The following is a 54,648-nucleotide window of genomic DNA, read 5'->3' as shown; positions in this document are numbered from 1 at the left end:
CCGGCTGCCGGGCGGGCTGGCGGCCGTGCTGGGCGCCGTGCAGCCGCTGCTGGTGATGGCCCTGGCCTGGGGGGTGGATGGGCGCTCCCCCGCGCGGCTGACGCTGTGGGCCGCCGTAGCCGGCATTGGGGGCATGGCAGTGCTGCTGCTGTCGCCGCAGACGGTGTTCGAGCCCGTAGGCATGGCGGCGGCGCTGGCCGGCGCGGTGTGCATGGCGGCCGGCACGTGGCTGACGCGGCGCTGGCGCGTGGACTTGCCGGTGCTGGCGCTGACGGGCTGGCAACTGCTGTTTGGCGGGCTGATGCTGCTGCCGCTGGCCTGGTGGGTGGATGCGCCGCTGCCCGCGCTGTCTCTCACCCAGCTGGGCGCCTATGCCTATCTGTGCCTGGCCGGCGCGCTGCTGGCCTATGTGCTGTGGTTTCGCGGCATCGGGCGCCTGCCTTCGGTGGCCGTGTCGTCATTGGGCTTGTTGAGCCCGCTCACGGCCGTGGTCCTGGGCTGGGCGCTGCTGTCGCAGTCCATGACGGGCATGTCCTTCCTGGGCCTGCTGGTGGTGCTGGCCAGCGTGCTGTTGGTGCAGTGGTCGGCTTCGCGCGGCGCCTGAGTTTCTGGCATCGAGGTTCCTCTTTTTTCCCACCGAGCGTTTCACATGACTTCTTCCGAACTTTCCTCCATGCCCATCGGGCAGGCCATCGCTTCGCGCATTTCCGCAGACCGTTTCGAGCCGGGCCGCCCGCTGGCCGATGAGACGCTGGCCGCGCTGGTGGCCCAGGCCTCGCTGTCCCCGTCGGCCTACAACCTGCAGAACTGGCGCTTCATTGCCGTGCGCACACCCGAGGCCAAGGCGCGCCTGAAAGCCGCCGCCTATGGGCAGCAGAAGGTGGAGGACGCCTCTGCCGTCTTCATCGTCTGCGGCACGCTGGCCGCGCATGCGCGGCTGGCGGAGTTTTTGCAGCCCAGCGTGGACAGCGGCGTGATGAGCCAGCGCACGGCCGATGGCTGGGTGGCGCAGGCCCATGCCGCGCATGCGGACAACCTGCAGTTGCAGCGCGACGAGGCCGTGCGCTCGGCCTCGCTGGCGGCCATGACGCTGATGCTGTCCGCCCAGGGCCTGGGGCTGGCGAGCTGCCCCATGGTGGGATTCGATGCGGAACTGCTGGCAGCGGGCTTTGGCCTGCAGGCCCACGAACTGCCCGTGATGCTGGTCGCCGTGGGCCACGCGGCAGGCACGCCACGCCCGCAGAAGGCGCGCAGGCCGCTGGCCGACATCCTGGCCTATGCCTGAGCGTGGGATGGGTTGGCCGGGTGCAGGCTCAGCTGGCAGGCTGCAGCTGCATGCCCAGGCGCGAGAACAGGATCTGCCGACCGTCGCCCTGCAGGCGCTGTATCACCATGCCACCATCGCGGTGCAGGTAGATGCGCAGGGCGCTGCCGTTGCCGGGATCGTGGTCCAGGTAGCAGGGGTCCTTGTCCAGGTCCTTCCAGCCATGGGGTTCGACCAGCCGGCGGCCGGCGATGCGGCGCAGCTCGGACTCGGGCGCCGCGAAATAGGTGTGGGTCTGCAGCCACAGCGTGCGCAGCTGTTCGAAGGCCTGGTCGCGAGAAGAACAGGCGGGCGCAGCCTCCAGCAGGGACAGCAGCATGTCCAGAAGCTGATCGAATGAATACTGCATGCCGCGCCCCTTTCAGCGATCGACGGTGCGCACCGCGCATCCTCGATCAGCGTAACCGGATATGGCGCGAATGTGAACAAAGCATGACCGTGGTGGTTTGTCGCTATTGCCAGTCCGTACCGACAGTGATTGGCGCGGCTGTTGCATGTGGGGCATGTGAGGCATGTGGGGCAAGGGCCTGGATGGCCGGACAATGGCCGGCAGATCCGGCGTGATGCCTGTCTTTTGCGCCTGCCCCGCTGTTGCCGCCATCTTCCTGTTTCCCTTCACTTGTGCTGCCCATGGAACGCTTCACCATCTCCATCGACGACGACCTGGCCCGTGATTTCGACGGCTGGATCGCCGCGCGCGGCTACGACAACCGCTCCGAAGCCATACGCGACGTGCTGCGTGCCCACCTGGCCCAGGTGCGCGAGCGCGAGGACGCCGACGGCCTGTGCGTGGCCAACCTGTCCTATGTCTACAACCACCACGAGCGCGATCTGTCCGAGCGCCTGGCCAGCCTGCAGCACGACCACCATGAGCTGCACATGGCCACCACGCACGTGCACCTGGACCACGAGCAATGCATTGAAACCGTCATGCTGCGCGGCCCGGCCAGCGCCGTGCGGCGCTTTGCCGACACCATCACGGCCGAGCGCGGCGTGCACCACGGCCAGCTCAACGTGGTGATGGTTCGCAGGGCAGAGCCTGGCGGGCACGATCACGCGCACCACCATCCGCATTCGCACGACGATTGAGCCAGCCCGGGGCCGGGCGCCTTGCGCAGCCCCTGTCATGCAGGTCGGTATGAAGTTTGCTTTTTTCTTCATACAACTCCTGGAAACGCATGACACATCCCCTGAATTCCCCTTCCCGGCGCCTTGCCGTGCACCAGATTGCAGCAGCTGGCCTGCTGGGCCTGGGTTGCATTCCCCATGTCGGTGCACAGCAGGCGGGCGACGCCACGGCCAGCCTGCAGCCTGTCGAGGTCAAGGGCCAGACCGCGCGCGGCGCCTCGGCCGCCTACACCACCAGCGTGATCGAGGCCGAGGACATCGCCAACGCCCATGTCAGCCATCCGCAGGAGCTGCTGCGCCAGGTGCCGGGCATGAATGTGCAGAACTACCAGCTGTCCGGCGTGGGTGACGCCATCGTCATGCGCGGCTTCGGCGGTGGCGGGCACGGCGGCGACGTGGGCGTGGTGCTGGACGGCATTCCACTGAACGAGGCCATGTCGCATGCCGACGGCTATGTGGACCTGGGCGTCATCGTGCCGCTGGAGATGGAGCGCATCAGCATCTACAAGGGGCCGGTGTCGGCGCTGTACGGCAACTTCAACCGCGCAGGGCTGATGGCGATAGAGACGCGCAAGCAGGGCGACTACACCCCCTACCGCGAGGCCGACGTGAGCCTGGCCTCGCACGGCACGCTGGACGCTCAGGCGGCGCTGGGGCTGAAGCCGGGCGATGGCGAGTTCCTGAACCTGGCGGCCCAGCACTACCGCACGGACGGTTTCCGCGCGCAGTCGCAAATGCAGCGCAGCACGGCATCCCTGCGCTGGAGCAAGCGGCTCTCGTCACAGCTGGAAGTGGCGCTGTCGGCACGGCTGCACCACGGCGAGGGCGACTCGCCTTCGTACCTGACGGCGGGGCAGTTCGCACGCGATCCGCGTGGCATCGATCCGCGCGCCATGAACGATGGCACGCGCAAGAACTTCGCCACGCTGCGCGCCGATGTGCAGTACGCGCTCTCGCCACGGCTGACCTGGCTGGGCTATGCCTACACCACGCAGCAAAGCTTCACGCGCTGGTTCAGCCGGCCCATCGACGCACTGCAGTGGCGCCAGCGCGAGGAAAGCTATGACCGCGCCGTCTACGGCGCAGGCACCAGCCTCAATGGCCGCCATGCCACGGCGCTGACCCCGATCAACTGGGTGGCGGGTCTGGAGGCCGTGCGCGAGTCCACCGACTACCAGTTCTACGACGGCCTGCAGTGGCGCGAGCGCACGGGCGCTGCCCTGGATGACCGCAATTCCAGGCTCAACACCCTCTCGGCCTTTGCCGAGGTGGATGCGCCCGTTCACCGACTGCTGCAGCTGTCCGCCGGCCTGCGCTGGGATCGCTTCACGGGCGGCTGCCGTCCCAACGGCCCTGAGGCGGGCAGCGACCCCTGCGGCCCGCTGGCGCGCACCTCGCATGCCAGCCCCAAGCTGGGCCTGCGCTCGCAGGTGGCGCCGGGTGTGCTGCTGCGCGCCAGCTGGTCCGAAGGATTTGCGCTGGCCAGCGATTTCGCCAAGTACGCGCTGGGCGCCTCGCAGCTCGATCCCAACATCTTCCGCCAGACTGAAGTGGGCGCGCAGATCAAGCCCATGCCGGGCCTGGTGCTGGATGTGGCCGCCTATAGGCTGCAGTCCTCGGGCGAGATCCGCAGCGTGGCGCCCGGCGTCTATGAGAACTTCGGCGCAACGCGCCGCACGGGCGTGGAGGCCAGCGCGCTGTGGGCCGTGCGCAAGAACCTGGACTTGCAAGTGGCCTGGGGCAGCGCCCATTCGCGCGTGACCGAGAACGGCAACCCGGCCCTGGTCGGCAACCAGGTGGCCGGCGTGCCCCGGCAGACGGCCACCGTGGGCCTGGCCTGGCGCCCGCTGGCGCAGTGGGAAGGCTCGCTCACCTGGCGCCGCGTGGGCCGCTATGCCGTCACCGCCGACAACAGCGTCTTCTATGGCGGCTACGCCACCTGGGACCTGGGCCTGAGCTGGCGCCTGCCTTCGGCGCGCAGCCGCATCTACGCCGTGGTATCCAACCTGGGGGACAAGGCCTATGCCACGTCGGCCTCGGTCATCCGCGGTGTGCCGCTGTTCGCGCCCGGAGCGCCTCGCACGCTCAAGGTCGGCGTGCAGACGCAGTTTTGAGGAAACCCCAAATGAGAAACAGGTACATGACAGCCCGCCATCCCTTCGCCGCCGCAGCGTTCGCTGCGCTGCTGGCCTGCGCACCGCTGGCCCAGGCCCACAACGTCTGGCTGGAGCCCGACGCCGACGGCGCCTACACCGTGCAATTCGGCGGCCATGAGGGCAAGCTGGAGAACTTTGCGGCCGGCAAGCTCAAGAGCGTTGAGGCCTACGACACGCGCGGCCGCCGCATCGACGTGGCCGTGCAGCCCGTGCCCGGCGGCGCCCGCGCCACGCCGGCGCGCAAGGCCGCGCTGCTGGCCGCGCATTTCGACAACGGATTTTTCAGCCGCGTGGGCGAGGGGCCGATGGTCGAAAAGCCCATGACCGAGAACCCCGGTGCCACCAGCGGCGTGCATGCGCTCAAGTTCCACAAGACCATCCTCGAATGGGGCCCGGTCACCCGCGAGAAGCTGGGCCAGACCCTGGAGATCATCGCCAAGACCCGCCGCTCCCCCCACGCGGGCGAGCCCCAGCAATTCCAGGTGCTGCTGGGCGGCCAGCCCCGGGCCGGCGTGCGCGTGTCGCTGGGAGAAAAGGGCGAGCCCCTGGAGACCGATGCCGACGGCCTGGTGACCGTGCTGCCGCGTGCCGGGCTCAACCAGCTGCTGGCCATCGTGCGGCTGCCTGTCTCCGGCGATGCGCGCACCACCAGCCTCAGCTACGAATACCTGCTGGGGTTCTCGGCGCATTGAAAGGGGCTGGTGGCCCGGTCCGGCGTGGCCCGGCCTGGCGTGGCCCGGCGTTGTGGGGTCAGTCCAGCGCCAGGCGCCGGTCTGCAGCCAGCTTCTTCCACTTGGCGTTGTCCTGGGACATGAAGCGCTGGATCTCGGACAGGGACATGGGCGTGGCCACGGCCCCGGCGGCCTGCAGCGTGGGGCGCAGCTCGGGCGACTGTATGGCCTGGTTGATCCATTGGTTGAGCTGGGCCAGCCGCTCGGGGGGCGTGCCGGATGGCACGGCCACGGCATACCACTGGGTGGCCTCGTAGCCGGGCACGCCGGCCTCGCGCATGGTCGGTACATCAGGCAGGCTGTCTATGCGCGTGGCGCTGGTCACGGCATAGGCCTTCAGCCGGCCCGACTGGATGTGCGGCAGCACGGGCGTCACGCCCAGCATGGCCAGGGGGATCTGCCCGCCCACCACATCGGTCACGGCCTGGCCGCCGCCCTTGTACGGCACATGCACCATGCTGGTGGCCGCCAGGGCGTTGAGCAGTTCGCCCGCCAGATGCTGGGAGGTGCCCGTGCCCGAACTGGCGTAGCTCCATTGGCCCGGTTTGGCTTTCATGGCGGCTACCAGTTCGCCCAGGCTGCCGGCCGCACCCGGGGCAGGGCCCACCAGCACCATGGCGCCCCGGGCCATCACGGCCACGGCGGTCAGCTCGCGGCCCACCTCGGGCTGGCGTGGGCCGGACAGCTGCGGTCCGGGCACGGAGACCAGGGTCAGGCCATCGGCAGGCGCCTTGGCTGCCGCCTGCAGGCTGATCGCGCCCGAGGCGCCCGGCCGGTTCTCCACCACCACGCTGACACCGGCCCTGGCCTCCAGTTGCCGGGCCACATGGCGGGTCAGCACGTCCAGGCTGCCGCCGGGCGCAAAGCCCACGATCCAGGTGATGGGCTTGCCCTGCGGCGCGTGCGCCGCCGGCTCGGCCGCGCGGGCCGTGGGCAGTGCAAGGGCCAGCAGGGCTGCGGCGGCCAGGGGGCGCAGTGCATGGCGGCGGGTGGTCGGCAGGCGGCCGCTGGCCTGCGGGGCGGGTAGGGGTGCGCAGGTCATTGGTCGGGGGCGCCGGGCGCGGTGTTGGGGTGTGCCTTGCAGCTTTCGTTGAAGCGCTGGACCATGGTCAGCATGGGGTTGAGCACCCAGGTGTTGAAGATCAGCACGTCATGCTCCTCCTTGGGATCGCGCACGATGTTGAACAGGTAGGGTGACTCCAGCTTGCCCTTGCTCTCGTTGACCTCGGGCTCCCAGTAGAAATGCAGCTTCCAGTCGCGCCACTTCGCGGCCCGCAGCTGGTCCTTGATGTAGAAGAGAAAGCCCTCGCGCGCGGACCGGGGCTCGCCCAGCAGGAAGGCCGTCTGGTCCAGGCCGTCGATGGGCCGGTCCTGTGGCATGGCGGCGCCCGCCACCGCCGCCAGGGTGGAGAAGATGTCGGTCACGTGCATGATTTCATTGCTGGTGCGCCCGGCCTGGATGCGGCCCGGCCAGCGTGCGATGAAGGGCACGCGCAGGCTGCCCTCCATGGCCGTGTGGTAGGTGCCGCGCCAGGGGCCGGCCGTGCCGCGGTAGGGCTGGCGGAACTCGGGGCCGTTGTCGCTGCAGAAGATGAACAGGGTGTCCTCGCGCAGGCCGAGCCGGTCGATCTCGTCCGAGATCTGGCCCACGCGATGGTCCATCTCCACCATGGAGTCGGCAAAGTCGCCCTGGCCGGTGCGGCCCGCGAAATCCGCATGCGGCAGCGTGGGAAAGTGCAGGTGCACCAGGGGCAGGTACAGAAAGAAGCGGCGGTCCCGGGCGTGGTTGCGGCGCATGAAGTCCAGCGAGCGCTCCACCAGCTCGGCATCGATGTTGCGCCGCGATTCTAGGTCGTAGACCTTGACATCGTCCGAGGGCGCGCCCGCGCGGCCTTCCATGATGTGGGGCAGGGGCGCCACCAGGGGGTCGTAGCCCGTGGTCGCGGTGAACTGGCTTTCGTCCGTGGTGCGGGGAATGCCGTACCACTCGTCGAAACCCCGGTCCGAGGGATAACGCCCCGGAATGTCCCCCAGATGCCATTTGCCGAAATGCGCCGTGGCATATCCCTGGGCCGACAGCAGCTGGGCCAGCGTGGTCTCGCCGCGCGTCAGGCCCTGTGGCAGCCCGGCCGGCACCGATTGCAGGGCACCCGTGCGGATGGGATGGCGCCCCGTCATCAGGGCCGAGCGCGTGGGCACGCAGTCGCTTTCCACGTTGAAGTTCTGCAGCAGCAGTCCCTCGCAGGCCAGCTGGTCGATGCGCGGAGTGGGCGCGCCGCGCAGCGCACCGCCGCCGTAGCAGCCCAGCTCGCCCCAGCCCAGGTTGTCCGCGACGATGAGCACGATATTTGGTGGGTTCATGATGTGGCTCAAAAAGTTTCCATGCCAAAACTCTAGCCACAAGCCCTGTCTTGGTGATAACCAAACCAGCGAAAATCGATGCACATCTGGAATGGCTTTGCTCGGCAAGGTAGCAAGCTTTCTCGTTTTTCTTCGTTGACAAGGAATGGCATGACGGGATTTGCCTATAACGAGCTGGCCTGCTTTCTGGCCGTGGCTGAGCATGGCCATTTCGGGCGTGCGGCCGCTGCCCTGCAACTGACCCAGCCGGCCGTCTCCAAGATCGTGCGCCGCGTGGAGCAGGGGGTGGGAGCGGCCCTGTTCACGCGCGGAACGCATGGCGTGGCGCTGACCAGCAGCGGCCAGCTGTTCATGGAGCCTGCGCGTCAACTGGTGCTGCGGCATGAGGAGACGATGCGCGCCGCCAGCGACATCCAGGCCCAGCATGTGGGCCTGATCCGCCTGGGCTTCACGCAGGCCACCTCGGAAAGCCGCGCCACCCGGGCCGTGGCCGAGTTGCTGCGCCGCCGCCCCGGCCTGCGCGTGCGGCTGACCGTGGGTAAGTCCGACGACTTGGAGCGCGCGCTGCTCGACGGCAGCCTGGACTTGGCCGTGGTGCCGTCCTACCCGGGCCATGCCACGCGCTGCGCCCAGGTGGTCATTGGCGAGGACGAGCTATGGGCCGCCGCACGGCCGCGCCACCCGCTGTTCCAGCTGGCGCTGGAGCAGGGCCTGAGGTTCGGGCATTTGCAGGGCTACTCCTGGGCCTTGCCGGCACCGGGCGCCGCCGTGCGCAAGGTGGTGGACGAGGCCTTCGCGGCCCAGGGCCTGGGCGCGCCCACCGTGGCCCTGGAGATCCAGCACAACACCGAGGCCACCATCGACATCGTGGGCCAGACCGATCTGCTGTGCTACGTGCCCAGCCATGTGCTGCGCAGCAATCCCGAGCGCCTGCAGTCCCTGCCCATCCCCGAGCTGCGCACGCGCCGCAGCTGGCTTCTCATCAGCCACCCCAAGGCCCATTGGTCGCCGCTGATGTCCGCGCTGCGGGACCTGACGCTGGGGTAGCGGCCCGTAACGCAGGGCCGGTGCAGGCTGGCCTCAGATGTTCAAGGTGTCTTGCGCTCAGGCAGAGACGGGCGTGGAGCTGCCCCCCAGGTGCCGGGCCGGCCGGTGCGTGTAGCGGTCCAGGGCCAGGCCGTCGGTGCTGATTTCGGGGCTGCGGCCGGTGATCAGGTCGGCGATCAGCCGGCCCGAGCCGCAGGCCATGGTCCAGCCCAGCGTGCCGTGGCCGGTGTTCAGGAACAGGTTGGAGTAGCGCGTGGCGCCGATGATGGGCGTGCCGTCCGGCGTCATGGGCCGCAGCCCGGTCCAGAAGCTGGCGCGCGCCACGTCGCCGCCCGGGAACAGGTCGTTGACCACCAGTTCCAGCGTGGCGCGGCGGCGCGGGTCCAGGCGCAGGTCGAAGCCGCCCAGTTCGGCCATGCCGCCCACGCGGATGCGGTCGTCAAAACGGGTGACGGCAATCTTGTAGGTCTCGTCCAGCACCGTGGACTGCGGCGCCAGCGCCGGGTTGCCCAGCGGCACGGTGAGCGAATAGCCCTTGACGGGGTAGACGGGCAGGTCCAGCCCCAGCGGCTCCAGCGCCTGGCGCGAGTAGCTGCCGAAGGCCATCACGTAGCGGTCGGCGGTCAGCAGTTCGCCATTGACGCGCACGCCGGCAATGCGGCCGCCTTCGACCACCAGGCCATCCACGTTCTGGTTGAAGCGCAACTCCACGCCCAGGCCGGTGGCGATGCGGGCCAATTCATTGGTGAAGCGGTGGCAGTCGCCGGTCTCGTCCTTGGGCAGGCGCAGGCCGCCGGTCAGCCGGTCGCGCGCCTGGGCCAGCGCGGGTTCCACCTGGGCCAGCTGGTCGCGGTCCAGCAGTTCGTAGGGCACGGCGCATTCGCGCAGCACGGCCACATCGCGCTCCACGGCGTCCAGCTGGGCCTGGGTGCGGAACAGCTGCAGCGTTCCGCCCGTGCGCTGCTCGTAGGCGATGCCGGTGTCGGCGCGCAGCTGCTGCAGGCAGCTGCGGCTGTACTCGGCCACACGCATCATGCGTTCCTTGTTGACGGCGTAGCGCTGGGCAGAGCAGTTGCGCAGCATCTGCGCCATCCAGCGCAGCTGGAACAGGCTGCCGTCCAGGCGCACGGCCAGCGGCGCGTGTTCCTGCAGCATCCACTTCAGGGCCTTGAGCGGAATGCCGGGCGCCGCCCAGGGCGTGGAGTAGCCGGGCGAGACCTGGCCCGCGTTGGCAAAGCTGGTTTCGGACGCGGGCGCATCCTGCCGGTCCAGCACCGTGACCTCGGCACCGGCCCGCGCCAGGTAGTACGCACTGGTCACGCCGATGACACCGCCGCCAAGAACAAGGACTTTCATGGGATTTACCGCCAGGTCAACAAGATGAAATCAAAGTCTATTGACGATGAGGCAGTGGAAATCACTGAAATATTGATACTCTCCAGTGATTGATCATCCCCGGGAAGCACCGCCATGGCCGCCAGAAGTGAAAACCGCGTGCTCGACCGCACCGACCGCAAGATCCTCGACATCCTGCAGCGCGACGGCCGCATCTCCATGACCGAACTGGCCGAGCAGGTCAGCCTCTCGGCCACGCCCTGTTCGGAGCGCGTGCGCCGCCTGGAGCGCGATGGCGTGATCACCGGCTACCACGCCCATCTGTCGCCCGAGGCGCTGGGCAAGACGCTGCTGGTGTTCGTGGAGATCAAGCTGTCGTCCAAGTCGGGCGAGGTCTTCGACAAGGTGCGCCAGGAACTGCTGCACGTGCCCGACGTGCTGGAGTGCTTCCTGGTCTCGGGCAGCTTCGACTACCTGGTCAAGGCCCGCCTGGGCGGCATGCGCGAGTACCGCCGCCTGCTGGGCGACATCCTCAAGAAACTGCCCGTGCCGGCCGAGTCGCACAGCTATGTGGTGATGGAGGAGGTCAAGGAGACGCTGGCGCTGCCTGTGGATCGGTGAGGGAGCCGTCCTCGGTGTTCCAGGGTCGGATCTACCCCCATTCCTTATTGTTATTTACTGTTTGAAACTTTTGTCACAATAGATTTGATTCAAATGGGGTATTGTGCGATCCCATCCAAATGGATATCGGACGGCAGATCGGTTGTTATGGAGTTCCGCATTCATCGGCGCTCTCCGTTGAAAAGTAGGCAGGACGACAACTTGGAGTTCCATTCCAATGGCGGTATTGCAAATATTTGTCATTGAATGGTGAATTTTTGGGATTGGTGATTTTTAAAGTTCAATGCCAGTGATAACTTGATAGCTCAAATCTATCTATCGCTGGGAGTTCTATGAAAAATCACGCCCTCATGGCTGCCTTGATGGCCGGTGCAGCAATCTCGGCCTGCCCACCCGCCAGCGCGCAAGTGACGCGTTACTTCGGGGAGATGAGAACCTCCTACTCGGATTTCCAGGATCGCACGGCTTGTCCACTGGGGCCTCACGGCTCATGCCAGGATTTTCCGAGGACCGCCCGCCTGGCCGGCTGGTTTGAAACGGCCGCACCCTTGCAGCCCGACCTGGACGAGAGCGAAATAAGGGCGCTGGTGACTTCCTATAGTTTCTCGGACGGATTGACCACCTACAGCAGTGACGACCCGGATGTGCGCGCATTCATATTCAGGGTTTCCACGGACAGTGGGTCCAATATCGTGAGAAACAGAATCCACCTTCAACGCTGGCTGACGGAAAACAATCCGCACCGCTCCATCAATGGCGTTGGCCCGGGTGGATCTCCCAATGATGTGGATATGCTCAGCCGGTTTGAAATGGCCACGGAACAGGTGGCGGCCGTGAACAACGCGATGTGCGCTTCCCTGTTCTCGGAAACATCCCAGCAGGTCAGCCATTCGGGTGAGAGCGACACCTGTCTGGGGACCTATGAGATGCCCGACAACGGCGTGTCCGTTGCGTGGACCGGGGCGCCCGTGCAAAACCAGAACGTCATGTCCTGGCACAGGGAGGCCGTGCATCCTGCCCTGTCGTTGACCCACAGCATCTCGCCCGCAGGCCAGGTGCAGGCGGGGCAGGAGGTGCTCTACACCATCACCGTCAGGAATACGGGGACCGTGGCCGCCACCCAGGCGCAGATTGCCGACAGCCTGCCTGCCGGCCTGGAGCGCGCCACCTGGACCTGTACGCCCGGCGCCAGCACGCCATGTCCCGTGGCGTCAGGCTCCGGATCGCTGGCGGTCACGGTGCCCGTGTTCGCGGCAGGAGACTCGCTGGTTTTCACCGTGATGGCCAGCGTGTCCAACCCGGCGCCCGCAACCATTACCAATGTGGCCACCGTGGATGCCGGGGACCCGTCGGTGCAGTGCATGCAAGCAGGGCAGGTCGTGGGAACGGTGCCGTGCATGGCTTCCGCGTCCATCAATACGGTGGCAGCTTTCCCCGGCGGTGGACAGGTGACCCCCGTGCCGACGCTGCAGCACACAGCCCTTGCGGTCCTGAGCCTGCTGGCCGCAGCCATCGGATGGATGGGGCTGGGGCGGCGCCAGCGGGTCGGCGCGGGCCGCTGACGCGGCCACAGGGGCGCTGGCGCAGCTAGGTCGCGCTGGCGTCCTGCGCGGCGGCGCCCATTTTCTGGCGCGTGTCCTCGTCGAGCAGGCTGCGCACCTGGGCGAACAGAGGATCGGCGCCCGTGTACTTCCTGCCGTAGCCCAGGTTGAAGCCGTAGTCGAAATCCTGCGGATTGATCCCCTGGTTGTGCTGCAGGATGGTCTCCAGCTTGTCCAGGGCCTTGACGGCACGGGCCTCGGGGGTGGCGGCGTCTTCGTACTCCTGCCACAGGGCCATGATGGCGTCGCGGTGCCCGGGCTGCAGCGAGCGGGTCAGGTGCAGCAGGTCGGCCTTTTCCTGCGCGCTCTTGTCGGGGTGCTGGTTCTTTTCCACAGCGGGGATGTCGCCGTGGATGGCCTCGCCCAGGTCGTGGATCACGCACAGCTTGAGCAGCTTGAGCATGTCCAGCTGTGCGAACTGGTCCTCGAAGGCGATGGCCATCAGGCACAGGCGCCAGCTGTGCTCGGCCGTGCTTTCGGTGCGGCCGGTGGAGGTGTGGGCGCTGCGCAGCACGCTCTTGAGCTTTTCCGCCTCGCGCAGGAAGTCCAGGCGGCCCTTGATGTTGTTGATATCCATGGCGGATATTCTCGTCGGCTTTCACCAGGGCCGCGCGCGTCCGGGCTCAGTCGATCAGCCGCCCCTGCGCATCCCAGAACGGGTGCGGGCCGTCAAACTGGCCGCTGGCTACGGCATGGCTGACCAGCCGGCCGCCGGGCGGCAGGGCGTGCAGCATGAAGCCGGGCGGCTCCAGCGTCCAGGCCGATGCGGCGTCGGGCGCCAGGTCCAGGCAGACCTGGTGGGCGGGCGCAGGCGAGGTCATGGCCACCGTGCCGCCAAAGGCGACCTGGATGCTGCGGTGCAGGTGGCCGCAGATGACGCGCTGCACGTTGGGGTGGCGGCGCACCAGGTCTTCCAGCGCCTGTGCACCCTGCAGCAGGCCGATCTTGTCCATGTGGCCTATCAGGGTCTCGAAGGGCGGGTGGTGCATGGCGATGACCACGGGGCGGCCTTCGCTGGCGGCCAGTTGCAGCTCCAGCCATTGCAGGCGCTTCTCGCACAGGGTGCCCTCGCTGTGGCCGGGCACCACGGTGTCCAGCGCGATCAGCCGCAGCGCGCCAATGTCCACGGCGTACTGGATGAAGCCTTCGCTGCGCAGCCAGGTGTGCTCGGGAAAGGCGGTGCGCAGCGCGTTGCGGTCATCGTGGTTGCCGGGCAGCAGGTAGACGGGCAGGGTGCCCAGCGGTGCCAGCAGGCTGCGCAGGTGGGCGTATTCGGCAGGCCGGCCGAAGTCGGTCAGGTCGCCGGTGATCACCAGGGCGTGCGGCTGCTGGGGCAGGGTCAGCACGCTTTGCACCGTGCGCTCCAGGTATTGGGCGGTATCGATGCGGCGGTAGGTCAGGCGGCCGGGTTCGCGGATGTGCAGGTCGGTGAGCTGGGCCAGGAAGGTGGTCATGGAAGTGCGCAGGGTTTCAGGCGTGGGCATGGTTGGGCATCCATTGGTGGGGGGCGATGCGCAAGGCCACGCGGTCGCCCGATTGCGCGGCGTGGTCGCGGGCCACGTCGGCCATCAGCGGCGTGTGGCCCGCCAGCTCCAGCGTGAGCTGCAGGCGGTCGCCCAGGAAGACGCGGCGCGCCACCGATGCGGGCACGGCGCCCGGCGTGCCGGCGGCGCAGACCTCGATGTCTTCAGGGCGCAGCAGCAGCCGGGCCGCGCCCGTGCATTCGGCCGGGCAGGCCAGCTCCATGCCGGCCAGCGCCAGCCGGTTGCTGCGCGCATCGTCTTCGCTGCGTTCGACCTGGTTCACGCGCCCCAGGAAGGTGGCGACAAAGGGATGGGCCGGTCGGCGGTACAGGCTCTCACCGTCGCCCACCTGCAGAATGCGGCCTGCCTGCATGACGGCCATGCGGTCGGCAATGGCCATGGCCTCCTGCTGGTCGTGCGTGACGTGGACGGCGGTGATGCGCAGCTGGCGCAGCAGCTGTGCCAGCTCGTCGCGCAGGGTTTCCTTGAGCTTGGCGTCCAGCGCGGTCAGCGGCTCGTCCAGCAGCAGCACGCGCGGCCGCGATGCCACGGCGCGGGCCAGGGCCACGCGCTGGCGCTGGCCGCCGGACAGTTCGGCCGGGCGCTTGTGCTCCAGGCCGTTCAGGCGCACCAGGTCCACCAGTTCGCCCACCACGCGGCGCTGCTCCTGCTCGGACACGCCGCGTATGCGCAGGCCGTAGGCTATGTTGGCCTGCACGCTCATCTGCGGGAACAGCGCGTAGTGCTGGAACACCATGCCCACCTGGCGCTTTTCTATGGGCACGCGGGTGACGTCGGTGTCGCCGAAGGCGATGCGGCTGCCCGCGTCCGGCGTCTCCAGCCCCGCGATGATGCGCAGCAGCGTGGTCTTGCCGCAGCCCGAGGGTCCCAGCAGGGCCAGCACCTCGCCGGGCTCCACGCGCAGGTCGGTGGCCTGCAGGCCGCGCGTTCCGTCGGCATAGGTCTTGGCGCATTGCCGGATGTCGATGGCGACGCTGTTACTTTCCATAATGCTTCTCGATGAAATGCCCCAGCGCCTGCAGCAGCCACATCACGGGCAGGATGACGATGAGGAAGATGAGGGTATAGGCCGAGCCCACCTCGATGCGCATGGACGCATAGCTGTCGGCCAGGCCCACGGGCAGGGTGCGCGTCAGCGGCGTGTGCAGCATCCAGGTCAGGTTGAACTCGCCCATGGACAGGGTGAACACCATCAGGCAGGCAGCCACGATGGCAGGCAGCACGGCAGGCACCAGCACGCCCAGGAAGCGCTGCGCGAACGAGGCGCCCAGGCTGCGCGCTGCCTCCTCCAGCGCCACCAGCTCCTGGCGGCGCAGTGCCGAGCCCACCATGCGCACCATGAAGGGCAGGGTGAACACCACATGGCCCACCAGGATGAAGGCAAAGCTCTGGCGGAAGGCGGCCACGCTGCCATAGGCCAGCAGCAGGGCCAGGGCGCTGGCCAGGCCCGGAATGGCCACGGGCAGGGTCAGCAGTTCCTCGAAATGCCGGGCCCAGGGCGAGCGGCTGCGCGCCAGCGCATAGGCGCAGGGCACGCCCAGCACCAAGGTCATGGCCACGCAGGCGCAGGCCAGCAGCAGCGACATCAGCACGGTATTGCCGTAGCCGGCCCAGACCTCGGCCAGCCAGCGCGTGGTCAATCCGCTGGACAGGCCCTGGCCGTAGTTCTGCACCAGCCCGGCCAGCACCGACAGCAGCATGGGCGCCAGCATGAACAGGGCGACGGTGGCGGTCACCAGCCACATCAGCGGTGGCATTTTTTGTGTGGTCCGCATGGTCAGACTCCTGTGGCGGCGGGACCCGCCCAGCGCCGCGACAGCCACAGCACCAGCCAGGTGATCAGCCCCAGGCTGATCGACAGGCTGGCGGCCAGGGCAAAGTTGGCGTAGTTGGTGAACTCGTTGTAGATGGTGATGGGCAGCACCTCGAACTTGCTCGACAGGGTGAAGGCCGTGCCGAAGGCGCCGACCGACGTGGCGAACACGATGGCGCCGCAGGCCAGCGTGGTGGGCAGCAGCTGCGGCCACCACACATCGCGCGCCACGCTCCAGCCATTGCCGCCCAGCGAGCGCGCGGCCTCTTCCAGGTGCGGGTCCAGCGCCTCGGCCGCTGCCGTGTAGGAGGCAATGGCGCGCGGCAGCGAGAAGTACAGGTAGCCCAGGAACAGGCCCAGCAGCCCGTAGGCGAAGGTGATCCGCTCGCCGCCCAGGGCCACCGACAGGTCGGCCAGCGCGCCCTGGCGCCCGCCCAGCAGGATGATGAAAAAGCCGATGATCACGCCCGGAAACGACAGCGGCAGCGTCAGCAGCGACAGCAGCAGGCCGCGCCCCGTGAAGCGGTGGCGCGCCAGCGCAATGCCCATCACCGCGCCGACCAGCAGCGTGGCCACGGTCACGGCCAGCGACAGGGCCAGCGTCTGCAGCAGGCTTTGCAGGTACAGCGCGTCGGTCAGCGTGGCGAAATAGGTGCGCCAGCCTTCACGCGCCGGCAGCGCCAGCAGCAGGCCGGCCGGCAGCAGCCAGAACGCCGCGAAGAAGGCCACGGCCGGCGCGCTGCAGGCCAGCAGCAGCGCGCGGGCGCGCCAGTCGCCTGGCGCTTGGGAGGGAATGCCCACGATGCAGTCCGCCCGGCTCAACGCACTTCACGCAGGTAGCGCGTGGAGAAGCCCTTTTGCACATCCGCCATCTTCTGGTAGTCCACCGAGGTGGCGCGTGCGTACTCGCTGGCGGGCAGGAAATGGCCGGCCACCTCCTTGGGCAGGGCCACGTCGCGCACGGGGCGCAGGTAGGCGTTGGCCCAGATGGACTGGCCCTTGTCGGACAGCACATAGTCCAGCACCTTCTTGCCGTTGTCCGTGTGCGGCGCCTTGTTCACCAGGCTCATCACATAGGGCATGACCACGGTGCCTTCCTTGGGGATCACGAAGTCCACGTCGGCCTTGTCCTTGTAGCGGGCGCGGTAGGCGTTGAAGTCGTAGTCCAGCAGGATGCCGATCTCGCCCGACAGCAGGCGCGCATACGAGGTCTGCTTGGGCACGATGGGCTCGTTCTTCTGCAGCTTCTTGAAGTAGTCGATGGCGGGCTGGAAGTTGTCCAGCGTGCCGCCCATGGCCTGGTTCACGGCCACGGCGCCCACATAGCCCACGAAGGCCGAGGCCGGGTCCAGGTAGCCCACCAGGCCTTTGTATTCGGGCTTGAGCAGGTCTGCCCAGGACTGCGGCACGGGCTTGCCGCCCAGCGCCGCCTTGTTGACCATGAAGCCCAGCGTGCCCGAATGGATGGTCACCCACTCGCCCTTGGGGTCCTTGAGGCCGGCGGGAACCTGGTCCCAGTGGGCGGGCTTGTAGGCGGCGACCACGCCGTCTTTCTGCGCCTGGATGGCGAAAGTCACGCCCAGGTAGGTCACATCGGCCACGGGGCTGGCCTTCTCGGCCACCAGCTGGGCCAGCGACTGGCCGGAGTTCTTGTTGTCGGGCGGCACGGTGATACCGGTATCGGCCTTGATGGCCTTGATCTGCGTGCCCCAGTCGGCCCATTCGGGCGGGCAGTTGTAGCAGATGGCGCTCTGGGCAAGGGCCGTTCCGCAGACGGCAGTGGTGGCGGCCAGCAAGGCAAGGCGCTTGAAGGAGAGCTTGAAGGGGAGGGCAGTCAGTTTCATGGTGCGTACTCGAAGAGGTGGGGGAGCGTGGGGAAGGGAAGGGCGCGGCCTTGGCTTGCGCGGGCCGCTGTTGTTGGTTTTAGAGCCGGCAGGACTCGCCGCTGCGCCAGCCATGCGGCAGGCACAGGCTGTCCTGCGCGGCCAGGGTTTTCTTGCCCGCCAGCGCATCGCACAGCAGGCGCACGCAGGCCGAGCCGATCTCGTGGTTGGGCTGGGAAATCGAGGCCAGCGAAGGCGTGAGATCGCCGGCCATGGCAATCCCGTCAAAGCCGACCACGCTCAGGTCCGCAGGCACGGAGAACCCGGCCAGCGATGCCGCGCGGATGGTGCGTATCGCCAGCAGATCGTTGCTGCAGACAATGGCCGTGGGCGGGGCCTGCTCGCTCAGGTGCTGCTGCAGCATCTGCACGGCGGTGGCAGCAAAGGGCACCTCCCAGGCGGGCAGCGGCGACAGGCCTGCGGCCTGCATGCCCAGCGCATAGCCACGGCAGCGCTGCTGGGCGCGGTCGGACGCGCGCAACTGGCCCGTGACCATGCCGATGCGGCTGTGGCCTGCCGCAGCCAGGCGCAGCACCAGCTCCCTGACCGCGCCCGTGTTGTCCACGCCCACGCAGGCATGCTCATGGGTGTGGTGATAGGCCAGCACATAGGGCTTGCCGGCCTGGCGCACACGCGCCAGCGCCGCCGAATCGCCAGGGTTGGAGACCACCAGCACCAGCGCATCCACCCCGCTGGCCAGCAGCCGCGTGGTGGCCGCGTCTTCACCGGCGTGGTCGTATTCGGTGGTGCAAGGCGAAATCGCATAGCCGCGCAGCGCCGCCTGTGAGGCAATGCCCTGCAGGCACTCGGCAAACACCGGATTGGTGAGCGTGGGCAGCACCACGCCCAGCACCTTGCTGCTGCGCGTGCGCAGCGTGCGGGCGCTGGCATTGGCCACATAGCCCACTTCCTGCGCCACACGCAGCACCGTGCTGCGCGTTTGCGCATTGACCACCTCCGGCGAATTGAAAACCCGCGAAACAGTGGCGACGGACAGGCCCGCGCGGCGTGCAACCTCGGTGATGCTCATGGATGTAAACGATTTCTTGAAAACGTTTACATTGCACCCGCTGCGCGTGACGGTGCGGTGACGGAGGAGTGAAGCTTTTGTGGCAGCCAGGCGTTTGGCGGCTTGGGCCCTGGCGTTGCCCGGTACCTAGACTGCCGTAGATGCAGCCCGCTGGCGCCGAATCCAGCTGATGAAGGCCGAAAGCTCTGCGTTGAAACGAGCTCTGGGTGCCTCGGGCGTCCTTGCCTGCGCCAGAAAGAAAGCCATGGACTGCGCCATTTCCGGATGGAGCTGCGCAAAGCAATCGGCGAACTCCTCCAGCGTGCGCGGCCAGAAGCCCCCTGAGCAGGGGCGCAGCACATTGGTGGCCCGGATCAGCTTGCGTGCGGCTTCGCGTTGCAGGCGCAGGGCCTCCATGTCGTCCCGGGTTCCGGCAATGCGCTGCAGGTAGTCGTTCAGCACCTGCACGTAGTCACCATTGACGGCTTGTGCAATCGCCCTGGACGGCTCGAACGCCTCAAACTGCTGCGCCAGGTCTTCTCCATGGATGCAGCGGCACTCATGCTTGAGCCAGTAGCCCCAGCTGTAGAGATGGGCCGGGTCCAGCACCTCTTGCCGAGTGCCCAGGTCGAAATCGATCTTCACGACTTCTGTGTGACGTAGTTGCAGGTCCTGGCGCAACTGCTCCAGCCGGGCGCTCTCCTGTCCACTAAGGGAGCGCACCAGCACCACCGTCAGGTCCAAGTCCGAGAAGCCCGCCCTTGCGCAGCCGCGCGCCACGCTGCCATACAGGTAGAGGCTGTCCAGCGCCTCGCCGAGGGCGCTGGCGATCGATGCGCGCGCATCTGCCACCAAATCCACAAATTCCGGCTGGATGGGGGCTCTGATAAAGACTTCGAGAGTGCCAGCGGAGCCGAGGTTGTTCATTGGTCTTGCAGTAGTGGAACGGGAGGCACGGCTCTGAGCCAGTCTCCTGCGAACAAGCCTGGAGCCTACAGGTCCCCTTCAGGGTCAGGCATAGGATTTGCAGCGATTGGAAACCGCATGCATCCCAGCGTGCGGGCGTCCATCATAAAAACACAACTCCAAGCCTCCTATGTCTTCATTCGATACCCAACTGCTGCTCATCGCGCTGGCCAGCGTGCTGGTCCTGGTCGCGCTGATCGTCTCGCGCGTCCGTCTTCATCCCCTGCTGGCGCTGCTGGTGGTTTCCATCGGCGTGGGCTTTGCCACGGGCATGGCGCCGGGCGAGATCGTCAAGAACCTCACCAACGGGGCGGGCAAGACGCTGGGCGCGGTGGGTGTGGTGATTGCCCTGGGCGCGATGCTGGGCAAGATCCTGGCGGACTCCGGCACCACCGAGCGGCTGGCCGGTGCCATCCTGCAGCGCACGTCCGAGCGCATGATTCCCTGGGCCATGACCCTGGTGGCCTTCGTGATCGGCATTCCCATGTTCTTCGAGGTGGGGCTGGTGGTCATGCTGCCGCTGATCTTCAGCGTGGCGCGCAAGCTGGAAAGCAATGAGCGCTTCAAGGGATCGGCCTATGTCTATGTGGGCGTGCCCGTGATCGCCGCGCTGGCCGCCATGCACGGCATGGTGCCGCCGCACCCCGGCCCGCTCACCGCCATTGCCACGCTGCACACCACGGTCGGCCCGACCATGCTGTACGGCTTTCTGGCCGTGATCCCCGCCATGGTGCTGGGCGGCCCGCTGTACGGCGCCTTCATCACGCCGCGCATGAGTACGCGCCCCGATGCAGCCCTGCTGGAGCAGTTCACATCAGGCAAGAAGGAAGGCGGGGAGGGCAGTGCGCCCAGCATCGGCATGGGCGTGCTGTGCGCCTTGCTGCCCGCGCTGCTGATGCTGGTGCATGCGCTGGCCGAGGTGCTGTTGCCCAAGGATTCGGGCCTGCTGCATGCGGCGGCCTTCCTGGGCAATCCGCTGGTGGCCATGCTGCTGGGCGTGGTGTTTGCCTCCATCACCCTGGGCTATCTGCGCGGCGCCGATGCAGAGAAGCTGCGCGACGCGCTGGGCCAGAGCCTCAAGCCCATCGCCGGCATCATGCTCATCATTGCGGGCGGCGGTGCGTTCCAGCAGATCCTGACCAGCGCCAAGGTGGGCGATGCCATCGTCCACATGACCCAGCAGTTCGCCCTGCCTCCGCTGGTGCTGGGCTGGATGATCGCCATGCTGCTGTCGGTGTCCACCGGCTCGGCCACCGTGGGCATCGTCGGCGCGGCTGGCCTGCTGGCGCCGCTGGCGGCCTCCGATCCTTCGCTGAACGTGCCGCTGCTGGCGCTGGCCATCGGCTGCGGCTCGCTGTTCTTCAACTATGCCAACCACGCGGGCTTCTGGATGGTGAAGGAGTCCTTCGGCATGAGCATGGGCGAGGCCACCAAGACCATTACCGTGGTGCAGTCCATCGTGTCCTTTGTGGGCCTGCTGATGGTGCTGCTGTTCAACCTGCTGCCCAAGCTGGGATAGGTGAAAGGCATGAGGCGGGCCGACGGCGGCCGCTTCGATGCCGCGGCAACCACCAAGGCAGTGCACTTCTTCCGGTTCGACTGCGAATTGCCCCAGTCGCGGCAGGGAAAATGCCGCCCCTTACAGGTGCGGTACCCGGCGCCGCTTCAACGCGGGTCCGGCAATTGACCTATACTGCTGGAGGTGCTGTCCTTGTTGTTCGCCTCCTCAGTGCCCGTCTGACATTCTTGCAGTCCCCGGACTGCCGTTGGCCGCCCACTGTGACGAAGTCCGCAACTGTCACTCCCATCGGCGAGCACCACGCGGGTCCAACACCCTTCCCCGGGCCCGCACTCTCCCTGCCACCTGCAGGGGCCTCTTTCCCTTTTTTCCGATGATCCGCTGCCTGTGTGCGGCGGTCATCCTGCGCTGGCCCAAGGCCGCAGCATGGTGCTGCACCGGCAACTTGCGGCGACGCACCCCTTTCAACATGTACTCACAGGAGTCCCATTGGCTAAAGAAGAACTGATCGAAATGCAAGGCCGGGTAGACGAAGTGCTGCCTGATTCCCGCTTCCGCGTAACGCTGGAAAACGGCCACCAGCTCATCGCCTATACCGGCGGAAAAATGCGCAAGCACCGCATCCGCGTGCTGGCCGGCGACAAGGTCACGCTCGAGATGTCGCCCTATGACCTGAACAAGGGCCGTCTCACGTTCCGTCATATTGAGCAACGCTCCGGCGGCGCCCCGGGCCAGCGCCCACCCCAGCGCCGCTGAGGTCTGCCAGCCCGCTCTTGCCTCGGAGCGGGCATGGGGGGTGCACAGAAAGGACCCGGCTTTGCGCCTGGTCCCATGGCCGGCAGCCCCGCCAGCCCGGCCGCCCGGGCGGCATCGGCCGGGACAGGCGAGTTCCCCGGCTTACTTGGACATTCCGTCCTTGCCCATGGAGTCCTTCTTCATTGCGTCCTTGGACATGCCATCCTTGTGCATGCCGTCCTTGTGCATGGAGTCCTTCTTCATTCCATCCTTGGACATGGAATCCTTCTTCATCCCGTCCTTGGACATGGAGTCCTTCTTCATCCCATCCTTGGACATGGAATCCTTGGTCATTGCGCCCTTGGACATGCCGTCCTTGGACATCTCATCCGCAGCGAATGCCGAGGTGGCGCCGGCCAGGGCGAGGCAGGCGGCGAGCACGGTGGTGGTGAACTTGGTCATTTGAGTCTTCCTTTGGATTAGCGGTTTGCAGGTTGCACAATCGGCCGGCCTTGCATGGCCCGGCCTCGCACCTTCGTTGGCGGCACAGCGGCTTGTGAGGCCGCTCAGCTGCCTCCGAACCAGTTGTAGCCCTGGTCTTCCCAGTAGCCGCCGGAGTAGGTGTTGGTGACGAACATGGCCTGGACGTGCTTCGGGTTCTTGTAGCCCAGCTTGGTGGGCATGCGAAGCTTCATCGGAAAGCCATATTTGGGCGGCAGGGGCTGCCCGTCGTAAGTCAATGCCATCAGCGTCTGCGGATGCAGGGCCGTGGCCATGTCGATACTGGTGAAGTAGTCGTCCACGCACTTGAAGCCGACGTACTTGGCGCTGGTGTCGGCGCCTATATGGCGCAGGAAATCGGCGAAACGCACGCCGCCCCAGCGGCCTATGGCGCTCCAGCCCTCCACGCAGATATGGCGCGTGATCTGTTCTTCCTGCGGCATGGCGCGCAGCTCGGCCAGGCTCCAGGCATGGCGATCGGCGACCATGCCGGTCACTTCCAGGCGCCAGCTGGCCTCGTCCACCTCGCGCACCTCGTCCTCGCCGTAGTAGGCATTGAAGGGGAAGGGGCGCGTGATCTCGGCTGCTGAATAGGTGGGCGCCAGCCGCGTGGGGCTGAACAGCAGGCCCTGCACGCGGTCGTTGAAGCGCGATACCTGGCTGAGCGCGGCCTCGACGTGGCTGTCATCGCTGATGCTGCAGCCCGTGAGCAGGGACAGGCCGCCCAGCGTCAGCGAGCGCTGCAAGAAGGCGCGGCGTGCGGGCTGGTCCAGCTTGCGGGCGATCAGCGAGCGTGCCTCGTGCACCACGGCCTCGCCATCGACGCCGGGCAGGGAAGGGGCTTTGAAGATTTTCATGGTGTCTTGGGCGCACGGCCGTGGATCATGGTCAGGAAGGTCCGGGGCACCAGGGCGACCATTGCCAGGTGCACCACCACAAAGGCGACCAGCGCAGCCATGCCGAAGAAGTGCACGCGCCTTGCGGACTCATAGCCGCCCAGCAGCTCGCGCAGCAGCGGGAACTGCACCGACTTCCAGAGCACCAGGCCCGACAGCACGATCACCACCAGGTCCAGCACCACGAACAGGTAGGCCAGCTTTTGCACATGGTTGTAGCGGGCCGGGTCGGCATGCGAGAGCCGGCCCTTGAGGGCGGACACCAGGTCCTGCCGCACGCCCTGCACCGTGATGGGAAAGAACTTGCGCAGCCACCGGCCGCTGGCGATGTTGAGCAGCAGGTACAGCAGCCCGTTGAACACCAGCAGCCACATGGCCGCGAAATGCCATTGCAGCGCCCCGCCCAGCCAGCCGCCCAGAGTGATCGAGCCCGGAAAGGTGAAATCAAAGAACGGCGCCGCGTTGTAGATGCGCCAGCCGCTGGTCACCAGGATGACCACGGCCAGCGCATTGAGCCAATGCGTGAGGCGCAGCCACAGCGGGTGGATGCGCTGGCCATCCTGGGGCTGTGCCGGTTGAGGGGTGATGAGGGCGGTGTTCATAGGTCCCATTGTTGGAGGGACCCTGTAGCGGATGTATCACGCAAACTTCAATTAATCGTGATAACTCCCAAGGCCGGCTCAGCCCGCCTGCGCGCACCCGGCCAGATAGTCCACCAGCGTGCGCGCCGCAGGCGATAGCCGGCTGCCGTCCCTGAAGCAGATGGCGAACTGGCGCCGCGCCCAGGCATCGGTGAGCGGCACCATGTGCACACCCTGCGCGCCCTGCACGCCCTGACCGGGGCCCGCCATGCCCAGGATCTCCCTGGGCATGATGGCCACGCCCAGGCCGGCGCGCACGCAGCGGATCGTGGCGTCGAAGGAGCTGACCACGGCGCGGTAATTGAGGGGCCGGCCGATGATGGCCGCCGCCCGCGCCAGCATGGTGTAGACGGCCGTGGAGGCGGGCAGGCCCACATGCTCGCAATCCAGCGTTTCGCTGAAGCTGCAGCTATCGCGCAAGGCCAGCGGGTGGCCGGCCGGCACGGCCACGGCCAGGGTGTCGCAGCGGTAGGGCAGGGTCTGCAAGCCCTCCAGATCGGCTGCGTTCCAGCACACGCCCACCAGGGCCAGGCCTTCGCGGATGGACCGGATGATTTCGCTGCTGGTCAGCTCCTCGATGTCCACGCGGATCTGCGCGTGCTCGGGCTTTTGCAGAAAGGCCGCAATGTCATCGGGCAGCGACTCGGCAATCGACGAGACCGAGGCCAGTATCCGCACCTGTCCCTTCACGCCATGCTGGTAGGCCGCCATGTCGCGGGCCGCGCGGTCGGCGCTGGCCAGCATGGCGCGTGCATGCTCCAGCAGCATCAGCCCGGCTGCGGTGGGCACCACGCCCCGGCGGTGGCGCTCCAGCAGCGGGGCCTGCACCTGCTCTTCCAGCAGCGCCATGCGCTTGCTGATGGCCGATGAGCCGATGTGCTGCTGCTCGCCCGCGCGGGCGATGTTGCCCAGGTCGCAGGCCGCGACAAAGAGCCGCAGGGTGGTCAGGTCCAGGTCTTTCATGGCGGTTATGGATTTCCATTTGGGAAACTCTGAGCCGAAAAATTATCGCTTCTGCACGCTGGTGGGAATGTCTAAAGTGCCATTCAAGACAAACCACCCTACGCGAACCTTCCCATGCCAGAACCCATCCGTGCCCTGCAGTCCGCCGTCATCCGCGAGGTCGGCCTGCGCGATGGCCTGCAAAGCATCCAGACCGTGCTGTCCACCGAGCGCAAGAAGGAATGGATACGCGACGCCTACGCTGCCGGCCAGCGCGAGATCGAAGTCGGCTCCTTTGTCCCCGCACGCCTGCTGCCGCAACTGGCCGACACGGGCGAGCTGGTGGCCTATGCCCGAACGCTGCCGGGCCTGTTCGTCTCCGTGCTGGTGCCCAATCTGCGCGGAGCCGAAAGCGCCCTTGCCAGCGGGGCCGACCTGATGCTGGTGCCGCTGTCGGCCAGCCATGCCCACAGCCTGGCCAACCTGCGCAAGACGCCCGATGAGGTCGTGGCCGAGGTGGCCCGCATGCGTGCCGCACGCGATGCCGCAGGTTCGAAGATGCTGATCGAAGGCGGCATTGGCACGGCCTTCGGCTGCACGCTGCAGGGCCGGGTGGAGCCGGCCGAGGTGCTGCGCTGCATGCAGGCCTTGCTGGACGCGGGGGCCGACCGCGTCAGCATGGCCGACACCGTGGGCCATGGCGGGCCGGGCCAGGTGCAATCGCTGTTCGAGCAGGCGCGGCGCATTGCGGGCGAACGCTTTTGGTGCGGCCACTTCCACGACACGCGCGGCCTGGCGCTGGCCAATGTGCATGCGGCCCTGCAAACCGGCGTCACGCGCTTCGACGCCACGCTGGCCGGCATCGGCGGCTGCCCCCATGCGCCCGGCGCCAGCGGCAATGCCTCCACCGAAGACCTGGCCTTCATGCTGGACACCATGGACATCGACACGGGCCTGGACATCGAGGCCCTGCTGCGCCTGCGCGCCAAGGTGGCCGCCTGGCTGGATGGCGAAAGCCTGCATGGCGCACTGTGGCGCGCGGGCCTGCCGCGCAGCGTCACCGCCGACGCAACCACCGCCGCTGCATGAACCCCTTACCTTCCCACGAGCACACCTGTATGGCCACCGAACCCCTGCTGCCGCTGTCCGGCATCCGCGTCATCGAATTCACCCACATGGTCATGGGCCCCACCTGCGGCATGATCCTGGCCGACCTGGGCGCCGAAGTCATCAAGGTCGAGCCGCCGGGCGGCGACAAAACGCGCACGCTGCCCGGCCTGGGCATCGGCTTTTTCCGCAGCTTCAACCGCAACAAGAAAAGCGTGGTGCTGGACATCACCACCGAAGCGGGCCGCGCCACCGCTGCCGAGCTGGCCGCTGGCAGCGATGTGGTACTGGAGAACTTCCGCCCCGGCCTCATGCAGTCCCTGGGCCTGGACTACGCCACGCTGTCGCAGCGCGCGCCCGGTCTCATCTACGTCAGCCACAAGGGCTTTCTGCCCGGCCCCTACGAAAAGCGCCTGGCGCTGGACGAGGTGGTGCAGATGATGGGCGGCCTGTCGTACATGACCGGCCCTGTGGGCCGGCCGCTGCGCGCGGGCACCAGCGTCAACGACATCATGGGCGGCATGTTCGGCGCCATCGGCGTGCTCGCGGCCCTGCGCGAGCGTGAGCGCACCGGGCGCGGCCAGGAGGTGCAAAGCGCGCTGTTCGAGAACTGCGTCTTCCTGTCCTCCCAGCACATGCAGCAGTACCTGATGACGGGAGAGGCACCGCCGCCCATGCCCTCGCGCGTGTCGGCCTGGAGCGTCTACGACGTGTTCACCCTGGCCGGTGGCGAGCAACTGTTCATCGGCGCCGTCAGCGACAAGCAGTTCGCCACCCTGTGCCGCGTGCTGGACCGCGCCGACCTGCTGCAGCGCCCCGAATACGCCGACAACGCCGCCCGTGTGGCCGTGCGCCCCCAACTGCTGGCCGAGCTGGGCGCCATCCTGGCCAGCCATGAATCGGCCCGGCTTGCGCCGCAGCTGGAGGCCGCAGGCATTCCCTACGCGCCCATCACGCGGCCCGAGCAACTGGTGGACGACCCGCACCTGCGCCAAAGCGGCGGCCTGGCTTCCATGCAGACCGAAGACGGCGGCCAGACCGACGTGGTGCTGCTGCCCCTGCTCATGAACGGCCACCGTCCCGGCGTGCGCATGCCGCTGGCCGGGATTGGCGAGCACACCGAAGAAATCCTCGGAGCCCTTGCATCACGGACCTGACAGCCATCCCCGGGCGCCGAAGGCCGCAGAAAAACCACCCCGGCGCGCATGAGACAACACAAAAAGGAGACAACCCCATGCACTCGTCCCATCCCTTCCGCCGCCGCACCCTGCTGGCCCTGGCCGGCGCATCGCTGGGGGCCGCTGCCCTGGGCGTGCGCGCCCAAAATGGCACGCCGCTGCGCGTCATCCTGCCCGTGGGGGCAGGCTCGGGCGCCGACACCATCGTGCGCTCGGCCCAGACTGCGCTGGTGCGCTCGCTGGGCGGCCAGCCCGTGGTCATGGAGAACCTGCCGGGCGCGGGCGGCATCACGGGAACGCAGGCCCTGGTCAAGGCGCCGGCCGATGGCAACACCATCGCCTTCATCTCCAACAACCACGCCGTCAACCCCAGCGTCTTCAAGAAGCTGCCCTACGACAGCCTGGCCGACATCACGCCGCTGTCCATCGTCGGCGGTTCGCCCTTCGTGCTGGTCGTCCACCCCAAGGTGGCGGCGCGCAATGCGCGCGAACTGCAGGCGCTCATGAAGGCGCGGCCCGGCGACCTCAACTACGCCTCGTCCGGCAACGGCACCATCTTCCACCTCGCGGCCGAAGTCTTTCTGGACGCGGCCGGCGCCACGGCACGCCACATTCCCTACAAGGGCGTGGGCCAGATGGTGGTGGACCTGCTCAGCGGGCAGGTGGACTTCGGCGTGATCGCCGTGGGCACTGCGCAGGCGCACCTCAAATCCGGCGCGCTGCGTGCCATCGGCATCATGGGTCGCGAGCGCGTGGCGTCGCTGCCCGATGTGCCCACCGTGGCAGAGCAGGGCTTTCCCGGCGTGGACATCGCCGGCTGGGTGGCCGCCATCGGCCCCAAGGGCATGCCGCCCGCCCAGGTGCGGCGCCTGCACGACGGCATCGCCTCTGCCTTTGCCGACCCCGAGGTCAAGGCCGGCTTTGCACGGCGCGACGAATACACCGTGCTCAACAGCCCCGAGGCCGCAGCCCAGTTCCTGCGCTCCGAGCAGGAACGCTTTGCGCGCCTGGTCAAGAAGGCCAATGTCACGCTGGAATAAAAACTCGGCCCTCTGACTGCTAAGGACAATGCTGGGGCTGTGATCAGCGGGGCGGAGTGGGTGCTGTTGCCGCTGGATCCGCAGCCGGTTGGCCGGACGACATCACCGCCTCCAGCCCGCTTCTCGGGAAGACCGGGCTGTAGTTCACCTGGATCTCGGAGAGCTTGTCATTCACCCGCGTCGTCATGAAATAGCGCGGCATGCCGAATCCCACTTTCATCACCAGGCCGCGAAGTTCGGAGAGGGCGCCGACCTTCACATCGGGATCGACCAGCACGGCAATGCGAACCGTACTTTTGGCATCGGGGGCAGCGGTCAGCTTCCTGGAGAGTGTGTTTCTCAACTGAGCCGGACTGACCCGCTGGCCATCCAGGCTGTACGGGCGATCATTGCCGCTTGCCGCATGCATTTCGATCACGGTCAGATCTGCAGCAAGAGCGGGTGGGCCGAGCAGGGCGGCCAGCAGCAGGAATCTTGTTGGTTTCATGGTTCTGTTGTGCGATGCAGCGCTTGTTGACTCACTCGCTCTGTGAGCTTGTACCAGCTCGTCCCCACTTCTCCCAATTTCCCCCCAGATTGGTCGCAAGAATTCCTGTGCAACTCCAGGAAAAGACCATGATTGATTTCTCGCAAACCAACGCTTCACGCATTCGCCCGGCCCTTGTGCTGGCTGTGGCGGCCTTCGCGGCGGCCTGCAGCCATGCGCAGGGCCACGGGGGGCACGGCAATCCGCCGTCGCCGCCGCCCGAGGCCTATACGGCCTGCCAGGGCAAGGCCGAGGGTGACAGCGTGACGCTGACCATGCCCGATGGCAAGACGCTGGCCGGCACCTGCCGCAGCCTGAACGGGCAACTGGTGGCCATGCCGGCCGGCGGGCCCGGCGCAGGCGGGCCGCCGCCCCATCCGCAGCAGTGATCGCGTGGCCCGGCGGGCCACGCCGCCGGGCTGTCTGCAACCCCACGGGCCTGCGCACAGGCCCTCATGAAAAAGCCATCCCCATGAACCACTCTCAAGATGCCCACGACCTGGGCCTTCAGCACGATCTGCAAGTCATGGCGCGCCGCCTGTTCGACCGGCGCCGCATGCTGGGCCTGATGGCCTCTGGCGGCGCCGTGGCGCTTCTGTCTGCCTGTGGCGGCGGTGGTGATTCCAGTGATTCGACAGGAACCGGTACGGGCACCGGATCCGGATCCGGAACCGGAACCGGAACGGGCACAGACACGGGTACGGGCACAGGTACTGGAACCACGACCGGCACCTGCATGGTCGATCCCACGGAAACCGAAGGCCCTTACCCCGCCGACGGCTCCAACGGCTCGCGCGGCAGTTTGGTCAACGTGCTGTCGCAAAGCGGCGTGGTGCGCAGCGACCTGCGCAGCAGCTTTGGCGGCATGAGCGGCACGGCTGCGGGCCTGCCGCTGACGCTCAAGATCACCCTGGTCAACGTCGGCACCAACTGCAGCCCGCTGGAAGGCTATGCCATCTACCTGTGGCATTGCACCCGCGAGGGCGAGTATTCGCTGTACTCCACCGACCTGCTCAACCAGAACTTCCTGCGCGGCGTGCAGGCGACGGACAGCAATGGCGAATGCACCTTTGTGACCATCTTCCCGGGCTGCTATGACGGGCGTTGGCCGCACATGCACTTCGAGGTGTTCCGCAGCCTCAACACGGCCGGCAGCTACACCAACAAGCTGCTGACCTCGCAGATGGCCGTGCCCAAGGACATCGCCAGCGCCGTCTATGCCGGTGTCAGCGGCTACAGCGCCAGCGTCTCCAACCTGTCGCGGGTCAGCGTGACATCGGACAATGTCTTCGGCGACAACACCAGCGAGCAGATCGCCTGGCAGACGCCCACCTTCACCGGAGACACCACCAATGGCCACACCGCCACGATATCCATCGGCATTGCCGTCTGACGCAGCAACTGAATGAGCCTCCGCCTCCCGCGACTGAAGCTGCAGCACAAGGCCTTCTTCGCCCTGGCCGTGCTGCTGGTGGCCCTGCTGCTGGTGTTTCTCGGCTTCTCGCGCCTGGGCCTGCAACGGGGCCTGGGCCCGTACATGGCCGAGGTGGAGCTGACCGGCATGGACGGGCTGGCCGAGCGGCTGGTCCAGCACCATGAGCAAAACGGCGGCTGGGATGCGGCGCGCGCCAACCCCGGTTTCTGGCGCGACATGGTGCGCCCGGGCGCAGGCATGGGCCGGGGCTTTCCTGCGGGCGAGCCCGGGCCACGGCCCCCCATGCCCATGCCGGAGCCGAGGCCTGGTTTTGAGGGAAGCCACGGTCCGGGGCCAGGTCCGGAGTTTCCACCGCCACCTGGGCCGGAAGGCGGAGAGCCTGCCGATCGCTCCGACCGTACAGACCGCCCAGGCCGCCCAGGCCCGCCGCCGGACCGCCCCTTCGGCGGCCCGTGGGCGCGCGTGGGCCTGCTGGATGCCCAGGGCCAACTCATCTCCGGCATGGCGCCGCAGCCAGGCGCGGCGCACCGCGTTCTGCGCGCCGTCAACGGGCAGGCCATTGGCGAGATCGTGCTGTCCCCCGTGCAGACCGGGCAGGGCATGCAGCGCGACCTGGACCGCGCTTTCCTCGCGCAGCAGATGGGTTTTGTGGCCTGGACCGGGCTGGCCGGCCTGCTGTTGGCGCTGCTGCTGTCGGCCTGGCTCACGCGGCGCTGGCTGGAGCCGCTGACCGCCTTTGTCGACGGCCTGCGCGGCATTGCGGCCGGGCGGCTGGACACGCGCGTGGCCATCAAGGGCGATGCGGAGCTGGCTCGCCTTGCGGAAACCTTCAACGACATGGCCGTGCAGCTGGCCACCATGGAAGCTTCGCGCCAGCGCTGGCTGGCCGACGTGGCGCATGAGCTGCGCACACCCCTGTCCACCATGCGCGCCGAGGTCGAGGCCGTGCAGGACGGCGTGCTGCCCATGGACGACCGCATGGCGCTGCGCCTGCACCGGCAGATCATGCGGCTGATACGGCTGGTCAGCGACCTGCGCGTGAGCCTGGACGACCCGCAGGCCCTGCACGGCTCGGGCCATGTGCCCGTGCATGTGCTGACCCTGCTGGGCGAGGCACTGGACGGCGCGCGGCCCGGCTTCGAGCAGGTGGGCATCGGCCTGGACCGCTCCACCGTGGACCAGCTGGCCGCGCGCGTTCCGCCGCCGCTGGTGCAGGGCGACCCGCACCGGCTGCACCAGGTGTTTGCCAACCTGCTGGAAAACAGCCTGCGCTACACGGCTGCGGGCGGGCAGCTGCAGGTGTCCGCCGAAATCGTCCAATTGCAGGACCGCAGCATGCTGCAGCTGCGCTGGGACGACACGGCTCCCGGCGTGGCCAGCCAGCACCTGCCGCGCCTGTTCGACCGCCTTTACCGCGTGGACGCCTCCCGCGTGCGCGACGGCGACGGCCTGGGCGGCTCCGGCCTGGGGCTGGCCATCTGCCGCACCATCGTCCAGGCCCATGGCGGCAGCATCGAGGCCGCCGCCTCGCCGCTGGGCGGCCTGCGCATCACGCTGTGGCTGCCCTTGCTGGAAAATCCCGCGCCATGAAGCCTGCCCGCATCCTCCTGGTCGAAGACGAAACCGACATGGCCGCCATCGTCATCGACTACCTGCGCCATGCAGGCTACGAAGTCGAGCACATCCGCCACGGGCGCGACGCGCTGGACCGCATGCTGCGCTCCCCGCCCGACCTCACTTTGCTGGACATCATGCTGCCGGGGCTGGACGGCCTGGACATCCTGCGCCAGTTCCGCCCCCACAGCGCCAGCCCCGTCATCTTGCTCACCGCGCGTGTCGAGGAAATGGACCGCCTGCTGGGCCTGGAGCTGGGCGCGGACGACTACATCTGCAAGCCCTTCGCCCCGCGCGAAGTCGTGGCCCGCGTCAAGGCCGTGCTGCGCCGCAGTGCCGGCCCCGGCCCCGCGCAGCAACGCCTGACGCTGCTGCCCGAGCAGGGCCGCGCCATGCTCAACGGCAGCGTGCTGCCGCTGACCAAGCGGGAGCTGACCTTGCTGCAGGCCCTGATGCGCCAGCCCGGCCGCCTGTACTCCCGCGCGCAGCTGCTGGAGCTGGCCTGCGCCGACACGCTGGACGTGAACGAACGCGCCATCGACAGCCACATCAAGAACCTGCGCAAAAAGCTCAAGGCGGCGGACGACCGCCATGAGTGGATTCGCTCCGTCTATGGCGTGGGCTTTGCGTTCGAGCCCGATGGCGGTTCCGACACGCGGGCGCAGTGAAGGCCCGGCGAGGGCAGGGCGCAGCCCCTACCTCGACTCGTCGAGGTGCTCCATGAACGTGGTGCCCGTGTAGCGGGAGCGGAACAGGCCGGCCTCCACCAGGCGCGGCACCAGCTGCTCCAGCACGCAATGCAGGGACTCGACGGAGCCGCCGGGCGCGGCCAGAAAGCCGTCGATGGCGCCGGCGGCGCTCCACTCGGTGATCTGCGCCACGGCATCGTCCACCGTGCCGACCACCTGCCAGTGCGCGGCGGAGAGGATTTCCGGCCGCTGCAGCAGCTGGTCGATGCGCAATGACTCGCGCTCCATCAGGCGCCTGAGCAGGCCCGCATGCGTGCGGCTGGACGGGGTTGCCACGGGCGGCGGAAGGTCGGCTGCGGTGATCGGCCGGTCTGCGGGCCAGTCCGTCAGGTCCAGGCCGACCATGGCCTTGATCGATGCCAGCTTGCGGCCCCTGTCCACCCGGCCGTGCGTCTGCTGGAACATCTCCCGGGCCTGCTCGCGGGTGTCGGCCAGGTACAGGCTCAGGCCGGGCAGCAGGCGCACATCCTGCGCCTGCCGCCCATGGCGCTGGGCGCGCCGAGACAGGTCCCGGCGCAGCTCCAGCGCTGCGTCCAGGTCCGGCGTGGGGGCGAAAACAATGTCTGCCACCGATGCGGCAAAGTCGCGCCCGGTGCTGGACGCGCCCGCCTGCACCAGCGGAATGCGCGGGCCACCGAACTCCGGCAGGTTCAGCGGGCCGCGCACCTTCAGGTGCGGTCCCTCGTGGTCTATGGGGTGGACCAGCGAGGCATCGGCGTAGCGGCCGCTGTCCCGGTCGATCTTCAAGGCCTCGTTGGGGAAGCTGGCCCACAGCCGGCGCACCACGTCGGTGAACTCTGCGGCCCGCGCATAGCGTTCATCGGCATCGGGCATGGCCTGCAGCCCGAAGTTCTCGTGGCCCTGCAGGGCCGTGACGATGTTCCACCCGGCGCGGCCGTTGCTGATCCAGTGCAGCGACTGCAGCTGGCGCGCCACCGCATAGGGCGGGAAAAACGTGGTCGATACCGTGGACACCAGGCCGATGCGCGAGGTCTCGCGCGCCAGCGCTGCCATCAGCACCGTGGGGTCCAGGCTGGCGAAGCCTGCGCCCGTCTCCAGCGCCTCCATGGGCAGAAAGCTCACGTCGGGGCGGAAGACGAAGTCCAGGTGCGCGGCCTCGGCGCGCCGGGCCAGGTCCAGGGCGAAGTCGCTGGAGTACAGCCCTTCGATATTGCTGCCGGGCCGCCGCCAGGCGTCGCCGCTCAGCCAGGTGGGGGCCAGCGAAAGGCCGATGTGCAGGGGTTTGCGGGTTGTCATGTCTGCTGTCATTCCCATCTCAGAACGTTCCGCGCACGCCCACGCCGATCATGCGCGGCGCGGTCATGCTGGCCTCGATGCCGCCGATGCCGCGGTTTTGCTGCAGATACGTCGGTGCGCGCCTGTCGAACACGTTCTTGATATAGCCGTACAGCTGCACGCGCGCGCTGTAGGCATAGGTCATGCGCAGGTCGGCGATGGTGTTGGAGCCGACCGCATAGGCGCGCGTGTTGGCGGTATCGGAGTAGTAGCCGTCCAGATGGCGCACCTGGCCGGAGACATTGAACCGGGGGCTGGCGTCCCAGCTCACGCCCAGGCTCAGGTTATAGCCGGGCGAGCGGGCGAAGCGGTTGTGCTCGTAGCCGGGGTTGCTGCCCATCTCCTCGATGCGGGTGCGCAGCACGCCCACGCCGGCCTTGATCCGCAGGTTGTCCAGCGCGCGGTAGTCGGCGCCCAGCTCGAAGCCGTAGGCATGGGCCTTCTCCGCGTTGATGGTGTAGGACTGGGCCACGCCCGGGGAGATGACCACGGGGATGTTGTACTGCGCATCCCGCATGTCCATGTAGAACAGGTTGGTGTTGAGCATCAGCCGGTCATCGAGCAGGCTGGCGCGGCTGAACAGCTCGTAGTTCCAGATCGACTCCTTCTTGAAATAGGCCCATTGCCGGCTGGTGAGGTTCAGCGACACACCGCCCGGGTTGTAGCCCCGGCTGACCAGCGCGCCCACGGTCCAGCGCGGTGTGGCGGCATAGGCCAGGGACAGCTTGGGCAGCAGTGCCGAGAAGGTTTTCGTGTAGTCGAGGGCGGTGGGTGCCAGCACCGAAGTGCCGGTGCGCACCACCTCGTCCTGCTGGTAGCGCAGGCCGCTGGTCAGGGTCCAGCGGTCGGCCAGGCGCCAGTTCAGCTCGCCGAAGACGCCCAGGTTCTTCTTCGTGTCGTCGAAGGCGGACAGGCCGCGCAGCAGCAGGCTTTCGTCCGTGCCGGTGCGCGCGTAGTAGACGCCGCCGAAGCCGCTCAGGCGGTCCTTGTCGCTGCCCACCAGGGCGCGGAACTCATTGGAGACATTGTTCTGGCGGATATCGGCATCGCCCTCGCCGGGGATGCCCGTGTAGCGCTGCACGGACGAGCGCGAATACTGGGACTGGTTGACCAGCCGCACGCCGTTGCCCAGCTCGTAGCTGAGGTCGAGGATGCCGGTGTCGGTCTTCTGCTTCCAGCTGGGCATGGTCGTCGTCCAGTGCTCCAGCGCGGTGAACGGAGCGGACGCTGCCTCCTGGCTGGGGCGGTTGCTGTCGTTGTGGGAATAGGTGAACTTGGCCTCCAGGCCGGGAACGCTGCTGGGCAGCCACAGGAACTTCATGCGTGCGTTCAGCGCGCGGAAATCCTGATCGGCCTGGCCCCGCTGGAACTGCGGATTGGTGTAGTCGATGAAGGTATCGCGCCCCGAGTAGTCCACGGCCAGCCGCGCGGCCAGCTCCTCGCCCACGGGGCCGGAGACGGCGATGGACGCACGCCGCGAGTGGTAGTCGCCCGCCTCCAGCTGGTAGGCCCCTTCGCGCTTGAAGCTGGGGTCCTTGGTGTTCACGACGATGGCGCCCGCAATGGCATTGGCACCCTGCGAGGTGGTCTGCGGGCCGCGGAACACCTCGATGCTCTCCACATCCCAGACCGAGGTCGCGCCGAAGAACATCTCGTTGTAGTTGAGATAGTGCCCATCCAGGTTGATGGTGGCGCGCGGCACCGTGCCGCCCCAGAAGACGTTCTGGCCGTTGTTGGGGCCCTGCGTGTCCTGCCCTCGGATGATGGGCGCGCCCACCGTGTCGGTGTAGACCACGTTGGGCACGTCGTGCAGCACCTCGTGGACCGAGGCATTGCCGGACTCCTGCCGGGCCAGGTCCTTGCCGGCCTTGACCGACACGGAGGAGGCCGTGTCCTTGAGTTCGCGCCTGACCTTTTCTCCGCTGACCACGACCGCTTCAAGCGCGTTGGATTCCCCCCCGGAACCCGACGCGCCCTGTGCGAAGGCGCCGGCCGGCGCCATCAGGGTAGAGAGTGCGAGGGCGCCCGCCCGGGACGGGAGCCTGCGATGGAAACACAGCTTCACAGCATCTTCCTTTGATGAGAATGATTCGTATTTTTCAAAAGTCGCCATCATGCATTGAAATTCCACAGTAGGGAATGCATTCCCACATGCGGAAGGAAGAAACAACGGCGAAATGGTGTGCGCGCACCCGTGCAGAGCCTTCGGCAGAGCCGGTATCATCGACACCGACGGCGCCCGCGCCGCCACCTGCGATGCGCCTGGTACAGGCAAGAAAGCCCAGCCCTTGAAAACAACAACACCTCAGACGACAGCCGGCGAGAAGCGCTCCGGCACCATCCAGTCCGTCTCCATCGCCACCCGGTTTCTCATGGTCCTGGCCAATGCCGAAAGCGAGCTGGCGCTGGGCGAGGTGGCCCGGCGAACGGGAACGGGGGGCTCCACGGCCCACCGCTACCTGCAAAGCCTCGTCAAGGAAGGCCTGGCCAAGCAGGACCCGGCCAGCGGCCTGTATGACCTGGGCAGCGCGGCGCTGAGCATCGGCATTGGCGCGCTCAAGCGTGTGGATGCGGTGGAGATTGCGGCGCAGCGCATGAAGGCGCTGACGCACAGCCATGCGCTCAGCGGCGGCGTGGCCATCTGGACCGACCGCGGGCCGACCCTGGTGCGCTGGTACCGCAGCGCCTACTTCTCGATCAACCCGCTGGCGCTGGGCGACATCCTGCCCATAGACAACACCGCCTGCGGCCTGGTGTTCCAGGCCTTCCTGCCCAAGGCCACCATCGACGCCGCACGGCGCCAGCAGCCCGCCCATTTCCGTGGCAAGCCGCCGGCCAAGGCCGTGCTCGACGAAGTGCGCGAGCGCTGCTGGTCCGAGATGACCAGCCACCTGCTGTCCAACGTCACGGGCCAGGCGGCGCCGGTGTTCGATGCGCAGCATGAAATCGTCTGCGCGGTCACCACCGTCTCGGACCTGGGCCAGCTCAAGTCACCGGAAGACCGGGTCGCACTGTTCCGCGAGGCCAGCCTGATCAACCAGTCCACGGGCGGGCGGGCCTTCAGCGCAGATTCGCCTTGAAAGCCGCGCGGGGAGAAATGCCCGGGCGCCTCAGTTCACTGCGGCGCGCTCCATGGCATTCGCGGCCCTGCGCCCCCTGGGCACCACCAGGGGCGTCCCCGACACGGGGTCCGCAATGATCACGGCCGGCAGGCCGAACACCTCCTGCACCAACTGCTCCGTGAAGATCGCCCCGGGCGCGCCCTGCGCGGCAATGCGCCCGTCGCGCATGGCGATCAGGTGCGAGGCATAGCGGCAGGCCTGGTTGAGGTCGTGCAGCACCGCAACCACCGTGCGGCCGGCGTCGTTGAGATCCGCCAGCAGCTCCATCAGCTCGATCTGGTGGGCGATGTCCAGGAACGTCGTGGGCTCGTCCAGCAGCAGGATCGGCGTCTGCTGCGCCAGCACCATCGCAATCCACACCCGCTGGCGCTGGCCGCCTGACAGCTCGTCCAGCAGGCGGTCGGACAGCGCTGCCACATCGGTGGCCTGCATGGCCTCGGCCACGGCCTGCTCATCCGCGTCCGTCCACTGCCTCAGGAAGGATTGATGGGGGTAGCGCCCCCGCGCCACTAGGTCCGCCACCGTGATGCCCTCGGGCGCCACCGCGCTTTGCGGCAGCAGGCCCAGGCGCCGCGCCACCTCCTTGGCTGGAAATTGCGAGATGTGCCTGCCATCCAGGATGACCTGCCCGGCCACCGGCACCAGCAGCCGCGACAGCGCGCGCAGCAGGGTGGACTTGCCGCAGGCGTTCGGCCCCACGATGACGGTGAAGGAACCATCGGGAATGGCAAGGGACAGGCCCTGAGAAATCGTGCGCTCGCCGTAGCGCAGCGTCACCGCATCAGCACTCAGGCGCTGCGTCATGGCCGGTCATTTCCCACAATCGATAGGTCCTTCAGTGTTTGCAATGTGGAATGAATTCTACAATACGGAATACGCTGAAGACGCCGCCCTGGCGCCCGGCCCCGTCGCTTCGGATCGAGATGAACAGACTCCAACTTGCCGCCCTGGGCGCGGCCGCCGCACTGGCCGTGCTGGCCTGTTTCGCATGGTTTCCCCGCGCAGCCGTTCCCGTGGCGGGCGCCGCACCGCATACGTCGGATACATCGCATGCGTCGCATGCATCGGGTACGCCGGCTGCAGCACATGCAGACCATGCACCGCTGCCCCGGCGCATCGTCTCCACCTCGCCCAGCGTGACCGGCATCCTGCTGGCCATCGATGCGCCGGTCGTTGCGACCGCCGCGACCACGCCCAGCCGCATGACCGACGACAAGGGCTTTTTCTCGCAATGGGCCGCGGTTGCCGACAAGCGCGGCGTGCAGGTGCTCTACCGCAACCTGCAATTCGACATCGAGGCCGCCATCGGCGCCAGCCCCGACCTGCTGGTGGCCTCCGCCACCGGGGCCGACAGCGTGGCCCAGCACCGCACCGAACTGCAGGCGCAGGGCGTGCCCATGGTCGTGGTCGACTACTCCAGCCAGTCCTGGCAGGACATCGCCACCGAGCTGGGCCGCATCACGGGCCATGCCAAGCAGGCCGCCGCAGCCATTGCCCGCTTCGATGCCCATGTGGCGCAGACCGCCGCCTCCATCACGCCCCCGGTCCGGCCCGTCAGCATCGTCGCCTACAACCTGGCCGGCAGCTACTCCATAGGACGCGCCGCCAGCCCCCATGCGCGGCTGCTGGCCGCACTGGGCTTCAAGGTGGAGGGCCTGCCGCCCGCGCTGGCCGCCCAGGTCACACGCGCCTCGGACTTCGAATTCATCTCCCGCGAGAATCTCTCGGCCGCCATCACCGGCGACTCCGTCTTCCTGCTCGGCGCCTCGCAGGGCGATGTGCAGGCCTTCCTGGACGACCCACTGCTGGCCAACCTGCCCGCCGTTGCCGGCCGGCGCGTCTATCCGCTGGGCCCAACCTCGTTTCGCATCGACTACTACTCGGGGCAGCAGATGGTCGACGCCGTGGCAAGCCATTTCCGCTGAGCCATGCGTGCACGGCTCCAAGGCGCGGTGGCGCGGCCTGCCCAGCGCTCCTGTTTGCGGTCCTCCTCGCGGTCCTCCCGACACTGCAGGCGTTGGCTGGGCCTTGCAGGCGGGCTGCTGGCGCTGGCCATCATCGCCGTGCTCGGCATCACCGTCGGCTCGCGCGACATTGCGCTGGCCGACATCCTCGGCGCGCTGCGGGCTCCGGACCTGCGTGATGACCAGCACCTGATCGTCAGCCTGCTGCGCATGCCCCGCACCGTGGTGGCCATCCTGGCCGGCATGGCGCTGGGCGTGGCCGGCGCGCTCATGCAGGCCGTCACCCGCAATCCCCTGGCGGAGCCGGGCCTGCTGGGCGTCAACGCGGGTGCGGCGCTGGCCGTGCTCATCGGCATGACGGCCTTCGGCCTGACGTCCGTGCTCCAGTACGTCTGGTGCGCCTTTGCCGGCGCGGGGCTGGCGGGCGCCGCCGTCTTCGCGTTCGGGCAGTCCCGGGGCGCGGGCGCGCACCCGGTGCGCCTGGTCCTGGCCGGGGCCGGCCTGTCGGTCATGCTCACCTCCAGCGCCGGCATCATCCTGCTCAACGCGCCCCCGGAAGTCTTTGACGGCTTCCGCCACTGGGCGGCCGGCTCCCTGGAGGGCAGCGGCTATGCCAGCGCCGCCGTGCTGGCGGCCGCCGTGGCGGCGGGGCTGGCGGCGGCCTGGGCCATCGTCGGCCAGCTCAACGCCATGGCGCTGGGGCATGACGTGGGCCTGGCGCTGGGTGTCAATGTGCGCGCCACCGCGCAACTGGCCTGCCTTGCGGTCATGCTGCTGGCCGGGGCGGCCACGGCGGCCGTGGGGCCCATTGCCTTCGTCGGCCTGGTGGCGCCGCATCTTGCACGCCTCTCGTGCGGGCCGGACTACCGCTGGATACTGCCGCTGTCCGCGCTCTACGCGGCGGTGCTGCTGCTGGGTGCCGATGTGCTGGGCCGCGTCGTCGCGGCACCTGCCGAAGTGGCTGCGGGCATCGTCGCCTGCCTGATCGGCGGGCCGTTCTTTGTATGGGTGGCGTGCAGATACCGGTTGAGCAGGCTATGAAGACCTCCGTGAACACATCGGTCGTGCGCTGGGGAGCCTGTTCGTTTCTCTGGCGGCCCAAGCCGCTGGCCGTGGGCATGGCGCTGGTCGTGCTGGCCCTGGTGCTGGGGGTGCTGCTGCTGGGCACGGGAACCCTGTCCCTCAGCCCCGCCGAAGTGCTCGACAGCCTGCTGGGCACGGGCTCCAACCCCGCAGCAGAGCGCATCGTGCAGCGGGTGCGGCTGCCGCGTGTCCTCACGGCCGTCTTCGTTGGCGCGTCGCTTGGCATGGCGGGCGCCATCTTCCAGTCCATCTCCCGCAACGCGTTGGGCTCGCCGGACGTGATCGGCTTCACCACCGGCGCGGCCAGCGGGGCGATTGCGCTCATCGTGCTGGGTGACGCCGGGCCGCTGTGGACATCGCTGGCCGCCGTGCTGTCGGGCATGGCCACGGCGGCGGTCGTGCTTGCGCTGTCCGGAGGCCGGCGTGCGGCCGGCGGCTACCGGCTGGTGCTGGTGGGCATAGGCGTGGGGGCCACGCTCTCGGGCCTGAACACCATCTTGCTGGTCATGGGGGACCTGGACCGGGCCGTCGCCGCGCAGCGCTGGCTGGCCGGCTCGCTCAGCGCGCGGACCTGGGCGCATGTCGTGCCCGCTGCGCTGGGCTTCATCGCCATCGTGCCCGTCGTGCTGTGGTGCGCCCGCCGCATCAACCTGCTGGAGCTGGGCGACGATGCCGCCACCCAGCTCGGCGTCAACGTGCCGCGCACGCGGCTCACCATGGTGATGGCTGCCGTGGCCCTGACCGCTATCGCCACGGCAGCGGCGGGGCCCATCGCCTTCATCGCGCTGGCCGCGCCCCAGGTGGCCAGGCGCCTGGGCCTGTCGCCCGACGTGCCCCTGTTCACGGCGGCAGCCATGGGCGCCGTTCTGCTGCTGGCGGCCGACATGCTCAGCCAGTGGGCACCCGTGCGCCTGCATCTGCCCATCGGATTGGTGACCGGGCTGCTGGGCGGGGTGTATCTGCTGTGGCTGCTGTTTCGCACGCGCAAGGGATAGACGGCAGTGCAGGGTGCAACGGGGCGCAGCCCCATGGCCTCCGGGACTACCTGACGCCCCGCGCTGCCCCAGGCCCCACCACGGTGTACACATGCCCGGCCTCTTCGGCAGCCACCTTGGCCGCCTCGCTGCGGCGCACCTCCGCCTGGTCCTCGTATTCGCAGTTCATCACCCGGGCTTCGCTGCCGGCGTATTCCGCCAGCGATTCAGCGCTGTTGCGAATGGTCACCAGCGCCTGCGCCACCACGTCCAGCCGCTGATGGCCCTCGGGAATCTCCAGCCAGGCCAGCGCCAGCTGGGCCAGGGCGGAAACCTCGGCACAGCCTTGCTGCACGAAGCGGTCCATTTCATGCAGTGCTGTTGCGAGCTTCTGGGCGTGGGTGTTTTCGGGGGGAGGGGATGGGGGGATGTGCTTCATGGGTTGCTGCTCCTGTGGGGCGTTACCCAGTCTGCAACTGGCAAGGAGTCTGTCGGCTTGTGTCCCCTCTGATGACTGGCGTGTGGCATGGCATCCTCTTCAAAAGTGGAGGATGTTCGCTTGTCTGAAGTGCTAGAGATACTACGGGTTTCGTAGCTGTGTGCTAAATATCTAAACAGCGGTTGAAAATTACATCGAGCTGCCGTATATCACATTTCCAAAGCTGTTTTGCACGATTTTCCATGAGCCATTTTTTTCTCCTCTTATTAATAAATCATTGCTACTGCTTTGATAGACGGTGCGGATATTGAAGAAAATGGGGGTGTGAATGTTTTGCTTCTCAAAGACGATTTCAACTTCGATTTGAGAAATTGCAGCAGACTCATCTGTAACGCCGATTATCGTGTATGAAATTGGTTTGTGCGAACCAAAATCTCGTTTGGTCCTGCCGGATCTTTTTCCTTTCGGTATATCTGAAAAATCAACTAATAGTTCAGCCATTAGTCCATATCTTCCTTTTTCCCAATTTTCGATGAATTCGGCAACTATGCGCTCTGGAGTTTGTTCGCGAATAGATGTTGCTGGACCATGAGATGGTAAATGAACTACTTCTTCCGATTGGCGAGGCTTCCAAGCTTCAAGGGCGTTCCGGATTTTTTTGTTTTCGGTAGCTTTTATGAATAGTTGAGACCAGCAGAAATCATCCATCGCTTGAGGCTGATTTCTGCTGTTGGCTACTGAATTAGCCCAATCTCGAACTGCAAAAATGGTTGACCAGCATTTTGCTGCAACCAATTTGTTATCAAAGGCGAGATCACGCCCGTGTAATATTCCGTTCCGAAATGGAATGCTGATTGGTTCCTCGTTTGTTTTGTTTCTTCCTGAGCGCATAATCTTGGCAATTGCTGAAAGCCCTGTCTCATGAGCAGCAATACTGTCCCATGCTGTCATGTCAACACTATCCGCGAAGAAGCCAACACTCTTAGATATGTCATTAACAAGGCCATCTACTATTGATAGTAGAAGAGGTACGCATGCATGAAATCTGCCTGCGAGATAGTCTGTTCTGGCCAATTCAATCAATCGTAGCCTCTTCCGGAATTCTGGATGACTATGAAAGCGGATGATTCCATAGTCTAGTGTTTTTTGATCGTAGTGATCCGCAAGTAACTGTTCCGCGTCTTCGATGCCAACAGTTGTTTTTCTTTCAAGCGCCTCAATCATTACGTCTATGTTCATTGACTCATAGGCAATCCATCCCATTTGTGAGAAGTTCTCATTAAAACGATCTGGGATAAAAAGTAGTTCAGATTGCTTTTTTATCTCTTGAAGGTCGGTGAAGATTTGCCCAGCGTTGGGGAGAAAATTTCGGGCAAACGGAACGTGTTTGTATAGCGCTTCAAGGTTTTCAAAAGCGTTTAAAAGTTCTATCATCTCTTTTGATGAGGGGTTGTTGGAAATTTTCTTCATATTTATCCTAATCAGTTGTGATTTAATTTTTGAATGTCAAATGTAATTATTGAATAGGTCTAATATCGGGGTCGTCAATAATCGGTCTGACTACTCACCCAAACAACCCCCCCTCATCCAACAACTCAAACGCCACCTCCGGCGTCCTCTCCATCCCCCGCCGAATCGCCGCAGGAATCGCCTGCCGTGTCTTGCTGCACAACCCGCGCATGGGCAAGACCTCGATCTGGATGCCGCGCACCGTACGCACTTCGCTGGCGCCGTGCTCGATGCGCACGCGGATGCCAAGCTGCTCATGCATGCGCTGCTCCACATGGCGCAGGTCTTGCAGACTGGTGATCTGCTCCAGCCGCTGCAGCAGGCGTTTTTCCTCTTCCCTGGTGAGGCGCAGGATGCGCTGGTCGGCCATGGAGTCGGCTAGCAGGGCATCGTGCTCGCAGATGCAGGCGCCCGGAGGGCAGGGGACTCGGATCGGAATCTGAACGGGAAAGCTCATCGATGCCCAAGGAAGATCCGCCCCGGCCGGGACGGTGCTGGCCATGCTAGTTCAAGGCTGCAGCGGGGCCAAGGGGAAAGCCCTGGGCAGAGGCTGCAGCCGCCACGATGCCAATGACAACCATGGTTCAGGCTGGCGTGCTTGACCAGCAAGGCAGAAATTCCGGTTCACGGATGAATTTTCGAGTGAAGTGTTTTGCTTGGGCACCCAGCATTGCACCTGGATTTGCCGCTTGCCGGCAAGGAAATGAGGCTTTCGCACTTCCCGTCTAACGACGATGGAGGCGGCGCTGGCAAGTTCAAATGCCCCTTGTGTTTATGGGATACAGACTGTGCGAGAGAGCGATAAGTTGCGAATTTCTTGACCGATCAGACTCTCGATGCCTTGGTTTTCAGGGGGAGTTGGGTTGATTGCTAAAAACCAGAATTTTCCTAAGACGAAACTATGGAAAAAGAAATGCGCGGCAACTAGTATCTGCAATAGAGGGCGGGCTTCTGAAGAATTGTAATAATATTTGCCGCACGTTCGATTTAAATGAACGCGTAATTTCTGGAATCAACTGGGAGTGTTGTGATGAATGAGATTGGAATTAGGCCAAATCTAGCCGTTGGGAAAATTGGTACTTTGGAAAGTGTGGTTCAAAGAATCATCAAAGATGGTTATTGTAAGTTTTCGGTCGATGATGATTTGTATAACCTTGTCCTTGAATTTGCTGAATCTGTGCGTAGTTCTGATTTCGAGTATAAATTGTCTCATTCCGATCAGAAACACAGCGATGGATTTATGGGGATTGGTAGCGAATTTTCCAACATCAATAGCTATGCTGATATTTGTGAGAGATTTTGTTATTGGTATTCAAGGAGTGAAGTAAACAAGAAAAATGGCGTGACTGATGCAATAGTCTACAAATTGGCCGAGCAGTTGGAGAATAGAATGAGCAGGCTTGCAGATTGTATTCTAGATGAGATATTCTCTAAATTCGACATGGATGATAAACCATCTGGGCGATGTTATTCATATTTGCAGGCATGTCTTTACTATAAAGACAATGCAGTCAATGGTAGGGATTATGCTCAAGAGCCACATGAGGATGGCCATTTTCTTACATTCATAACAGCTAACTCAAAGGGGCTTTCCTTGCATAATGGGAAAGTAATGGAGCAAGTAAATTTTGCAGATGGAGAATTTATTGTGATGGCCGGCTCGGCACTATCGATTTTGTCAGACCATGCGATCAAATCGATATATCATTCTGTGGACAATCAATTGGAAATGAATAGAACTTCAGTGGTCTATTTTCTTAATCCGGATTTGAATAAAAATTATTCAAGTTTCTACAAAAGAAGATTGATGAATTTCTCACGGCATATTCAGGAAAATCATATATCATTTGGTAATGCAGAGATAAATTGATGGATGAGGATACTTTCTTTCTCGGTATAGCTTTCGGTCTGGGAATCATCAGTATTCCCAGCCCAAAAGATATCTTCTTCATCAAGATGTGCGTCTTGCGAAGAGGTCTTCTCTCGATGGCATTTGTCGCGGTTGCCTCTGATGCATTTCTGATTGCGGCGGGGGCGTTGCTGTTTGGGATGACCAGCGGAATCTCTGCTGTGGGTATGAGCATCAGGGTGTTGGCAGTATTTTATATTGTGTATTTGTTTCTCTCGATTGATCGCAAAGGCCTTTCCGTGGATGCGGTGGGTAGTGATCGTCTCAGGGGTGATTTTCTACGCATGGGGGAGTTGTCTCTAGCAAATCCCTATTCGTGGATTGACACGGTAGTCTTTCTAGGAGGGATGGCCGCCGTATCGACACATCCGGTGAGCTTCATTTCGGGGGCCATCGTGGCATCAGTTATCTGGTTTGTGGCATTGATGTTTGTCTTTGGCTGGCTTCTGTCAGAGTCGATGAGAGAAAGTGTTTATAAATATCTACCAATGTTTGCAAAGATAATATTGCCGATTATCTTGTGTGTTCTGGTTATTGAGATTTACTCAATATTGAAAGAGCCTTGATGCCGCATGTTTGCTTGCTGCTGACGGCGGGCGATGCCATTCACGACTTCTGACTCCTCCCATAAAGATTCTCCAACCCCGCCCACACCCTGCGCGTGAGCGGCTTGCTCTGGGCTGCGGGTCGCCGGTAGAGCCGCACGTTGATGGGCACGTCCTTGTCGGGCCCGGCCGCGCGGGCCAGGCGGCCCTCGGTCAGGTCGGTCTTGACCAGGGTGAGCGGCAGCCAGGCCAGGCCCAGGCCCTGGTGGACCATGGCGTGCAGGGAGTCGGCGAGGTCGGCCTCGTAGACGGTGCGCAGGCGCGTGGTGTCGCACAGCTCGTGCAGGTGGCTGCGCAGGATCTTGCCCAGGGACATGCTTTGCGCGTAGTCCAGGTAGGGCACCAGCGGGCCGCCGCCGTGGGCGGGCAGGGCGTATTTGGGCAGTTGGGGGACCAGGGGGATGCTGACGGGGATCAGCGTGTCCTGGCCCACGGGCAGCCAGGCCAGGTGGTGGCCCTGCAGGCTGCCTTCGATGGCGGGCTGGGCGTGGCACATGAGCAGGTCCACCTTGCCTTGCAGCAGCATTTCCACGCCGTAGTCCAGGCTGGTGGTGACCACTTTCCAGCACAGCTGGGGCATGGCCTGGTTGAGGGCGGTGATGATGCCCGGCAAGACGGTGTGCGACAGCGTGCGGCCGGCCGCGATGGTGATGGTTTCGTCGCGCGTGCGGTGGGGGCGCTGCAGCAGGCCGTGGGTCTGCTCCAGGATGCCCAGCACTTCATGGGCCGAGGCCAGCAGCGTCTTGCCGGCGGCCGTGAGCGTGGTGGATTGGTGGCCGCGCTCGACCAGGGGCGTGCCAGCCCATTCCTCCAGCGCGCGGATGCGGCGGCCAAAGGCGGGGTGGGTGATGTGGCGGCGCTCGGCGGCCTTGTAGAGGCTGCCGGTGTCGGCCAGGGCCTGCAGGTCCTGCAGCAGTTTGAGGTTGAGTTCGTGCATGGGTAGGGTGGGTGCAGGGCTGTGCTGATCCGGCACAGCCCCGCCGCAATCGGCACAGCACCAAGGCGGGGCATGCCTAGCATGACGGCATGCGAGAGAAGCCCTGTTATGCCTGAAGTTTGCCTCAGGAAGATGCAAAGCCATTTCATTGGCGGTGCGCAGCGCACGGTGAGGGATCTGCCGATCCAGCACAGGGAAGTGGTGCGCAACGGCGGCGAGCGGCCGCTGGACATGAATGGCAGCTATGCCGTGGGCCAGATGTACGCCATGGAGTACCGGCTGGCGCGTCCGCGCAGCCCCCTGCCGGTGCTGCTGTGGCACGGCGGCGGCATGACCGGGGCGCAGTGGGAGTCCACGCCCGATGGGCGCCAGGGCTGGCTGTGGCGCCTGCTGGAGGCCGGCCATGACGTGGTGGTCTGCGATGCCGTGGAGCGCGGCCGCGCGGGCTGGGCGATGTTCCCCGAGATCTATGCCGAGGCGCCCGTGTTCCGCAGTGCCGAGGAGGCGTGGCAGCTGTTTCGCATAGGCCATGCGACGCCTTCAGGCGTGGACCTTGGCCTGGGCGAGCCTTTCGCGGGACAGCGTTTTCCGCATGAGCATTTCTGTGCCCTGGTGCGGCAGATGGTGCCGCGCTGGCTGGGGCACGAGGCCATGGCCATGGCGGCCTATGACGCGCTGCTGGAGCAGTTCGGCCCCTGCGTGGTGATGGGCCACAGCCAGGGCGGTGGCTTTGCCGCGCATGCGGCCAGCCGCAAGCCGCACCTGGTGCGCGCCGTGGTGGGCGTGGAGCCTACGGGCATGCCGGTGGTGCAGCAGGAGCAACAGGGGCAGCAGGGTCAGCAGGGTCAGCAGGGTCAGCAGGGGGCGGATGCCTTCGCGCCTGCCTCGGCCATCCCGCACCTGGCGGTGTGGGGCGACCATTTCGCGCACAGCCCGCAGTGGCAGAAGTACCGCGCGCAGACCGATGTGTATTGGCAGCTGCTGCGCCGCCTGGGCGGCCGCGCCGAGGTGCTGGACCTGCCGGCCGCAGGCATCACCGGCAATTCGCATTTCTGCATGCTGGACACCAATGGCGACGAGGTGCTGGGCCGGGTGCTGGTCTGGCTGGAGCGCCTGGGCCGGTGACTGGAGAGTGCTGGTCCCGAAGAATTTCAACGAGGAGAAAAATCTCATGCAACGCCGCAATTTCATGATCCGCAGCCTGTCTGCAACCACGGCGGCCCTGGCCCTGGGCGCCCTGGCGCCTGCGCAGTCGGCCCTGGCAGCCGATGCCGGCTGGCCCACGGCCGAGCCCATCCGCCTGATCGTTCCCTTCCCGCCGGGCGGCACGGCCGATGTGGTGAACCGCCTGTTCGCGCAGCAGCTGGGCAAGGTGCTGGGCGCCTCGGTGATCGTGGAGAACAAGGCCGGTGCCGGTGGCTCGCTGGGCACCCGCTTCGTGGCCGATGCCAAGCCGGACGGCTATACGCTGCTGGGCGCCACGTCCAGCACGCACGGCACGAATCCGGCCGTCTACACCAAGCTGCCCTATGACGCGGTGAAGGATTTCACGCCCATCACCCAGGTGATCACGGTGCCGGGCGTGCTCAGCGTGCATCCCTCGGTCAAGGCGGCGAATCTGAAGGAGCTGATCGCGCTGGCCAAGGCGCAGCCGGGCCATCTGTCGTATGCGTCCTCGGGCGCGGGCGGTCTGGGCCATCTGGCCATGGAGCTGTTCAAGGCCAAGGCGGGCGTGCAGATCATGCATGTGCCCTACCGTGGCGCGGGCCCGGCGTTCACCGATCTGATCGGCGGCCAGGTGTCCATGCTGTGGGAGCCGCTGCCGGCCTCGCTGCCGCACATCAAGTCCGGCAAGATCCGCCCGCTGGCCGTGGCCACGGCCCAGCGCAGCAGCGAGCTGCCCGATGTGCCGACCTTTGCAGAGTCCGGCGTGCCCGGCTACGCCGTGCAGGCCTGGAACGGCCTGCTGGCGCCCAAGGACCTGCCCAAGGACATCCGCGACAAGCTGCACAAGGCCAGCGTGCAGGCCCTGGCCGATCCGCAACTGCGCCAGCGCCTGGCAGAGCTGGGCGGCACGGTGGTGGCCAATACGCCGGAGCAGTTCGGCGCGGTGATCCTCAAGGATGTGACGACCTGGAAGCAGGTGGCCGCTTCGTCGCAGATCAGCCTGGATTGATGCGGCGGGCACCGGGGAAAGCCCTGTGTCCCGGCGCCCACGGGTGGCGGGGCCAGGCGTCGTGACGGTGCCATAGTCCGGGGGTGGCGGTCCGGGCGCGTTGCCTGCGGCCGCGCACAAGGCCGCAAACAAGGCCGCGAACAAGGCGGCCCGCCTGACCTGCCGCTCTCAAGCCATGGACATCAACCTCATCCGCAATTTCGTAGAGATCGTGGACGCGCGCAGCCTCAGCGCTGCGGCGCGCAAGCGCGATATCACGCGCTCCAAGGTGAGCAAGGAGCTCAAGGCGCTGGAGACGGCGCTGGGCGTGACCCTGCTGCACCGCACGACGCGCAGCTTTTTGCTGACGGCGGCGGGCGAGGTGCTGTACGAGCACGGGCGCAGCATCATCCAGGAGGTGGAGGCCGCGCAGGGCGCCATCGACGCGCTGCAGCATGTGGTGACGGGCTCGGTGCGGCTGAGCATTCCCACGGGCCTGGGCGAGCTGTACCTGGCCGACATGCTGCTGGCGTTCCAGAAGCGGCACCCGCAGGTGCGCATCCGCGTGCTGTTCTCCAACCGGGTGAGCGATCCCATGAGCGCCCAGGTGGATGTGGCCGTGCGCGTGGCGCGCGACGTGCAGGAGCACCTGGTGGCGCGCGATCTGGGGCCGGTGGGCTTTGGCCTGTACGCCAGCAGCGCCTATGCCAAGGCGCGGCCGTTCCACGACCCCTCCGAGATTCCCCACGGCGTGCTGCTGACGCCGCCCGGCGATGGCAAGACCTATGCCGTCTCGGTGAAAAAGGGGCAGCAGGAGATTGCGCTCAAGTGCGAGCCCTGCATCACCAGCGAGCATTTCCCCTTCCTCAAGCAGTCCATGCTCCGGGGAAGCGGCGTGGCCACCTTGCCCAACTACATGGTGATGGACGAGCTGCGATCGGGCGCGGTGCAGCGCGTGTGCCCGGACTGGACGGTGTCCGGCCTGGGCGACAGGCTGTACATCATCACGGCCGAGGACCGCCGGCCCTCGCATGCCGTCAAGGTGATGACCGAGTTCCTCAGGGCCAGCCTGCTGCGCTTCGTGGAGCAGGCCGAGGTGTCCGGCCCTTAGGCCCTTAGGCCCTTAGTTCATCACCTTTTCGGTCTTCAGTTCTCCAGCGCAATCGCGTTGTCCGCGATCACCTTGCGCCACATCTGGCCGTCAGCGGCCAGGAAGTCGTCGAGCTGGGCCTGGGTCTGGGGCTTTCTGGCGGCCAGGGTCTGGTTGCCCAGGGCACTGGCGAACTCGGGGTTGAGCATGACCTTGTTGACGGCGGCCTGCAGGGTGTTGCGCGCGTCCGCGGGCGTGCCTGCGGGCACGGCAATGCCGAACCAGGTGGAGGCCCTGAAGCCCGGCACGCCCGATTCGGCAATGGTGGGCGTCTGCGGCAGGAACTGCGAGCGCTCGGGCCCGGTGGTGGCAATGGCCACCAGCTTGCCGGCCTTGATGTGGGGCAGGGAGGTGCCGGCCACGTCCACCATGAGCTGGGTGTCGTTGGCCATGAGGGCGGTGAGGGCCGGCGCGCTGCCGTTGAAGGGAATGTGGGTGGCGGCCACGTCCAGGCGGGACTTGATCAGCTCGGTGGTCAGCTGCAGCGGGTTGCCCAGGCCGACCGAGCTGTAGTTGAGCTTGCCCGCGTGCGCCTTGGAGTAGGCCTTGAGGTCGGCCACGTTTTTGATGCCGGTCTGGCTGTTGGTGACCAGCACCAGCGGGGCCTCGGCCAGGATGTTGGTGAGCTTCAGCTCCCGGTCGGGGTTGTAGCTCAGCTTCTTGTAGAGCAAGGGGTTGAGGACCATGCTGGCATTGCTGGCCAGCAGCAGGGTGTAGCCGTCGGCCGGCGAGCGCGCCACGGCCGAGGCGGCAATCATGGTATTGGCGCCCGGCCGGTTCTCCACGACCACGGACTGCTTGAGCTCCGTGGACAGGTGCGTGGCCAGGGTGCGGGCCAGCACGTCGACCGAGCCGCCCGGCGCATACGGGGCGATGAGCTTGATGGGCTTGCTGGGGTAGTCGGACTGGGCGAACCCGGGGGCTGCGGCTGCGGTGGCCGCAGCGGCAAGCAGCAATGCAATGGCCTTGTTCATGCGTTGTCTCCTTCTCTTTCGGTGTTGGCGGGTTCAGATCTTGCGCTGCGTCGCGCCCCAGTGGGCGTCGCGCAGCTTTCTTTTGGCGATCTTTCCGTTGTCGTCGCGGGGCAGGCGCTGGAAGACGAAGCTGCGCGGCAGCTTGTAGGCAGCCAGCCGGCCGCGCAGCCATTCTTTCAGTTCGGCCTCGGGCAGTGTGCCTGACTGGCCGGGCTCGACCAGGGCCAGCAGCCGTTCGCCGTACTCGGCATCGGGCACGCCGATGACGGCGCAGTCTGCTATGCCGGGGTGCTTGAGCAGCTCGTTCTCTATCTCGGCCGGGTAGATGTTCACGCCGCCGGAGATCACCATGTCCGAGTCGCGGTCGCAGACGTAGAGAAAGCCTTCCTCGTCCAGGTAGCCCATGTCGCCCAGGGTGATGAGGCCGCCCTGGTCCATCTTGCGGCGGGCCTCATCGTTGCCCTTGTAGGTGAAGTCGGCATAGGCGGGCTGGCGCACGTAGATCAGGCCGACCTCGCCTGTGGGCAGGGCCTGGCCCTGCCTGTCGAGGATGCGGACCTCGGCGTCCTGCAGCGGCAGGCCCGCGCTGCCCGGGTGGGTGAGGGCATCGGCCGAGCCGATGAAGGTGACCAGGCCCGACTCGCTGGAGGCATAGGTCTCGTTGATGATGGGCCCCATCCACTCGATCATGGCCTTCTTGACCTCGGGCGCGCAGGGCGAGCCGGTGGAGGCGATGAAGCGCAGCGAGGAGATGTCGTAGCGCTCGCGCACCTCGCGCGGCAGCTGGAGCAGGCGCACGTACATGATGGGCACCATGTAGGCGGTGTCGATGCGGTGCTCCTGCACCAGCTGCAGGAAGCGCTCGGGGTCGAAGCGCTGCTCCAGCACCACCAGCTCGCTGAGCATGAGCGCGTTCTGGAAGTACAGGCTGGGCGCGCTGTGGTAGATGGGCGCGGTCAGCAGGGTGCGCGCGCCGGGCTGCAGGCCGTAGGCGGTGGCGATCAGCGCCTGGTTCACGGCCAGGCGCCGGGGCAGTTCTTCCACGGGAAACGCCTTGCGCAGCACGCCCTTGGGGCGGCCCGTGGTGCCCGATGTATAGGCCATGTGGCCGCGCGGCGCGACCAGCGGGCCGTCGTAAGGAGCCTGGGCGGCCAGCCAGGTTTCGTAGTCCTGCTCCGGCTCGCGTGCGTGGGCGACGCGCCGGGGCAGGTCCGCATAGAGTTCGCCCTTGAGGCCGTCGAGCAGGTCCTGGCTGGTGATGAGGGCGCGGGCGCCGCTGTCGGCCAGGATGTAGTCGATCTCCGTGGCCGTGAAATGCCAGTTGACGGGGCAGTAGTAGATGCCCGCAATGCGGCAGGCATGGACCACGTCGGCGTATTCGATGCCGTTGCGCAGGAAGACGGCCAGCACGTCGCCTTCGGCCAGGCCCAGGCTGCGCAGGCCCTGGGCCAGCTGGCGGCCGCGCTGCTGCTGGGCGGCGCCGGTCAGCGTGCGCTGTTCGAAGACCAGGGTGGAATGGGGCGTGGCGGCGGTGCTCATGTGGGCGTGGCCTCCTGCTCCCCATCGTTGACGTTGGGCTGGTTGGCGGCCTTGGCCATCTGCCGGGCGCGCGCCCAGTCGGCATCGTCCCAGGCCTGGTATTCGGTGAAGTAGGCGCCGTTAGCCAGGGCGTCGCCGCCGTCCAGCGTGATGGTCTGGCCGTTGAGCCAGGTGTTGCCCGGGGCCAGGATGAAGGCGGCCATGTTGCCGATGTCCTCGCCCGTGCCCAGGCGGCGCGTGGGGTTGTCCAGGCGGCGGCGGTCGGCCGAGTCCTCGTTGCCGTCGATCCTGGGGCGCAGGCGCTGGCTGGCGCCCTGGGTGGGAATCACGCCCGGCGCAATCGCGTTGAACCGTATGCGCTTGGGACCCCATTCCACGGCCAGCGATTTGGTCATGGCGTCCAGCCCGGCCTTGGACATGGCCGAGGGCACGACGAAGGGCGAACCCGTATCCACCCAGGTGACGACGATGGACAGCACCGAGCCCGGCAGCCCTTCGGCGATCCAGCGGCGGCCCACGGCCTGGGTGACGTAGAAGGTGCCCCGAAAGACGATGTCCGATATGGCATGGAAGCCGTTGATGCTCAGGTCCTCGGTGCGGCTGACGAAGTTGCCGGCCGCGTTGTTGACCAGGCTCGTCAGCGGGCCGTGTTCGGCCCAGATGCGGTCGATGACGGTGTGCACGGCCTCGGGCTGGCGAATGTCGAGTTCATGCGCAAAGGCCTGCGCGCCCGTGTCGTTGTTCAGCATCTCGCAGGCCTGCTGCACCACGGAATGCCGCCGGCCGCACAGGTGCAGCTCGGCACCCAGCTCCGCCAGCTTGGCCGCCATGGCCAGGCCCAGCCCCGTGCCGCCCCCGGTGATCAGGACGCGCTGGCCCTGGAATAGATTGGCTTCGAACATGCTTGTCTCCTTTTGCTTTCACTCTAGGGAGACAGGGGCGGCTGGCAAAGGAGGGTGGTGGAACGCGGTTGGTTCCGTGGTGGAAACAATGGGCGGGGTTTCGGGCTGTGATCACAGCCAGTTGACGAAGCAGTCCTGTCCTTCGGCAGGATTGCAACCCCCCAACCCCCTCAACCCCCGCAACCGTCAAGACGCAGGCGCGGGCATACGGGGACAGGGTCTTTGCAGAACAGCCCGGGGTTTCAGGGCGCAGCCCTGTGCCCCGCCTTGCCCGCTGCGCTGCGCAGGTCGGCCACCTGGGCGTCGGTCACGTCGGCAGGCTGGCCGCCCAGGGCCGTGCGGGTGTAGTTGGCCAGGGCAGCGACTTCGCCATCGGTCAGCTCCTGCATGAAGCCGGGCATGCCGGGCAGGGGCGTGGGGCCCTGCTGGGTGGCCGGGTGCTTGGGCAGGCCGACGAGGATGGCCAGCACCAGGTTGCGGGCGCCGGCCTGGCGCACGGTGCTGTTGCCCTTGAGCGGGGGCATGGTGAGGCTGCGGCCCAGGCCCTCGCTGCCGTGGCAGCTGGCGCACAGCGCCATGTAGTGTCCCCGGCCCGCGTCCAGCGTTCCCGCGCCATTGCCCGCGCTGTTGCCGGTGCCGGAATCCGGGGGCGCAGCGGCCGGCAGGGGCTGGGGCGCGGGCGGGTTGTCGCCCAGCAGGAAGGTGGACAGCGCCGTCATGTCCTCGGCCGTGAGGTACCGGGTGCTGTTGGCGATGACCTCGTGCATTTCATCGAAGGCGCTGCCGTGGGCCGAGAAGCCCGTCTGCAGGAACTGGGCCATGCCCTCGCGCGTCCAGCCGCGTGCGGCCAGGGCTTCGGCGGTGATGCCGGGGGCCGTGAACAGCGACAGCGTGCCGCCCTGCAGCCAGCGGTCCTTCTGCATCTGGCCGAACATGCCGCGCGGCGTGTGGCATTCGGCGCAGTGGCCCATGACATTGCCCAGGTACTGCCCGCGCAGCCAGGCCGGGCTCTGGCCCTGCGAGCCCACTGGCAGCGGCGCGCTGGACAGGAACAGCGTCTTCCAGCCGAACATGAGCACGCGCAGGTTGAAGGGGAAGGGCAGGGCGGGCTTGGTGTTGGGCTGGGCCACGGGCCGGATGTTCATCAGGTAGCCGTAGATCAGGTCCGAGTCTTCGCGGCTCATCAGGTGGTAGGAGGCATAGGGCATGGCCGGGTAGAGCTGGCGCCCGCCCGGCGCCGTGCCGCGGGTGACGGCGGCGTGGAATTCCTCGGCCGTCCAGCGGCCTATGCCGTGGTCGGGGTCGGGCGTGATGTTGGTGCCGTAGAGGGTGCCGAAGGGCGTGGGCAGGGGCTTGCCGCCCGCAAAGGGCTGGCCTTCCCGGGCGCCACCCACGCCCCCCACCCCGTCATGGCAGGCCATGCAGTCGGCGGTGCGCGCCAGGTACAGGCCCTGGGCCAGCTGCTGGGGGCTGCGGTGCACGGCCTGCGGCTCGCGCTGCGGCACATGGGGCCGGTTGCCCCAGACGGCGGCAATGGCAAACAGCACGGCCAGCAGCAGGAGGACGAGCAGCAGCCCGCGCCAGCGGCGCCTGGGCCTGCGCGGTGGCGGGGGGCGGGCACCGCTGTAGTCGGCAGGTGGCGCGGCAGTGGCGGCGGTGGCACCGGTGGGGGCGGCTGCGCTGGGGTC

Annotated in this window: 54 protein-coding genes (1 of these 54 only partly in view); 26 read left to right on the top strand and 28 right to left on the bottom strand. The window is 66.4% G+C overall.

What is annotated here, in order from left to right:
- A protein-coding gene (locus GRX31_RS22750; protein WP_160854959.1) for an EamA family transporter crosses the window boundary here: on the top strand, window positions 1-604 show its 3' portion. 248 nt of this gene lie to the left of the window's left edge; 604 of the gene's 852 nt are visible here — the last part of the coding sequence; the start codon falls outside the window, past its left edge; the stop codon is at window positions 602-604.
- A 45-nt stretch (window positions 605-649) separates the two neighbouring features.
- Entirely contained in the window at window positions 650-1,285 is a 636-nt protein-coding gene (locus GRX31_RS22745) for a nitroreductase family protein (RefSeq protein ID WP_160854945.1), read from the top strand.
- Between the two features lie 28 nt (window positions 1,286-1,313).
- Here the strand turns inward: GRX31_RS22745 and GRX31_RS22740 are convergent, their stop codons facing one another.
- Complete coding sequence (locus GRX31_RS22740; RefSeq protein WP_016448140.1) at window positions 1,314-1,673, bottom strand: hypothetical protein; 360 nt, start codon at window positions 1,671-1,673, stop codon at window positions 1,314-1,316.
- A 281-nt stretch (window positions 1,674-1,954) separates the two neighbouring features.
- On the opposite strand from GRX31_RS22740, the gene nikR reads away from it, so the two are divergent.
- The 3 genes from nikR (at window position 1,955) to GRX31_RS22725 (ending at window position 5,300) form a co-directional block, all read left to right on the top strand.
- On the top strand, window positions 1,955-2,413 hold the full coding sequence (gene nikR, locus GRX31_RS22735; protein WP_016448139.1) for a nickel-responsive transcriptional regulator NikR: 459 nt from the start codon (window positions 1,955-1,957) through the stop codon (window positions 2,411-2,413).
- Window positions 2,414-2,502: 89 nt separating this feature from the next.
- Window positions 2,503-4,566, top strand: coding sequence for a TonB-dependent receptor (locus GRX31_RS22730; protein WP_160854943.1), 2,064 nt, complete (start codon window positions 2,503-2,505; stop codon window positions 4,564-4,566).
- Between the two features lie 26 nt (window positions 4,567-4,592).
- The gene (locus GRX31_RS22725) at window positions 4,593-5,300 is read left to right on the top strand and encodes a DUF4198 domain-containing protein (RefSeq protein ID WP_126311921.1); all 708 of its coding nucleotides are present in this window, start codon (window positions 4,593-4,595) and stop codon (window positions 5,298-5,300) included.
- A 58-nt stretch (window positions 5,301-5,358) separates the two neighbouring features.
- On the opposite strand, the gene GRX31_RS22720 is transcribed toward GRX31_RS22725, so the two are convergent.
- On the bottom strand, window positions 5,359-6,381 hold the full coding sequence (locus GRX31_RS22720; RefSeq protein ID WP_047328102.1) for a tripartite tricarboxylate transporter substrate binding protein: 1,023 nt from the start codon (window positions 6,379-6,381) through the stop codon (window positions 5,359-5,361).
- Window positions 6,378-7,700: an arylsulfatase gene (locus GRX31_RS22715; protein WP_016448136.1), complete on the bottom strand. Its 1,323-nt coding sequence runs from the start codon at window positions 7,698-7,700 to the stop codon at window positions 6,378-6,380. The genes GRX31_RS22720 and GRX31_RS22715 overlap by 4 nt, the downstream gene beginning before the upstream one ends.
- A 150-nt stretch (window positions 7,701-7,850) precedes the next feature.
- Between GRX31_RS22715 and GRX31_RS22710 the strand changes: the two genes are divergently transcribed.
- On the top strand, window positions 7,851-8,747 hold the full coding sequence (locus tag GRX31_RS22710; RefSeq protein ID WP_013802902.1) for a LysR family transcriptional regulator: 897 nt from the start codon (window positions 7,851-7,853) through the stop codon (window positions 8,745-8,747).
- A gap of 57 nt (window positions 8,748-8,804) precedes the next feature.
- On the opposite strand, the gene GRX31_RS22705 is transcribed toward GRX31_RS22710, so the two are convergent.
- Window positions 8,805-10,103: a D-amino acid dehydrogenase gene (locus GRX31_RS22705; protein ID WP_016448135.1), complete on the bottom strand. Its 1,299-nt coding sequence runs from the start codon at window positions 10,101-10,103 to the stop codon at window positions 8,805-8,807.
- 114 nt (window positions 10,104-10,217) lie between these two features.
- Between GRX31_RS22705 and GRX31_RS22700 the strand changes: the two genes are divergently transcribed.
- Window positions 10,218-10,703: a winged helix-turn-helix transcriptional regulator gene (locus tag GRX31_RS22700; protein WP_016448134.1), complete on the top strand. Its 486-nt coding sequence runs from the start codon at window positions 10,218-10,220 to the stop codon at window positions 10,701-10,703.
- A gap of 332 nt (window positions 10,704-11,035) precedes the next feature.
- A complete protein-coding gene (locus tag GRX31_RS22695; protein ID WP_160854941.1) occupies window positions 11,036-12,265 on the top strand; it encodes a DUF11 domain-containing protein in 1,230 nt (409 codons plus the stop codon).
- Window positions 12,266-12,290: 25 nt separating this feature from the next.
- On the opposite strand, the gene GRX31_RS22690 is transcribed toward GRX31_RS22695, so the two are convergent.
- From GRX31_RS22690 to GRX31_RS22655, 8 genes are all read right to left on the bottom strand, one after another.
- Window positions 12,291-12,881, bottom strand: coding sequence for an HD domain-containing protein (locus GRX31_RS22690; RefSeq protein WP_016448132.1), 591 nt, complete (start codon window positions 12,879-12,881; stop codon window positions 12,291-12,293).
- A 46-nt stretch (window positions 12,882-12,927) separates the two neighbouring features.
- The gene (locus GRX31_RS22685) at window positions 12,928-13,788 is read right to left on the bottom strand and encodes a phosphodiesterase (protein WP_160854940.1); all 861 of its coding nucleotides are present in this window, start codon (window positions 13,786-13,788) and stop codon (window positions 12,928-12,930) included.
- Entirely contained in the window at window positions 13,775-14,836 is a 1,062-nt protein-coding gene (locus GRX31_RS22680) for an ABC transporter ATP-binding protein (protein WP_016448130.1), read from the bottom strand. Before GRX31_RS22680 ends, GRX31_RS22685 begins: the two co-directional genes overlap by 14 nt.
- Entirely contained in the window at window positions 14,826-15,623 is a 798-nt protein-coding gene (locus tag GRX31_RS22675; RefSeq protein WP_202396684.1) for an ABC transporter permease, read from the bottom strand. Before GRX31_RS22675 ends, GRX31_RS22680 begins: the two co-directional genes overlap by 11 nt.
- Before the next feature lie 2 nt (window positions 15,624-15,625).
- Window positions 15,626-16,483 carry an ABC transporter permease gene (locus tag GRX31_RS22670; protein WP_160854938.1) on the bottom strand — a complete coding sequence of 286 codons (858 nt, stop codon included), beginning with the start codon at window positions 16,481-16,483 and terminating at the stop codon, window positions 15,626-15,628.
- Window positions 16,480-17,505, bottom strand: a complete 1,026-nt coding sequence (locus GRX31_RS22665; RefSeq protein WP_017407209.1) for an ABC transporter substrate-binding protein — start codon at window positions 17,503-17,505, stop codon at window positions 16,480-16,482. The genes GRX31_RS22670 and GRX31_RS22665 overlap by 4 nt, the downstream gene beginning before the upstream one ends.
- Window positions 17,506-17,584: 79 nt before the next feature.
- Window positions 17,585-18,574, bottom strand: coding sequence for a LacI family DNA-binding transcriptional regulator (locus tag GRX31_RS22660; RefSeq protein WP_160854936.1), 990 nt, complete (start codon window positions 18,572-18,574; stop codon window positions 17,585-17,587).
- 126 nt (window positions 18,575-18,700) lie between these two features.
- Window positions 18,701-19,414 (bottom strand): nucleotidyltransferase domain-containing protein, encoded by a 714-nt coding sequence (locus tag GRX31_RS22655; RefSeq protein ID WP_337193975.1) that lies wholly within the window; start codon window positions 19,412-19,414, stop codon window positions 18,701-18,703.
- A 235-nt stretch (window positions 19,415-19,649) separates the two neighbouring features.
- Between GRX31_RS22655 and GRX31_RS22650 the strand changes: the two genes are divergently transcribed.
- Together GRX31_RS22650 and infA are read left to right on the top strand one after the other, a co-directional pair.
- The gene (locus tag GRX31_RS22650) at window positions 19,650-21,038 is read left to right on the top strand and encodes a GntP family permease (RefSeq protein WP_160854932.1); all 1,389 of its coding nucleotides are present in this window, start codon (window positions 19,650-19,652) and stop codon (window positions 21,036-21,038) included.
- Between the two features lie 489 nt (window positions 21,039-21,527).
- Window positions 21,528-21,794: a translation initiation factor IF-1 gene (gene infA / locus GRX31_RS22645; RefSeq protein WP_016448120.1), complete on the top strand. Its 267-nt coding sequence runs from the start codon at window positions 21,528-21,530 to the stop codon at window positions 21,792-21,794.
- 141 nt (window positions 21,795-21,935) lie between these two features.
- Here the strand turns inward: infA and GRX31_RS22640 are convergent, their stop codons facing one another.
- From GRX31_RS22640 to GRX31_RS22625, 4 genes are all read right to left on the bottom strand, one after another.
- Window positions 21,936-22,235 (bottom strand): pentapeptide MXKDX repeat protein, encoded by a 300-nt coding sequence (locus tag GRX31_RS22640; protein WP_016448119.1) that lies wholly within the window; start codon window positions 22,233-22,235, stop codon window positions 21,936-21,938.
- A 104-nt stretch (window positions 22,236-22,339) separates the two neighbouring features.
- Window positions 22,340-23,131 (bottom strand): molybdopterin-dependent oxidoreductase, encoded by a 792-nt coding sequence (locus GRX31_RS22635; protein ID WP_160854930.1) that lies wholly within the window; start codon window positions 23,129-23,131, stop codon window positions 22,340-22,342.
- Window positions 23,128-23,781, bottom strand: a complete 654-nt coding sequence (locus tag GRX31_RS22630) for a cytochrome b/b6 domain-containing protein (protein WP_160854929.1) — start codon at window positions 23,779-23,781, stop codon at window positions 23,128-23,130. Before GRX31_RS22630 ends, GRX31_RS22635 begins: the two co-directional genes overlap by 4 nt.
- Window positions 23,782-23,850: 69 nt before the next feature.
- Window positions 23,851-24,774 carry a LysR family transcriptional regulator gene (locus GRX31_RS22625; protein WP_160854928.1) on the bottom strand — a complete coding sequence of 308 codons (924 nt, stop codon included), beginning with the start codon at window positions 24,772-24,774 and terminating at the stop codon, window positions 23,851-23,853.
- Between the two features lie 114 nt (window positions 24,775-24,888).
- Here GRX31_RS22625 and GRX31_RS22620 point away from each other — a divergent pair, with 114 nt between their 5' ends.
- The 3 genes from GRX31_RS22620 (at window position 24,889) to GRX31_RS22610 (ending at window position 28,078) form a co-directional block, all read left to right on the top strand.
- The gene (locus GRX31_RS22620) at window positions 24,889-25,842 is read left to right on the top strand and encodes a hydroxymethylglutaryl-CoA lyase (RefSeq protein ID WP_160854927.1); all 954 of its coding nucleotides are present in this window, start codon (window positions 24,889-24,891) and stop codon (window positions 25,840-25,842) included.
- A gap of 29 nt (window positions 25,843-25,871) precedes the next feature.
- Window positions 25,872-27,017 (top strand): CoA transferase, encoded by a 1,146-nt coding sequence (locus GRX31_RS22615; RefSeq protein ID WP_017407219.1) that lies wholly within the window; start codon window positions 25,872-25,874, stop codon window positions 27,015-27,017.
- A 77-nt stretch (window positions 27,018-27,094) separates the two neighbouring features.
- Window positions 27,095-28,078 carry a tripartite tricarboxylate transporter substrate binding protein gene (locus tag GRX31_RS22610; RefSeq protein ID WP_160854926.1) on the top strand — a complete coding sequence of 328 codons (984 nt, stop codon included), beginning with the start codon at window positions 27,095-27,097 and terminating at the stop codon, window positions 28,076-28,078.
- A gap of 43 nt (window positions 28,079-28,121) precedes the next feature.
- Here GRX31_RS22610 and GRX31_RS22605 read toward each other — a convergent pair whose 3' ends face one another.
- Window positions 28,122-28,565 (bottom strand): hypothetical protein, encoded by a 444-nt coding sequence (locus GRX31_RS22605; RefSeq protein WP_017407221.1) that lies wholly within the window; start codon window positions 28,563-28,565, stop codon window positions 28,122-28,124.
- 128 nt (window positions 28,566-28,693) lie between these two features.
- On the opposite strand from GRX31_RS22605, the gene GRX31_RS22600 reads away from it, so the two are divergent.
- The 4 genes from GRX31_RS22600 (at window position 28,694) to GRX31_RS22585 (ending at window position 32,321) form a co-directional block, all read left to right on the top strand.
- Complete coding sequence (locus GRX31_RS22600) at window positions 28,694-28,993, top strand: hypothetical protein (RefSeq protein ID WP_016448111.1); 300 nt, start codon at window positions 28,694-28,696, stop codon at window positions 28,991-28,993.
- 83 nt (window positions 28,994-29,076) lie between these two features.
- Complete coding sequence (locus GRX31_RS22595) at window positions 29,077-29,997, top strand: dioxygenase family protein (protein ID WP_160854925.1); 921 nt, start codon at window positions 29,077-29,079, stop codon at window positions 29,995-29,997.
- Between the two features lie 12 nt (window positions 29,998-30,009).
- Window positions 30,010-31,629: an ATP-binding protein gene (locus GRX31_RS22590; RefSeq protein ID WP_160854924.1), complete on the top strand. Its 1,620-nt coding sequence runs from the start codon at window positions 30,010-30,012 to the stop codon at window positions 31,627-31,629.
- Window positions 31,626-32,321, top strand: a complete 696-nt coding sequence (locus GRX31_RS22585; protein ID WP_160854923.1) for a response regulator — start codon at window positions 31,626-31,628, stop codon at window positions 32,319-32,321. Before GRX31_RS22590 ends, GRX31_RS22585 begins: the two co-directional genes overlap by 4 nt.
- A 27-nt stretch (window positions 32,322-32,348) precedes the next feature.
- Here GRX31_RS22585 and GRX31_RS22580 read toward each other — a convergent pair whose 3' ends face one another.
- Together GRX31_RS22580 and GRX31_RS22575 are read right to left on the bottom strand one after the other, a co-directional pair.
- On the bottom strand, window positions 32,349-33,659 hold the full coding sequence (locus tag GRX31_RS22580; protein ID WP_160854922.1) for an NtaA/DmoA family FMN-dependent monooxygenase: 1,311 nt from the start codon (window positions 33,657-33,659) through the stop codon (window positions 32,349-32,351).
- Between the two features lie 19 nt (window positions 33,660-33,678).
- Window positions 33,679-35,628, bottom strand: coding sequence for a TonB-dependent receptor (locus tag GRX31_RS22575; RefSeq protein ID WP_227469537.1), 1,950 nt, complete (start codon window positions 35,626-35,628; stop codon window positions 33,679-33,681).
- Between the two features lie 358 nt (window positions 35,629-35,986).
- Here GRX31_RS22575 and GRX31_RS22570 point away from each other — a divergent pair, with 358 nt between their 5' ends.
- Window positions 35,987-36,778, top strand: coding sequence for an IclR family transcriptional regulator (locus GRX31_RS22570; protein WP_096916011.1), 792 nt, complete (start codon window positions 35,987-35,989; stop codon window positions 36,776-36,778).
- Window positions 36,779-36,808: 30 nt separating this feature from the next.
- On the opposite strand, the gene GRX31_RS22565 is transcribed toward GRX31_RS22570, so the two are convergent.
- A complete protein-coding gene (locus tag GRX31_RS22565; RefSeq protein WP_160854920.1) occupies window positions 36,809-37,624 on the bottom strand; it encodes an ABC transporter ATP-binding protein in 816 nt (271 codons plus the stop codon).
- Window positions 37,625-37,743: 119 nt separating this feature from the next.
- Here GRX31_RS22565 and fepB point away from each other — a divergent pair, with 119 nt between their 5' ends.
- Genes fepB through GRX31_RS22550 form a run of 3 tightly spaced genes read left to right on the top strand, consistent with a single transcriptional unit; the run spans window position 37,744 to window position 40,862 of the window.
- The gene (gene fepB / locus GRX31_RS22560; protein ID WP_160854919.1) at window positions 37,744-38,745 is read left to right on the top strand and encodes a Fe2+-enterobactin ABC transporter substrate-binding protein; all 1,002 of its coding nucleotides are present in this window, start codon (window positions 37,744-37,746) and stop codon (window positions 38,743-38,745) included.
- A 3-nt stretch (window positions 38,746-38,748) separates the two neighbouring features.
- The gene (locus GRX31_RS22555; RefSeq protein ID WP_160854917.1) at window positions 38,749-39,825 is read left to right on the top strand and encodes a FecCD family ABC transporter permease; all 1,077 of its coding nucleotides are present in this window, start codon (window positions 38,749-38,751) and stop codon (window positions 39,823-39,825) included.
- The gene (locus tag GRX31_RS22550) at window positions 39,822-40,862 is read left to right on the top strand and encodes a FecCD family ABC transporter permease (protein WP_160854915.1); all 1,041 of its coding nucleotides are present in this window, start codon (window positions 39,822-39,824) and stop codon (window positions 40,860-40,862) included. The genes GRX31_RS22555 and GRX31_RS22550 overlap by 4 nt, the downstream gene beginning before the upstream one ends.
- A gap of 46 nt (window positions 40,863-40,908) precedes the next feature.
- Here the strand turns inward: GRX31_RS22550 and GRX31_RS22545 are convergent, their stop codons facing one another.
- The 3 genes from GRX31_RS22545 to GRX31_RS22535 all read right to left on the bottom strand — a co-directional run bounded on the left by GRX31_RS22545 (window position 40,909) and on the right by GRX31_RS22535 (window position 43,291).
- A complete protein-coding gene (locus tag GRX31_RS22545; RefSeq protein ID WP_046240848.1) occupies window positions 40,909-41,280 on the bottom strand; it encodes a hypothetical protein in 372 nt (123 codons plus the stop codon).
- 189 nt (window positions 41,281-41,469) lie between these two features.
- Window positions 41,470-42,750 carry a hypothetical protein gene (locus tag GRX31_RS22540; protein ID WP_160854913.1) on the bottom strand — a complete coding sequence of 427 codons (1,281 nt, stop codon included), beginning with the start codon at window positions 42,748-42,750 and terminating at the stop codon, window positions 41,470-41,472.
- Window positions 42,751-42,844: 94 nt separating this feature from the next.
- Window positions 42,845-43,291 carry a hypothetical protein gene (locus GRX31_RS22535; RefSeq protein WP_442874093.1) on the bottom strand — a complete coding sequence of 149 codons (447 nt, stop codon included), beginning with the start codon at window positions 43,289-43,291 and terminating at the stop codon, window positions 42,845-42,847.
- Window positions 43,292-43,819: 528 nt separating this feature from the next.
- Between GRX31_RS22535 and GRX31_RS22530 the strand changes: the two genes are divergently transcribed.
- Window positions 43,820-44,659, top strand: a complete 840-nt coding sequence (locus GRX31_RS22530; protein WP_160854911.1) for a 2OG-Fe(II) oxygenase family protein — start codon at window positions 43,820-43,822, stop codon at window positions 44,657-44,659.
- Window positions 44,659-45,264 carry a LysE/ArgO family amino acid transporter gene (locus tag GRX31_RS22525; RefSeq protein WP_160854909.1) on the top strand — a complete coding sequence of 202 codons (606 nt, stop codon included), beginning with the start codon at window positions 44,659-44,661 and terminating at the stop codon, window positions 45,262-45,264. Before GRX31_RS22530 ends, GRX31_RS22525 begins: the two co-directional genes overlap by 1 nt.
- 40 nt (window positions 45,265-45,304) lie before the next feature.
- Here the strand turns inward: GRX31_RS22525 and GRX31_RS22520 are convergent, their stop codons facing one another.
- The gene (locus tag GRX31_RS22520) at window positions 45,305-46,240 is read right to left on the bottom strand and encodes a LysR family transcriptional regulator (protein ID WP_013802857.1); all 936 of its coding nucleotides are present in this window, start codon (window positions 46,238-46,240) and stop codon (window positions 45,305-45,307) included.
- A gap of 132 nt (window positions 46,241-46,372) precedes the next feature.
- Here GRX31_RS22520 and GRX31_RS22515 point away from each other — a divergent pair, with 132 nt between their 5' ends.
- The 3 genes from GRX31_RS22515 to GRX31_RS22505 all read left to right on the top strand — a co-directional run bounded on the left by GRX31_RS22515 (window position 46,373) and on the right by GRX31_RS22505 (window position 49,506).
- Window positions 46,373-47,365 (top strand): alpha/beta fold hydrolase, encoded by a 993-nt coding sequence (locus tag GRX31_RS22515; RefSeq protein ID WP_160854907.1) that lies wholly within the window; start codon window positions 46,373-46,375, stop codon window positions 47,363-47,365.
- Between the two features lie 46 nt (window positions 47,366-47,411).
- On the top strand, window positions 47,412-48,416 hold the full coding sequence (locus tag GRX31_RS22510; protein ID WP_160854905.1) for a tripartite tricarboxylate transporter substrate binding protein BugE: 1,005 nt from the start codon (window positions 47,412-47,414) through the stop codon (window positions 48,414-48,416).
- Between the two features lie 175 nt (window positions 48,417-48,591).
- Window positions 48,592-49,506 (top strand): LysR family transcriptional regulator, encoded by a 915-nt coding sequence (locus tag GRX31_RS22505; RefSeq protein WP_016454661.1) that lies wholly within the window; start codon window positions 48,592-48,594, stop codon window positions 49,504-49,506.
- A 35-nt stretch (window positions 49,507-49,541) separates the two neighbouring features.
- Here GRX31_RS22505 and GRX31_RS22500 read toward each other — a convergent pair whose 3' ends face one another.
- The 4 genes from GRX31_RS22500 to GRX31_RS22485 all read right to left on the bottom strand — a co-directional run.
- The gene (locus GRX31_RS22500) at window positions 49,542-50,519 is read right to left on the bottom strand and encodes a Bug family tripartite tricarboxylate transporter substrate binding protein (protein ID WP_012205004.1); all 978 of its coding nucleotides are present in this window, start codon (window positions 50,517-50,519) and stop codon (window positions 49,542-49,544) included.
- Window positions 50,520-50,552: 33 nt separating this feature from the next.
- Complete coding sequence (locus GRX31_RS22495; protein WP_160854903.1) at window positions 50,553-52,058, bottom strand: acyl-CoA synthetase; 1,506 nt, start codon at window positions 52,056-52,058, stop codon at window positions 50,553-50,555.
- Complete coding sequence (locus GRX31_RS22490) at window positions 52,055-52,960, bottom strand: SDR family oxidoreductase (protein WP_016448092.1); 906 nt, start codon at window positions 52,958-52,960, stop codon at window positions 52,055-52,057. The genes GRX31_RS22495 and GRX31_RS22490 overlap by 4 nt, the downstream gene beginning before the upstream one ends.
- Window positions 52,961-53,202: 242 nt before the next feature.
- Window positions 53,203-54,648, bottom strand: a 1,446-nt coding sequence (locus GRX31_RS22485) for a c-type cytochrome (protein WP_237426750.1), incomplete at its 5' end; no start/stop codon positions are given.

Origin of the sequence: Delftia sp. CH05, assembly GCF_009827015.1 — a bacterium.
GTDB classification, from domain to species: Bacteria; Pseudomonadota; Gammaproteobacteria; order Burkholderiales; family Burkholderiaceae_C; genus Comamonas; species Comamonas tsuruhatensis.
This window is presented reverse-complemented; position numbering and strand designations above follow the sequence as displayed.

What these genes read in the sequence shown, in the direction of transcription:
- GRX31_RS22635 (WP_160854930.1), bottom strand. Translation starts at nt 23,131, where the DNA reads ATGAAAATCTTCAAAGCCCCTTCCCTGCCCGGCGTCGATGGCGAGGCC.
- GRX31_RS22520 (WP_013802857.1), bottom strand. Translation starts at nt 46,240, where the DNA reads ATGCACGAACTCAACCTCAAACTGCTGCAGGACCTGCAGGCCCTGGCC.
- GRX31_RS22585 (WP_160854923.1), top strand. Translation starts at nt 31,626, where the DNA reads ATGAAGCCTGCCCGCATCCTCCTGGTCGAAGACGAAACCGACATGGCC.
- GRX31_RS22495 (WP_160854903.1), bottom strand. Translation starts at nt 52,058, where the DNA reads ATGAGCACCGCCGCCACGCCCCATTCCACCCTGGTCTTCGAACAGCGC.
- GRX31_RS22660 (WP_160854936.1), bottom strand. Translation starts at nt 18,574, where the DNA reads ATGAGCATCACCGAGGTTGCACGCCGCGCGGGCCTGTCCGTCGCCACT.
- GRX31_RS22710 (WP_013802902.1), top strand. Translation starts at nt 7,851, where the DNA reads ATGACGGGATTTGCCTATAACGAGCTGGCCTGCTTTCTGGCCGTGGCT.
- GRX31_RS22600 (WP_016448111.1), top strand. Translation starts at nt 28,694, where the DNA reads ATGATTGATTTCTCGCAAACCAACGCTTCACGCATTCGCCCGGCCCTT.
- GRX31_RS22515 (WP_160854907.1), top strand. Translation starts at nt 46,373, where the DNA reads ATGCAAAGCCATTTCATTGGCGGTGCGCAGCGCACGGTGAGGGATCTG.
- GRX31_RS22620 (WP_160854927.1), top strand. Translation starts at nt 24,889, where the DNA reads ATGCCAGAACCCATCCGTGCCCTGCAGTCCGCCGTCATCCGCGAGGTC.
- GRX31_RS22610 (WP_160854926.1), top strand. Translation starts at nt 27,095, where the DNA reads ATGCACTCGTCCCATCCCTTCCGCCGCCGCACCCTGCTGGCCCTGGCC.
- GRX31_RS22530 (WP_160854911.1), top strand. Translation starts at nt 43,820, where the DNA reads ATGAATGAGATTGGAATTAGGCCAAATCTAGCCGTTGGGAAAATTGGT.
- GRX31_RS22650 (WP_160854932.1), top strand. Translation starts at nt 19,650, where the DNA reads ATGTCTTCATTCGATACCCAACTGCTGCTCATCGCGCTGGCCAGCGTG.
- GRX31_RS22675 (WP_202396684.1), bottom strand. Translation starts at nt 15,623, where the DNA reads ATGCGGACCACACAAAAAATGCCACCGCTGATGTGGCTGGTGACCGCC.
- GRX31_RS22525 (WP_160854909.1), top strand. Translation starts at nt 44,659, where the DNA reads ATGGATGAGGATACTTTCTTTCTCGGTATAGCTTTCGGTCTGGGAATC.
- GRX31_RS22500 (WP_012205004.1), bottom strand. Translation starts at nt 50,519, where the DNA reads ATGAACAAGGCCATTGCATTGCTGCTTGCCGCTGCGGCCACCGCAGCC.
- GRX31_RS22615 (WP_017407219.1), top strand. Translation starts at nt 25,872, where the DNA reads ATGGCCACCGAACCCCTGCTGCCGCTGTCCGGCATCCGCGTCATCGAA.
- GRX31_RS22715 (WP_016448136.1), bottom strand. Translation starts at nt 7,700, where the DNA reads ATGAACCCACCAAATATCGTGCTCATCGTCGCGGACAACCTGGGCTGG.
- GRX31_RS22490 (WP_016448092.1), bottom strand. Translation starts at nt 52,960, where the DNA reads ATGTTCGAAGCCAATCTATTCCAGGGCCAGCGCGTCCTGATCACCGGG.
- GRX31_RS22545 (WP_046240848.1), bottom strand. Translation starts at nt 41,280, where the DNA reads ATGAAGCACATCCCCCCATCCCCTCCCCCCGAAAACACCCACGCCCAG.
- GRX31_RS22580 (WP_160854922.1), bottom strand. Translation starts at nt 33,659, where the DNA reads ATGACAACCCGCAAACCCCTGCACATCGGCCTTTCGCTGGCCCCCACC.
- GRX31_RS22695 (WP_160854941.1), top strand. Translation starts at nt 11,036, where the DNA reads ATGAAAAATCACGCCCTCATGGCTGCCTTGATGGCCGGTGCAGCAATC.
- GRX31_RS22745 (WP_160854945.1), top strand. Translation starts at nt 650, where the DNA reads ATGACTTCTTCCGAACTTTCCTCCATGCCCATCGGGCAGGCCATCGCT.
- GRX31_RS22690 (WP_016448132.1), bottom strand. Translation starts at nt 12,881, where the DNA reads ATGGATATCAACAACATCAAGGGCCGCCTGGACTTCCTGCGCGAGGCG.
- GRX31_RS22510 (WP_160854905.1), top strand. Translation starts at nt 47,412, where the DNA reads ATGCAACGCCGCAATTTCATGATCCGCAGCCTGTCTGCAACCACGGCG.
- GRX31_RS22725 (WP_126311921.1), top strand. Translation starts at nt 4,593, where the DNA reads ATGACAGCCCGCCATCCCTTCGCCGCCGCAGCGTTCGCTGCGCTGCTG.
- GRX31_RS22665 (WP_017407209.1), bottom strand. Translation starts at nt 17,505, where the DNA reads ATGAAACTGACTGCCCTCCCCTTCAAGCTCTCCTTCAAGCGCCTTGCC.
- GRX31_RS22555 (WP_160854917.1), top strand. Translation starts at nt 38,749, where the DNA reads ATGCGTGCACGGCTCCAAGGCGCGGTGGCGCGGCCTGCCCAGCGCTCC.
- GRX31_RS22595 (WP_160854925.1), top strand. Translation starts at nt 29,077, where the DNA reads ATGAACCACTCTCAAGATGCCCACGACCTGGGCCTTCAGCACGATCTG.
- GRX31_RS22685 (WP_160854940.1), bottom strand. Translation starts at nt 13,788, where the DNA reads ATGCCCACGCCTGAAACCCTGCGCACTTCCATGACCACCTTCCTGGCC.
- GRX31_RS22535 (WP_442874093.1), bottom strand. Translation starts at nt 43,291, where the DNA reads ATGGCCAGCACCGTCCCGGCCGGGGCGGATCTTCCTTGGGCATCGATG.
- GRX31_RS22625 (WP_160854928.1), bottom strand. Translation starts at nt 24,774, where the DNA reads ATGAAAGACCTGGACCTGACCACCCTGCGGCTCTTTGTCGCGGCCTGC.
- nikR (WP_016448139.1), top strand. Translation starts at nt 1,955, where the DNA reads ATGGAACGCTTCACCATCTCCATCGACGACGACCTGGCCCGTGATTTC.
- GRX31_RS22550 (WP_160854915.1), top strand. Translation starts at nt 39,822, where the DNA reads ATGAAGACCTCCGTGAACACATCGGTCGTGCGCTGGGGAGCCTGTTCG.
- fepB (WP_160854919.1), top strand. Translation starts at nt 37,744, where the DNA reads ATGAACAGACTCCAACTTGCCGCCCTGGGCGCGGCCGCCGCACTGGCC.
- GRX31_RS22740 (WP_016448140.1), bottom strand. Translation starts at nt 1,673, where the DNA reads ATGCAGTATTCATTCGATCAGCTTCTGGACATGCTGCTGTCCCTGCTG.
- GRX31_RS22505 (WP_016454661.1), top strand. Translation starts at nt 48,592, where the DNA reads ATGGACATCAACCTCATCCGCAATTTCGTAGAGATCGTGGACGCGCGC.
- GRX31_RS22705 (WP_016448135.1), bottom strand. Translation starts at nt 10,103, where the DNA reads ATGAAAGTCCTTGTTCTTGGCGGCGGTGTCATCGGCGTGACCAGTGCG.
- GRX31_RS22605 (WP_017407221.1), bottom strand. Translation starts at nt 28,565, where the DNA reads ATGAAACCAACAAGATTCCTGCTGCTGGCCGCCCTGCTCGGCCCACCC.
- GRX31_RS22540 (WP_160854913.1), bottom strand. Translation starts at nt 42,750, where the DNA reads ATGAAGAAAATTTCCAACAACCCCTCATCAAAAGAGATGATAGAACTT.
- GRX31_RS22640 (WP_016448119.1), bottom strand. Translation starts at nt 22,235, where the DNA reads ATGACCAAGTTCACCACCACCGTGCTCGCCGCCTGCCTCGCCCTGGCC.
- GRX31_RS22720 (WP_047328102.1), bottom strand. Translation starts at nt 6,381, where the DNA reads ATGACCTGCGCACCCCTACCCGCCCCGCAGGCCAGCGGCCGCCTGCCG.
- GRX31_RS22700 (WP_016448134.1), top strand. Translation starts at nt 10,218, where the DNA reads ATGGCCGCCAGAAGTGAAAACCGCGTGCTCGACCGCACCGACCGCAAG.
- GRX31_RS22730 (WP_160854943.1), top strand. Translation starts at nt 2,503, where the DNA reads ATGACACATCCCCTGAATTCCCCTTCCCGGCGCCTTGCCGTGCACCAG.
- GRX31_RS22590 (WP_160854924.1), top strand. Translation starts at nt 30,010, where the DNA reads ATGAGCCTCCGCCTCCCGCGACTGAAGCTGCAGCACAAGGCCTTCTTC.
- GRX31_RS22630 (WP_160854929.1), bottom strand. Translation starts at nt 23,781, where the DNA reads ATGGGACCTATGAACACCGCCCTCATCACCCCTCAACCGGCACAGCCC.
- GRX31_RS22565 (WP_160854920.1), bottom strand. Translation starts at nt 37,624, where the DNA reads ATGACGCAGCGCCTGAGTGCTGATGCGGTGACGCTGCGCTACGGCGAG.
- GRX31_RS22680 (WP_016448130.1), bottom strand. Translation starts at nt 14,836, where the DNA reads ATGGAAAGTAACAGCGTCGCCATCGACATCCGGCAATGCGCCAAGACC.